The sequence below is a fragment of the Streptosporangium sp. NPDC049046 genome, assembly GCF_040649155.1.
Taxonomy (GTDB): domain Bacteria; phylum Actinomycetota; class Actinomycetes; order Streptosporangiales; family Streptosporangiaceae; genus Streptosporangium.
This window is the reverse complement of the sequence record NZ_JBEZEZ010000003.1, coordinates 1-56671: the sequence shown is the minus strand read 5'-3', so window position 1 is coordinate 56671 and position 56671 is coordinate 1. Positions and strand designations below refer to the sequence as shown.

Here is a 56671-nt window from a genome sequence, read left to right as displayed (position 1 = left end):
CCCATCAGGCATGACGTTTCCTCTCCTTCGTCGGCGCGCGGTGCGGCGGCCGTCACTTGTCCTCGGAGCCGGCGCCACCGGCGGATGTGCGTACCACGGCGGTGCCCGTCATCACGACCGCGCCGTGCTGGTCGGTCACGGCAAGCGTGACCGTGGCCGTTCCCGCCGAGCCGTCCACCGACTCGACCTCGGCCCGCGCGGTCAGTGTCGCGCCGGGGAAGACCGGGGTGCGGAACCGTGCCTCGTACCGGAGCGGCGACTCGGGACCGAACCACTCGGTGATCACCCGGCCGGCCATCCCCATCGTGAGCATGCCGTGCGCGAACACCGACGGGTAACCGGCGGCCTCCACCGCGAACCGCTCGTCGGTGTGCACCGGGTTGAAGTCGCCGGACGCGCCCGCGTACTGGACGATCCTGGTCCGGGTGAGGTCCCTGACCAGCGTCAGCTCCCTGGTCTGGCCCACCGCGACGTCCAGCGTGAGGTCCACCGCGCTGTTCGCGGCGGCGGGGGGGACGGCGCTCATTCGCCCGCTCCGACCGGACGGGCGGTTCGCACCGTCACCAGGGTCGAGGTGACGACCGGTTCGCCGTTCTGGTCGCGGTACTCGGTGATCCGCTCGGCGAAGGTGAGCGCACCGCCGCGCCGGCCCTCCTTGGTCCAGGTACGGCCGGGGCGGTCCACCGCGCTCAGCACGTCGCCCTCGCGCACAGGCCGGTGATACTCGAACCGCTGCTCGGCGTGCAGGCCGAGGTCGGCCGACTCGGGGCCGCCGGTCCCCGACGGCGTGCTCCCCGACCCGACCCACGGCTCGCCCGGCTTCGGGCGGACCGCGCTGTCGGGGTCGTAGTGGTCGGCCGCCCAGACGAAGGTCGGCGGGGCGATCGCGGGAGTACCGGTCATCGCGCCGTGGTAGGCGGGGTCGAGGTCGCCTATGGCCCGCGCGAACATCATGATGTGGCCCCCCTCGACCGGGAACCGTTCGACTGCCATGCTTGTCCCTCCTGCTCGGTGATTGTGATCTTTGTCTGCCGCCGTTCACCCCGAAGTTACGGACGCGGTTCGTAACGTCGGGGGTAACGTGCGCCCGGACACGCTGGCCGCCACCGTTTCGCGACGGCGAGACGCCGTCGCCGAGGAGGCACGAGTGTCCGCCGTTGCACGACCGCGGATCGGGCTCAACCTGCCGCTGCGCTTCGCCGCCGGCACCGCCCCCAAGGAGATCGCGACCTGGCTGCGCGAGGCCGACGCCTCGCCGGTCGACGCGCTGTGGACCCTGGACCAGCTCGCGGGCCGGACGCCGACGCCGGAGCCGGTCGGCATGCTCGGCTTCGCCGCGGCGCACACCTCACGGGTGCGGCTGGGGGTCGCGGTGCTGGTCGCCCCGGGGCGCAACCCGATCACCGCGGCCAAGGAACTGGCGAGCCTCGACCGGCTCGGCGGTGACGGCCGGTTGGTCGTCGGGGTCGGCAGCGGCGACCGCCGACTGTTCCCCTCGCTGCGACTGGACGACTGGGGGCCGGGGGCGGTGCTGGACGAGTTCCTCGTCGCGGTGCGCCGGCTCTGGACCGAGGACGAGGTCGACCACGAAGGCCCGATCTGGCCCTTCACCGGGGTCGGGATCAGCCCGCGCCCGGTCGCGCCGCCCCCGCTCTGGGTCGGCGGCGGGTCGGTCCCCGCGCTGCGCCGGGCGGCGCGGCTCGGATCGGGCTGGGTCGCGGCCGGACGGCAGCCCACCGCGCGGTTCGCCGAGCTGGCCGCCCGGCTGGACGAGGTCCTCGCCGAGGAGGGGCGGGCCAGGGAGACCCTGGCCGTGGCCAAGCGGGTGTACCTGCTCGTCGAACCGCGGCGCTCCCGGGCCGAGCGGACGGTCGACGCCTGGTTCTCCGCCTTCTACGGAAGCCCCGAGCACGGCAGGGAGGCCACCGTCTACGGGGACGTCGAGTCCTGTGCCGAGCAACTGGCCGAACTGGCCGGGCTGGGTGTCACCGACCTGATCCTGCACCCGCTTGACGAGTCGGACCGGCACGGGGCCGCCGTACTCGGCGAGTTGCTGCCCGCCCTCGCGACGGACCCGGCCCCGAGGGGCTGAGTGGCTTCGCGGTCGGGCGACCTCGGCCGCCCGAGCGGCCCTGGGGTGGGAGCGGCCCTGCGGCAGGGCGTCCCCGGTCGGCCGAGCGGTCCAGGCCGGCCGAGTGGCGCACTGGTCGCCGGGTGGCCCGCGACCGAGCGTTCCCGGTTGGCCGACCAGCCCTGAGCAGCACTGAACCGCGCTCAGCCGTCCTGAGCCGCCCTGCCGGACAGGGCCGCGGCGGGTCCTAGCGGCGCTTTGCCGTTCGGGCGAAGTCCCAGCTCGACCAGTGCTCGGGGCGGACCACGATGCCGACCCGCAGGCCCGACAGCGCCATCTTCCGGTAGTCGGGCCTGCCGGGCTCGGGGTAGTTGCGCGAGATGATCGCCTCGCCGATGCGCAGCATGGACTCGTCGTCCTCGACGAGGTCCACCCGGCCCGACACGGTCAGGCCCTTCAGCTCGGAGTAGTCGTCGCCGGACTCCACCAGGCAGGTGATCCGGGGGTCGTTCCGCAGGTTGCGCGCCTTCACCGAGCTCCGCTGGGTCCACATCACGATGTCATGGTCGATCAGGCCGAACCACATCGTGGCCAGGTGCGGCGAGCCGTCGGGGTTCAGCGTGGCCAGGTGCAGGCTCTTGCGCGTCAGCAGGTAGTCGTACAGTTCGTCCGCCTCGATCGGCAGCGGTCCCTTGCCCATGCCGGGCTCCTTTCTCCCGCCCTCACTACACCGGGTCGAGAGCACCCGGTCGCACCCGCGCACGGCGTAACGCGGCGGGTAATGGGGGGTCGCGTTACGTGGCGCCGAGTACCGGAACCAGCCGAGTACCGGAACCATCCGAACGGGGGTCCTGCCACGTGATCGTGTCGGCAGACGACGGCATCCAGCTCAACCTCTCCGGCGGCCCCGAGGTCGACGCCGAGATCGTCCACTTCCGGAGCGACGGCCTGCGGTTGCGCGGCGTCCTGGTGACGCCGAGGGAGCGGGCCGGGGCGGTACCGGCCCTCGTCGCGAGCCACGGCTGGAGCGGCGCGGTGAACTTCCGCGTGCTGCCGCTCGCCGGGCGGCTCGCCCAGCGCGGGTACGCCGTCCTCGCCATCGACCACCGCGGTTTCGGCGACAGCGAGGGTGTCCGGCTGCGTTGCGACCCGGCCGAGCAGGTACGCGACGTCTCCGCCGCCGCGACCTACCTGGCCGGACGGCCGGAGATCGACGGCTCGGCGCTGGGCGTGATGGGCGCCAGCTTCGGCGGGGCGATCGCGGTCGCCGCCGCGGCCGCCGACGAGCGGCTGAAGGCGTGCCTCTCGCTGGTCCCGCTCGCCGACGGGCGGCGCTGGCTGGAGGAACTGCACGGGGCGGACCTGCCCGCGCTGCTGGCGCGGCTGGATCGCGACGACGCGGAGCGGGCGCGCAACGGGTCCGGAGGGGACGGCGCGGAGGGTGCGCGTACCGGGGTGGGGGAGCGGGTGCCGCTGTCGGTGTTGATGCCGCTGCCGCCGAGCCCGGCCCTCGACGCCGAGGCCGCGTTCATCCAGTCGGTCTACCCCGAGGGATACCCGCTGGAGAACGTCCGGCTGGCGCTGGACTTCTCGCCGGAGAGCCTCGCGCCCGCCATCGCGCCGCGCGCGCTGTGCCTGATCACTCCGGTCGACGACACGGTGATCTCCGCCGACCACTCCCGGGCCGTGTACGCACGGGCCGGGGAGCCGAAGGAGCTGCACCTGCCGCCGGAGGGCGGCCACGGCGGGCCGATGGGACCGCTGACGGACACCACAGCCGAGATCGCCGAGGCCTTCCTGGACAAGCACCTGCGCCCGTCGGGCGGTGCGTCGTGACCGACCCCATGGCAGGCTCCGCGACCGGCCCTGTGACCGGCACCGCGACCGGCCCTGTGACCGGCCCTGTGACCGGCGCCGTGAGCGGGCGGCTGGACGGTCGTACGGCCGTGGTCACCGGCGGCGGCTCGGGCATCGGACGCGCCACGGTCGAGCGCTTCTTCGCCGAGGGCGCCTCGGTGGTGCTCGCCGACCTCGCCGAGTCTGCCGCCGCCGTCGCCGCCGAGATCGACCCCTCGGGAGAGCGGGTGGTGTTCCAGCGCACCGACGTCGGCAGCGCCGAGCAGGTGGAGGCCGTCTTCACGGCGGCCGTGGACCGTTTCGGCCGGTGCGACATCGCGGTGAACAACGCCGGCGTCATCGCCGGCGGCCCGATCGACGCCGACGGCGCGGACGAGGACTTCGAGCGCCTGTGGCGGATCTGCGTGGCCGGGGTCTGGTACGGCTGCCGCGCGGCCCTTGCGACCATGCGGCCACGCGGCGGTGGCGTCATCCTGAACACGGCCTCGGCGGCGGCGCTGTGGCCCACCCCCGGCGCCCCGGCGTACGGGCTGGCCAAGGCGGCCGTGGTGCACCTGACCCGTTCGCTCGCCCTCGCGTACGGCCCCGACGGGGTGCGGGTCAACGCGGTCGTGCCGGGTCCGGCGAAGACCGCGATCTTCGCGGCGGCGGGCGCGGCGGACGACGGCCTGGAGGCGAGGTACGCGGCCAGGACGGCGCTCGGCCGGATGATCGATCCGCAGGAGGTCGCGGCGGCCTTCGCCTACCTGGCCTCGGACGACGCCCGCTCGGTCACCGGTGCCGCGCTCCAGGTCGACGCCGGATACCGCCCGAGCACCGCGTGACGCACCCTCTCCCCGCACTTCCTCAATCCCTTGAAAGTCAGGAGTAATCACGATGACCTATCTGGTCACCGGCGCGACCGGGTTCATCGGCTCGTACGTCGTCGACCGGCTGCTGCGCGACGGCCACCGGGTCGTCGCGCTCGACCGGCGGCCCGAGTGGGCGGCCGAGCCGTCCGGCGCCCCGGACGCGCTCACCTTCGTCGAGGGGGACGTCACCGACTTCGCGCTCGTCGCCGACCTGGTCAGCACGCACCGGGCGGACCGGATCATCCACCTCGCCGCCGAGTTGCACGACCGGTCGGCGGCGCAGCGCGGGCAGTGCATCCAGTCGAACATCGTCGGCACCTACAACGTGCTGGAGGCGGCCAGGCTGCTCGGCGTGGAGCGCACGGTGCTGGCGAGCAGCGCCGCCCTGTTCGACCCGGCCGAGTACGGCGCGGGGGAGCCGATCACCGAGGACGCCAGGATCCACGCCGGCGACGTGTACGAGGGCAGCAAGGTCTTCGGCGAGACGATGGGCGAGTACTACCGGAGCTCGCTGGGCGTGATGAACACCTCGATCAGGATCGGCCTGGCCTACGGCGCCGCCTGCCTGATCGGCACCGCCCGCCGACTGATCGACGAGCTGGTCACCAAGCCGCTGGCCGGTGAGACGGGCCGGCCCGCGTTCCACTCCGGGTCGATGATGAACATGGTGTACATCCACGACACGGCCGACGCGTTCGTCCGGGCGAGCCAGGGGCCCGAGCCTCTGCACAACGCCTACCACGTGCGCGGCGACTACCGCAGCGTCGGGGAGATGGCGGAGATCGCGCGCGGGTTGATCCCCGGCGCCAGGATCGAGCCCGCCGACGCCGACCACCGCTGGCCGATGAACTTCGACGACACGTACTTCCGGCGGGACTACGGCTACGAGACGCGCTGGCCGCTGGAGGAGGCCCTCGCCGAGATCGTGGCGGAGAAGCGCGCCCTCCTCGCCCCGGCCGGCTGACCGGCCGTGACCATGGCGCCCCGGCTGACCGGCCGGGGCGCCTTCCGGCATGACGGGCGACCGCGGGTCGCGAACGGTGCACCCGTGACCGGTCGGGGCGTTTCCGCACGCGCGACGTCGACGGCAGCGTCGTCGACGGAGTACTCGTGATCGGCCGGGCGCCTTGGCGCGATGAGCCGGATGAGCCGGATGGATCACCGCAACGCCGACGGCGCCCCCGCGAGTCGCGGGGGCGCCGTCGGCGTGCGTGGGTCAGGTGGTGCTCGCCTGCCGTGGCAGTGAGGCGAGCGGCTCCGGGCTCTCCAGCGCGGTCACGTCGCCCGGGTCGGCCCCGATGTAGACCGCCCGCGCCACCCGCCGCATCACCTTCCCGTTGCGCGTCTTCGGCAGCGCGGGCACCGCGTGCACCGCCTTGGGCCGGGTCGCCTTGCCCTCCCTCGCCACCACCGACGCCTCCAGCCTGGGCAGCACCAGGGCCGGGTCGGCGCCTTCTGCGAGCACGACGAAGCAGACCAGCGCCTCGCCCTTCAGCTCGTCGGGGACGCCGACCGCCGCCGCCTCGACCACCTCGGGGTCGTCGACGAGCAGCGACTCGATCTCGGCGGGGCCGACCCGCTTGCCTGCCAGCATGATGGTGTCGTCGGAGCGGCCCAGCAGGAACCAGTGCCCGTCGGCGTCGACGTAGGCGAAGTCGCCCTGCTGCCAGGTGCCCGGGTAGCGGCTCCAGTACGTCCGCAGATACCGCTCGGGGCCGTCCCACAAGCCCTTGGTGATGCCCGGCCACGGGCCACGCACGACCAGTTCGCCCACCTCGCCCCGGACCGAGCGCCCGTCGGGGTCGAACACGTCGGCCGCCATGCCCAGGGTGGGGCCGGAGAACCCGGCGGGTTTGATCGGCCGGTGCACCGAGCCGCTCACGATGGACGCGCCGCACTCGGTGCCGCCGCTCATGTTGACGATCGGCGTCCGCCCCTTGCCCACGTGGCGGAAGCACCACCACCACGGCTCCAGGTTCCACGGCTCGCCGGTGCTGCAGATCGCCCGCAGGTCGGGCAGGTCGTGCGCGTCCGGCCACCGGTCGCCCAGGCCGGCCAGGATCCTGACCAGGGTGGGGGAGACGCCCAGCACCGTCACCCGGTGCCGCTCGACCAGCGACCAGAGCCGGTCGGGCGTGGGGTGGTCGGCGGTGCCCTCGTACAGCACGGCGGTGGCGCCGTTGGTGAGGGCGGCGGTGATCGTGTAGACGCCCATCACCCAGCCCATGTCGGTGAGCCACAGCAGCCGGTCGCCCCTGTCCATGCCGTACCCGTGTCTCGCCTCCTGCGCGAACTTGAACGGCAGGCCGGAGTGGGTGTGCAGGCAGCCCTTGGGCCGGCCGGTGCTGCCCGAGGAGTACAGCAGGATGCAGGGGGTCTCGGCGTCCAGGACCGGGGTCTCCGCGACGGGCTCGGCCGCGGCGAGCGCCTCGTCCCACCATTCGTCGCGGCCCGCGGTCATCGGGGCGTCCCGGCCCAGCCGGCGCACCACCAGCACGGTACGCAGCTCCGACAGGCCCTCGGCGGCCTCGTCGAAGGTCTCCTTCATCGGGACGAGCCTGCCCCGGCGCTCGAAGCCGTCCGCGGTGACCATCAGCTTCGCGCCGGAGTCCAGCAGCCGTTCGCGCACCGGGGTGGGGCCGAAGCCGCTGAAGAACGGTGCCACGACGGCGCCGATCTTGGCGGCGGCGAGCACGACCACCACGGCCTCGGGCACCATCGGCAGGTACAGCGCGACCACGTCGCCCACGCCGACGCCGCGCGCGGTGAACGCGCCCGCGGCCCGGTCGATGCGCTCCTTCAGTTCGCGGTAGGTGACGGTGCGGACCGAGCCGTCGTCACCCTCCCAGACGATCGCCTCGTCGTCGCCGCGGTTCTCCTCGACCCACCGGTCCACCGCGTAGTCGGCCCAGTTGAGCCCGCCGCCCTTGAAGAAGTGCGGGAACTGCGGGCCGTCCGACAGGTCGAGCACCGTGTCGTACGGTCGCCGCCAGCGCAGCACGTCGTCGGCGGCGGCGCCCCAGAACCACTCGGGGTCGGCGGCGGCGCGGGCCGCCACCTCCTCGAAGGTGGCGATTCCGTGCCTGGCCGCCATCCGTCCCAGCGGGGTGGCGGGGAAGTCGGCGGGGTCGGGCTCCCAGGCGACCGGGAGCCGGTCGAGTTCGTCGATGTTCATTTGATCGCCATCGGGTTGAGCGGCGAGCCGACCGCCTTGGTGAACGGGAGCGGCCCCGCGGCGAACATGAACTCGTACACGCCGTCGCCCGCGCAGTCCTCGGCGAGCTTCTCCAGGTCGAAGATCTCGCCGATCAGCAGTCCCGCGTTGACCAGCAGCACGATGTGCACCGGCTGGAAGATCTCCTCCAGTTCGTTCGGCCGCACCTCCATGCCCCAGGTGTCGGTCGCGACCCCGGCGATCTCGTTCCCGCAGATCCAGTGCGCCGAGTCCAGGGTGAGGCCGGGGGCGTCGCCCGCGGCGTATCCGCCCCAGGCGCCCTGTTCCCGGCACATCGCCATGTGACCGGTCCTGACCAGCACGAAGTCACCGCGACCGACGGCGACCCCCTGGGACTCGGCGCACGAGGCCAGTTCGGCGCTGTCGATCCCCTGCCCCGGCTCCAGCCAGGGCACGCCGCGGTGGCGGGGGATGTCCAGCAGCACGCCGCGCCCGACGACCTTCTCGGTCATCAGGTGGATCGCGTTCTTCTCCGCCCCGGTGCTGGAGACGTGCTCCTGCCCGTAGCCGTTGTACATCTTGCCGTCGTAGAACACGTGCGACAGCGCGTCCCACTGGGTGCCCGACTGCAGGGGCATGTAGATCGCGTCGTCGGCGTACCTCAGCCGGGCCATGTGGTCCTGTGCGCCGATGGCCGCGTCGCCGCCGTCCTGCAGCATGAAGTGCAGCGGGTTGACCCGTCCGCCCCAGCCGTTCTGGGGGCCGTTGCCGTCGTAGGGCAGCGCACAGGAGATGATCTTGCCTTGCCGGACCAGTCCCGCCGCGGCGACGACCATCTCCGGCTCGATGTGGTTGAGTGTGCCGAGCTGGTCGTCCGGGCCCCACCTGCCCCAGTTCCGGTACCGGTCGCACAGCGCGTGCACGTCGTCGAGCGTCACCTTGCGTGCGGACCCGCCGCCGGTGTCAGTGCTCATCCCGATGTCTCCTCATTCTCACGAAACCCTCACGAAACCCTCGTGAACCCGTGGACGGCGGCGGGTCAGTCCTGCGCGGGCAGGGTGCCGAAGCGCTGTCCGAACCAGTCGGCGATCAGCTGGCGGGCCGGGTCGGGCTCGTCGGTCTGGCAGTGCTCGGCGCCGCCCTCGGCGACCGTGAAGATCCGCAGCGTCTTGTCCGTGGAACCGGCCGCCGCGTAGGCCTTGTGCGCGTCCTCGACCGCGACCTGGCGGTCGTTCTCGCCGTGCACGATGAGCAGCGGTTGGGTGATCTTGGGGAGTACGTCCACCAGCGTCCACTGCCTGACGCGTTCCAGGCCGGCCTCCATGGTGTCGGTACCCATCACCCAGGGCAGCTGGAACCACGGCACGGACACGGTCTTGGACCGGGTCGCCCAGCGCTTCTCCCAGGTGGCGCCCCAGTCCCAGATGCCGCCCCAGGCGGCGCACGCCTTGATCCTGGGTTCGAACGCGGTCGACCGCGGCGCGTAGTAGCCGCCGAGGCTGATCCCCATCACGCCGATCCGGCTCGCGTCCACGTCGGAGCGGGTCTCCAGGTAGTCGATCACGGCAGCGGTCGGCACCTCGTAGTCGGGGCGCGAGGGTACGTCGCGCAGCCGCAGCGGCTCGCCCACGCCGGGGCTGTCCATCACCAGGCAGCTGATGCCCCGGGGGACGAACTCCTCCTCGATAAAGCCGTAGAGGAACTCCTTGGTGACGTCGAAGCCGCCGTAGAAGATCACGACCGGGGCGGGTTCGGCGGTCCTGGCCGGGATGAGGTAGCCGGGCAGTACGCCGTCGGGCGAGTCCACCTCGATCCGCTCCACGTTCAGCGGCACCAGCTCGATCGCCTTCTCGAAGGCGTCCAGCGATGCCTGGTAGCTCGCGCTCTTCTCGGGGCCCGGGGGGATCTGCCGCTCGCCGCTGGCGTGGTAGACCGAGGCGCGCAGGTAGCGGAGGCCGGCGCTGCGGCGCAGCCCGGCGGAGAGGTCCTCCGCGGCCTGCGTCTCCTGCTGCTCGGCCATCCCCGCCCACGCCTTGCCCCAGGCCTCGTTGTCGGGCTCGCCCTCGCGCAGCGGCGACAGCCACCGGTTCATCTCGCCGAGTGAGCCGCCCGCCATCAGGGCGAGGTTGAAGGCCGAGGACCACATGTAGTTGTCCGGGAAGTAGTAGAACACCGAAGGGCTCCGTTCGCGTACGGGAAGGGTGGCGCTACGGTCACCTCACCCCACCCGGCGTTACCACCGCCGTTATGGGCCCGGGGCCGGATCGGGGGTCGTCACGGGGGTGGCCCGGGTGATGGCCGAGGTGACGCCCGGCGGCGCAGCATCGACAGGCGGGGACCGCTGGAAGCCGGCGGCGATCCTCACTATCCGTTACTTAGATCGCAGTGATCAATAAAGCCCATAATGTGTCGAAAAGGGTATTAAAAACGGCAACACTCTTGACATAAGTATTGCCATAGCACTTGATTGAAGTGCGGCTTCACTCGACGGGGGTTTCGGTGAAGTTGCCGCGAAGCTACGTTCTGGTGAACTGAGGCTGGCATGATCTTGAGTCACAAGGTCCAACCCCCTGGACTGCCGCGTGGGACGATCACCAGGGACCGGCTGGACGAACAGTTCGCCGCCTTCCTGGTGTCTCACGAGACAATTGTGATCTTCGCTGCGGCCGGCTCGGGCAAGACCGTGCAGACCCGGATGTTCGCCACGCGACTCGGCTGGCCGCTGGCCTGGCTCACCCTCGACGCCGGCGACCGCAGCCCGTCCCGGCTGATGGTCTACCTGGCCGAGGCGCTGTCCGGCCTGAATCCCGAGGCGCCCAGGACGGTGGAGTCCGCCCTGGCGGAGGGCTTCCCGACGACCGAGGTGGCCGCGATGCTCGCCGAGAGCGTCGCCGACACCTCCCTGCTGCTCGTCCTGGACGACTGCGAGTGGCTGGTGGACGCGGACGAGGCGCTCGCCGTGCTCGGTATCTTCCTCGACTACCTGCCGCCGGGTGTCCGTACGGTCATCCTGAGCCGCGAGGACCTGAGCGGCCCGATCGGCCGGATGATGATGCAGGGCAGGATCGCCAGGATGAGCGGCGAGGACCTCGCCCTCGACATGGACGAGGCCCGCACGCTGCTCGCCGCGCACGGTCAGGACGGGCGGGACCCGGCGCCGCTGATGGAGGCCACCAAGGGCTGGATCGCCGCCGTCGCCTTCGACATCGTCCCCGGCCTCAAGTCCGAGAACGGGCCGGACGCGCTGGCCGGCTTCGTCTCCAGGGAGATCCTGGCCCGCCTCCCGCAGGAGGAGCAGGACTTCCTGCTCCGCACCTCGATCCCGGCCATCGTCACCGCGCGGGCCGCGGTCGCCCTCTGCGGCGAGGACGGCTACCGGCTGTGGCAGTCACTCGGCTCGCGGCACCTGCCGGCGACCAAGGCCGACCGCGCGCTCGTCTACCACCCCCGGTTCCGCCAGTACCTGCGCGAGCAGCTGCAGGCGCGGCTGCCCGGCGAGCTGCCCGGCCTGCAGAGCCGCTACGCCCGGCTCCTGGAGGAGACCGGGATGCACGAGGACGCGGTCGAGACCTACCTGGAGGCCGGGGAGGTGGAGAAGGCCGCGGACGTGGCCGAGAGCGCCGTCGCCGCGCTGTCCGCCCGCGCCGACTGGCGGGTCCTGCTGCGCTGGCTGGAGACGTTCGGCATCCAGGTGGTCGAGTCCCGGCCGGTCCTGCTCGGCGCCCTGCTGCGCGCGCTGTACGGGGTGCGGCGCATCCCCGAGGCGCAGGCGCTGATCGGCAGGCTGCACCAGGAGGGCATGCTCGGCGACGTGGCCAAGTCCGACCCCGGCGCGGTCGCGTTCGTCGGATACGCCATGCAGTGGCGCCCGGCCCAGGCGCTTGAGCTGATCCGCAACTACGAGGGCGACTTCAGGGCCGAGGCGGTCCGTTACGAACTGGAGGCGGTGGCGGGCCGCGAGCCGGTCGCCTCCCCGCCCGGCAGGGACTGGGTGGACAGCGAGCGCGTGTACTCCTGGGGGCTGCTGGTGCAGGGGAGGCTGGACCAGCTGCTGCGGATGCTGCCCGAGGAGGGCGACTGGCCGCCGCGCTCGTTCTTCCGCACCCCGCACCCGCTGCTCGCCCTGGTCTGGCGCGGCGAGCTGGCGCTCGCCCGCGAGCTGCTGGACGAGGTTCCCGAGACGATCAAGTTCGGCGCGCACACCGACCTGTGGTTCTTCCACGAGGCGTGGCTGCTGTGGGCCGAGGGGCAGACGGAGAAGGCGCTGTGGGCCGCCGAGTCGGCGGTCGAGCACAGCCGCAGGACCCGGTTCGGCTGGGAGCCCTGCTTCGAGGTCGTGGTCGGCGTCCTGCAGCTCACCCTGGGCAGGGTGGACGACGCCCGGATGACCCTGGCCGACGCGATCAGCCGCTCGGCCGCGAGCGGCAACCGCTGCTACGCCGAGTGGGGCCAGACCTTCCAGGGCCTGGCCTACCTGCGGATCGACCGGCCGGAGGACGCCGCGCGGGTGCTGCGCAGCGCCACCGAGGCGATGCGGGCGGCGGGCCGCACCCTGATGCTGCCCTTCGCCGCCACCTACCTGGCCGAGGCCGAGGCCCGGCTGGGCAACGCCGAGGCGGCGTCGGCCTCGGTCGAGCTCGCCTACGAGACCGCGAACGCGATCGGCTGCCTGTTCGTCCTGAAGAACGCGCTGAACGATGTGCCGGGGGTGCTGCGCCGCCAGATCGAGAACGACGCCGGCGGCACCCGCTGGCGTCAGCTGGTCGGCCACCAGCCGCCGGAGGCGCGCAAGCGCCAGCCGGTCGCGGCCTCCGAGCGGGTGATCGTGGTCGACGTGCACACGCACGGCCCGGTGCTCGACCTGATCGTGGATGGCGTGCCGCGCTGCTCGCGCCGGACCAAGGTGCTGGAGCTGGCCGCCTACCTCACGCTGCATCCCGAGGGCGTGGAGCGGCACCGGTTGCAGGAACGGCTCTTCCCCGACGCCGACCCGCGCCGAGGCGGCAACTACTTCCGCCAGGTGGTGCACAAGCTGCGCCAGGCGACCGGGGTGAACCTCGCCAGGACCTCGCAGAGCCATGTCCGCTGGGCCGACGGCCTGTACGTGGACAGCACCGACCTGCGCTTCGAACGGATGATCAAGGACGCGTACGGGCTGCGCGGCGCGGAGCGGCTGGAGCGGATCGAGTCGACGCTGGAACTGGTCGAGGGGCCCTACCTGCCGGAGAGCGAGCTGGAGTGGGCCGAGGAACGCCGGCACGAGCTGGAGGTGATGATCGTCAACGCGGCGGTCGACGCCGCCGAGGTGGCGCTGTCGCTCGGCTACCTGGAGCGTGCCAGGCGGGCGGCCTCGTTCGCGATCAACCGGGATCCGTTCTGCGAGTCCGCCTACTGCGTACGGATGCAGGTGGAGGGGGCGCTGGGCGCGCCGCACGCGGTGCTGGCCGAGTTCCAGCGGCTCACCAAGGCCCTGGCCGAGCTCGGAGTGGGACCGACACCGACGACCCGGCAGCTCGTCAGCGAGCTGCGCGGGAGCTGACCCCGCGGCCTTCCGAGCCCGTCGCCCGGGCCGTGGACGCGGGCCGGGGAAGCGGTCCGGCGGCGGTCGTCACGACCGCCGCCGGATCCGGACGCGCCCGTCGGACCTCGACGGGCCGGGAGCCCGTCGGACATCGAGAGCCGTCGAGGGCCGGAGACCGTCAGGCATTGACGGAGCGAGGAGCGTCGTCAGGGCCTGACGAGCAGGGCATTGACGGGCGAGGAGCGTCGTCAGGGCCTGACGAACAGGGGCACCGCCAGGCCCTGACGGCCCGGGGCACCACCGTCAGGCCTTGACGAGCCTCGGCAGCGAGAGGCCGAACAGGTCGATCGCGTTGTCGTGGGTGATCGCGGAGACCACCGACTCGTCGATGCCCTGGAAGTCGTGCGCGACCTGCTCCTGCGAGTAGGGGAAGTTGCCCTCGGTGTGCGGATAGTCCCCGGCCCACATCAGCCGCTTCTCGTCCAGCATGGGCAGGGTGAGGATGCCCGGCCGGTCGTCCTCGAAGGTGGCCCAGAAGTTGCGGTTGAAGTAGTCGCTGGGCTTCATCGCCAGCTCGGGGATCGTCCAGCGGTGGTGGTCGTTGAACAGGTGGTCCATGGTGTTGAGCTGGAAGGCGATCCAGCCGATGCCGCCCTCGACCAGGATGAACCGCAGGTTCGGGTGGCGCTCGGGGACCGCGCCGTAGACCAGCTGCATGAACACCCAGCCCAGGCTGATCTTGTTGCCGACGGCGGTGGTCCAGAACACGCCGGGGGTGGTCTTGTCGTTGAACATGGCCACCTGACCGGCGGCCTGGTGGAACCCGACGGGCAGCCCGATCTCCTCCAGGACCGACCACAGCGGCTCCCAGTGGTCGTCGCCCCAGGCCATGCCGGGGACCGCCTGCGGGAGCAGGAAGGTCTTGGCGCCGCGCTCGGCCCAGCGCCTGGCCTCCTCGATCGCGGGCTCGACGGAGCCGGGGCCGACCGGGAGCGCGACCGCGCCGATCAGCCGGTCGGGGTTGTGCGAGCAGAACTCCTCGAACAGCCAGTCGTTGTACGCGCGCACGCAGGCGACCTTGAGCTCGAAGTCGGGGATGCTGTGCACGATCAGCCAGCCCGGGTAGACGATCTCGGCGAGGATGCCCTGGCTGTCCTGGTCCTCCAGCCGGGCGACCGGGTCGTACGCGCCGGGCCGCTGGTCCTCGAAGCGGTAACCGGTGGGCTTGGTGATCACACTGTTGATCTTTGTGTTGATCATTGCGCCCTCGGTGCCGACCGGCTTGGGCGACATCCCGGTGTTGGGCACGATGAAGAAGTCGCCCTTGTCGGTGGACTGGACCTGGGGTGCCTGGTGCTGGAAGCGCTGCGGCAGCCGCTTGAGCCAGAGGTCCTTCGGCTCCACGACGTGGGAGTCGACCGAGATGAGCGGGCGGGGCTTACCAGTGGTCATCGAAATCTCCAGATGGGTCGTGCCGGGCACGGCGGTCGTGGTGAATCGTGGGTGGAGCGACCGCTCTCCGACAGGAGCACGCTAGGCAGCCCGCCGTTAAGCCGGTCGTTATCCGAACCTGCGCCTTCGCAGGGCCGTTATCCGGCGGAGGCGCCGAGCCGGTCGGCGAGCCAGCCGTTGATCTCGGGCACCGCGATCGACAGGTTGTCCATGTGGCAGTGCTGCGCGGCCCCCTCCTCGTTGGTGAAGATCCGCAATGTCTTGTCCGCGGAGCCGCAGGCGTCGTACAGCAGGTGGGCGTCCGACACCGGCACCTGCTGGTCGTCCTCGCCGTGCGCGAGCAGGAACGGGCACGTCATCCGGGGCACCACGTCGGCCAGCCGGAAGTCCTCCAGCAGCCGCAGCGCCTCGGTGTTGGAGGAGGTCCCGGTGGACCAGACCAGGTGTTCGCCGGGGACCGGCAGCTGCTTGGCGTACGCCGCCTCGATCCGCTCGCGCCAGATCCGGTGGTAGTCCCAGATCGCGCCCCAGGCGACGCAGGCCTTGAACCGGGGCTCCATGCTGGCGCAACGCGAGGCGTAGTAGCCGCCCAGGCTGAGCGCCATCACGCCGATCCGGTCGGCGTCCACGTCCGAGCGGCCCTCCAGCCAGTCGATCGCCGCGCCGCCGGCCACCTCGTAGTCGTGCCGCAGCGGAATGCCGCGGAAGCGGACGGCCTCGCCGACGCCGGGACTGTCCAGCGACAGTACCGAGACGCCACGGGCGATCAGGTCCTCGGCGCCGAGGAACCAGTTGTGCTCCTTGTTGCCGTCGAACCCGCTCATGAACAGCACCGCGGGCCGCCGGTCGCCGGGCGAGGAGGCCGCGGAGATGAAGATCGCGGGCAGCGCGGTGTCCTCGTACGGGATCTCCACGTGCTCGATCGTGTACCGGTCGTCCAGCTCGGCGGCGCGCCGGAAGCAGTCCGTCATCGCCCGGTAGGAGGTCAGTGCCTCCTCGTCCTTGGGGAAACGGAACCGTTCCGCGGCGAAGTAGTAGCTGGTGGCCCGGCGGTAGTGCGCGACGGCCGCACGGCGGTCGCCCCGCGCCTCGGCCTTCTCCGCGAGGCCCCGGACGTGGTCGCCCATCGCGCCCCACTCGCGGAACCAGCGCTCGTCGTCGCCCACGTGACCGGCGAGCCGCCGGCAGACCCGGTCGATCTCACCGACCTCGGCACCGCCGGTCGGCACCACGGCGAACACCAGCATCACGTTGTACGACCACCGGTAGTCCTCGGGGAACCAGGCGCACCACTCGGCATTGCGGATCGCGGCAACCACTTGTCACTCCTTCGTCGAGTCCATCGGGATCGTGGTCAGAACAGCCGGTAGGCGCTGCGGTAGAAGAGCAGCGGCGCGGCCTCGTCGTCGGCGGCGAGCTCCAGCACCCGGCCGAGCACCAGGGTGTGGTCGCCGGCCTCGTAGGTTTCGACGATCGTGCACTCCACGTGCGCGTGCACGTCCCTCAGCACGGGGGCGCCGGTCCTGCCCGGGCTGTGCGGCACGCCCGCGAACCGGTCGCCGCGGCGGGCGAACTGCCTGGCCAGCCCTTCCTGGTCGGCCGTGAGCACGTTGGCGCAGAAGTGCCCGGCGGCCTGGATCGCCGGCCAGGTGGTCGAGGTGCGCGCCGCGCAGAACAACACCAGCGGCGGGTCCAGCGACACCGAGACGAACGAGTTCACCGCCATCCCCACCGGGCCGTCCGTCCCCGAGGCGGTCACCACGACCACCCCGGTGGCGAAGCAGGCCATCACGCTGCGCAGGTCGTCGCCCGCGATGACCGGCTGCGCGCTCACAGTCCCACCCCGTCGGCGTACCTGGCCCGGTGATGGTCGGGGTCGCCGAAGAGCAGCGCCGAGGACGCCGCCCGCTTGAAGTACAGGTGTGCCGGGTGCTCCCAGGTGAACCCGATGCCCCCGTGCACGTGGATGTTCTCGCCCGCCACCATGGTGTAGGCCTCCGAGCAGTAGGACTTGGCCAGGGCGGCGACCACCGGGAGCTCCGGCAGGTCCTCCCCGGCCGCGTACATCGCGTAGTGCGCCGCCGACCGGGCCGACTCGACCGCCGTCAGCATGTCCGCGCACCGGTGCTTGATCGCCTGGAAGGAGCCGATCAGCCGGCCGAACTGGGTGCGCACCTTGGCGTACTCGACCGACATCTCCAGGCACCGCTGGGCGCCGCCGACCTGCTCGGCGGCGAGGCCGACCGCGGCCAGGTCCAGCAGGCGCTCCAGCACGGGACCCGCGCCGCCCTCCTCGCCGATCAGCCGGGCCGGGGTCCGGTCGAACTCCAGCACCGCCTGCCGGCGCGTCCTGTCCATCGTCGGCAGCTGCGTCCTGGTCAGCCGGGACGCCTCCCCGAAGACGGCGAACAGCGAGAGCCCGGCGTCGCTTCTGGCGAAGACCAGCAGCAGATCGGCCGTGTGCCCGTCCAGTACGAACGACTTGGTTCCCGACAGCCGCCAGACGTCGTCCTCGTGCGACGCCCGCAGCGCGATGTCGCCGGGCGACCAGGACCCGGACGACTCGGTGATCGCCACCGAGGCGATCGTGTCACCGGCGGCGATCCCCGGCAGGAAGTCCTGCTGCGCCCGCTCGTCGCCGGACAGGAGCAGGGCGTTGGCGGCGAGCACCACGGTGGCGAAGAACGGCCCGCCCAGCAGGGCACGGCCCGTCTCCTCGAGCACCACGCCCAGTTCGAGGAAGGAGGCCCCCGAGCCGCCGAAGCGCTCGGGGATCGCGATTCCCTGCAGGCCGAGCTGCTCGGCCATCTGCCGCCACACCCGCGGGTCGTAACCCGGCTCGGTGTCCATCAGGCGGCGTACCTGTGATTCCGGGGAGACCTGCTCCACGAACGACCGCACGCTGTCCCGGAACTCCTCGTGCTCCTCGGCGAGGCCGGTGAACGCCGCGGTCGCGTCGGCCAGTTGTTGAAGTCCGCTCATGGCCAGGACGTTAGGAGGGGGATGTGCACTCGGCATGAGCGGCGAGAGCCGTAACGCCCACAGTAACTCCCCATGGGCGATCGTTCCTACCGATGCCGAGCCGACACCGGTATGGGGCCACAGCCAGAGGAGGAAGTCACCGTGGATCTTAGCTTCGACGGCCGGGTCGCCGTGGTCACGGGAGCGGGCGGAGGGCTCGGCCGGGCCCACGCTCTCGAACTGGGGCGCCGCGGCGCGAGGGTCGTCGTCAACGACATGGGCACGTCCCTGTCGGGAGACGGCGTCGAGAGCGGCCGGGCGGCGATCGTGGTGAAGGAGATCGAGGCGCTCGGCGGCACCGCGGTGGCCGACGTCAACTCCGTCGCCACCACCGAGGGCGGCGAGGCCCTGATCCAGACCGCGCTCTCCGCGTTCGGGCAGGTGGACGTCGTGGTGAACAACGCCGGCATCCTGCGCGACAAGACATTCCACAACACCGGCCCCGACGACGTGGACCCGGTGCTGGACGTGCACCTGAAGGGCGCCTTCAACGTCACCCGCCCGGCCTGGCGGGTCTTCCGCGAGCAGGGCTTCGGACGCGTCGTGGTGACCTCGTCCTCGGCCGGCTTCTACGGCAATTTCGGCCAGGCGTCGTACGCCTCGGCCAAGATGGGCCTGATCGGGCTGATCAAGGTCCTCGCGATCGAGGGCCGCAAGTACGACATCAAGGCGAACGCGATCGGCCCGGTGGCGCTCACCCGGATGACCGAGGGCTTCGAGAACCCGATCGCCGACAAGATGGACCCCGCACTGGTCTCGTCCGTGGTCGCCTACCTGTGCCACGACTCGTGCGAGCTGTCCGGCGAGGTGCTCAGCGCGGGCGCCGGACGGGTGGCCAGGGTGTTCGTCGGCATGACCCGCGGCTATGTCAACGACTCCCTCAGCGCCGAGGACGTCCGCGACCACCTGACCGAGATCTTCGACGACACCGGCTACCAGGTGCCGGGCAACAGCATGGCCGAGATGGAGCTCCTCGCCGAGATGCTGGGGAAGTGAGATGGCCGAGCAGCGCACCCGCCCGGTCCCGCTGACCGGGCAGCGCCTGTCGGGGATCCGGATCGGGGAGTGGATCGACATGGCCGCGCGGCGCTCCCCGAACCGGGAGTGCTTCGTCACCGCGGAAGGCTCACGCACCTTCGCCGAGGTCCGCGACCGGGTGCACCGGCTCGCCCGCGGCATGCAGGAGACGGGCCTGCGGCAGGGTGAGCGGGTCGCGATCCTGGACACCGACTCGCCGGAGTACGTGGAGATCCTCCTCGCCCTGTTCAAGCTCGGCGCGGTGGCGGTGCCGCTGAACTACCGGCTGTCGCCCGCCGAGATCACCACCCTGCTGCGCACCGCCGAGGCGTCCTGGATCTTCGTCGGCGAACGGTACGCGCCCGACGTGCTGCGGTCCCGGCCGGAGCTGCCGCAGCTGGCGCACGTGATCGGCCGCGGCACGGCGATCGAGGGGACCGTCCCGCTGGAGGAGATCCTGGAGCTCGGCGCGGCCGGAGACCCGACACCGGCCGTGGTCGAGGACGAGGACGTGGTCGCGCTCGCCTTCACCAGCGGCACGACCGGCCTGCCCAAGGGCGTGATGCAGTCGCACCGCATGTGGAAGACGATGGTCTCCAACGCGGTCCTGGAGTACCGCTTCCTGCGGGACGAGTTCCGCTACTCGGCCTCCCCGCTGTACCACGTCGCCGGGCTCGGCCTGGTGCTCAACGCGATCCAGCGAAGCTCGACGTCACTGATCGTTCCGCAGTGGGACCCTGCGGAGCTGCTGAGATGGTGCCGCAAGGGCCTCACCGACGTGTTCCTGGTACCGACCATGATCAGCGCGCTGCTGCGGGAGCCGGACGTCGCCCCGGCCGACTTCGCCGCGCTGCGGTCGGTTTTCTACGGTGCCGCGCCGATGTCGCCCGACCTGCTGGTGCGGGCGATGGCGGTGATGGACTGCGACTTCTACAACGGCTTCGGCGCCGGCACCGAGGCGGGCATGCAGAGCGTGCTCACCCCCGAGGACCACCTGCGCGCGCTGAACGGGCACCCGCACCTGCTGAATTCGGTGGGGCGCCCCGGCTACAACATCGACCTGCGGATCTGGGACGCCGAGGACCGGGAGGTGCCGACCGGCGAGGTCGGCCAGATCGTCACCCGCAGCGACATGGTGATGAGCGGCTACCACGGCCGCCCGGAGAAGACCGCCCAGGTGGTGGTGAACGGCTGGTTCAAGGGCGGCGACCTCGGCTACCTCGACGAGGAGGGCTACCTGTACCTGGCGGGCCGCAAGGACGACATGATCATCCGTGGTGGTGAGAACGTCTACCCGATCGAGATCGAGACGGTCCTGTCCGCCTACCCCGGCGTGGTCGAGTGCGCCGTCGTCGGCGTGCCCGACCCGCACTGGGGCCAGACCGTGCGAGCCCACGTCGTCCTCACCGAGACGGCCGCGGCCGAGGCCACCCCCGAGGGCATCCAGGGCTTCTGCAGGGACCGCCTCGCGAAGTACAAGGTGCCCGACGAGATCCGAATCCACACCGGCACCCTGCCCAAGAACGCGAGCGGCAAGGTGCTCCACCGTCTGCTGCGGGAGCAAGCGTGAGCGACCAGACAGAAAACCCACCCACCGGCGAGGCCGCGTTCCAGGACGCCGTCCGGGCGTTCCTCGACGCGCACGCCAAGCCGCTCCCCGAGGCGCAGGAGGGCTGGGGCGTCGGCTCCGACGAGCTGAGCTCCGGCGCAGAACCGACCCGCGAGGAGGAACTGCGGATGGTGGAGGCCGCCACGGCCTTCCGCCGCGAGCTCTTCGACGCCGGTTTCGGCTGGCTCACCGGCCCTGCCGAGTACGGCGGCGGCGGCCGGGAGGCGCGCTTCCAGGAGCTGTTCGACGAGGTGGCCGCCGACTACGAGCTGCCCTCCGAGGCCTGCTTCGTCGTCGGCCACCACATCGTCGCGCCGACCCTGCTCGCCTGGGGCACCCCGGAGGTGAAGGAGCGATACCTCCGCGCGCTGTACCGGGCCGACCTGCTCGCCTGCCAGCTCTTCTCCGAGCCCGAGGCCGGCTCCGACCTGGCCGGGGTCCGCAGCCGAGGGGTCCGCGACGGCGACGGCTGGCGGGTGAGCGGGCAGAAGGTGTGGACCTCCGGCGCCCACTACAGCGACATCGGCGAGATGCTGGTCCGCACCGACCCCGAGGCTTCCAAGCACGGCGGCCTCACCATGCTGATGATCGACATGCACGACCCCGGCGTGGAGGTCCGCCCGCTGCGCCAGATGACCGGCGGCGAGGCGTTCAACGAGGTGTTCGTGGACGACGTGTTCGTCCCCGACAGCCACGTGCTCGGCAAGCCCGGCGACGGCTGGAAGGTGGCGATGACCACGCTCGGCAACGAGCGGGCGTCCATGGGCTACCGGACCTCCCCGCCCGCCTCCGACCCGGTCGAGCGGCTGCTCGGCCTGATCCGGCACTTCGGCCTCGAAGGCGACACCGGCATCCGGTCGGAGTTCGCGCGGATCGCGATCCGGCGCGACATCATCCGGTGGACCGCCGCGCGCGCCGCCGCCCGCGCCGCGGGGGGCGAACCCGGCGCCGAGGCCTCGATCATCAAGCTGATGGACTCGGAGAACGTACGCGCCATCGGCGCGCTCGCCGGCCGCGTCCTCGGAGCCCGCATGACCGCCGACACCGGCGAGTGGGGCACCTACGTCTGGGCCGAGCTCATGCTGAGCGCGCCGTCCCTGCGCCTCGCCGGAGGCACCGACGAGATCATGCGCAACATCATGGCCGAGCGCATCCTCGGCCTCCCGCGCGAGCCGGCTCCCAACCGCTGACCACCCTCACGAGGAGAGACCACACCCATGGTTGACCGCACGCCAGTCATCGCCGGGATCGGCCTGAGCGACTACCCCAAGGCCCCGCATCTCGACGCGGTCGGACACCACGTGCTCGCCACGCAGCGGGCACTCGCCGACTGCGGCCTCGCCAAGAGCGAGATCGACGGGTTCATGTGCGCCCAGGGGGACTTCGCGCAGCCCGACAACGCCGGCACCATGGCCGAGATCCTGGGCATCAACCCGCGCTACTTCGACGGCACCGCCGTCGGCGGCTCCAGCTTCGAGCTGCACGTCCAGCACGCGGCCGCCGCGATCCGTGCCGGCCTGTGCGACAACGTGCTCATCGTCTACGGCTCCGACCTGTACACCAAGTCGGGCACCAACCCCGGCTTCGGCGCCAAGAAGCCCGGCGAGGCGGTCCCCGGCGTCCTGCAGTTCGAGTCGCCCTGGGGCAACTCGCTGATCGGCGCCTACGCGATGGCCGCGCAGCGGCACATGCACGAGTACGGCACCACCTCCGAGCAGCTGGCCGCGATCGCGGTGGCCTGCCGCACGCACGCCGCGCTCAACCCGAACGCGCAGTACCGCAAGCCGATGACGGTCGAGGACGTGGTCAACTCCCGCATGATCGCCGACCCGCTGCACCTGCTGGACTGCTGCGTGGTCTCCGACGGCGGCGGCGCGGTGATCGTGACCACCGCCGAGCGGGCCCGCGACCTGCGCCAGCCGCCGGTGTACGTGCTGGGCGCCGCGTCCGCGCAGACGCACTGGAACATCAGCCAGATGCCCGACTACACCCGCACCGCCGCGGAGCGCAGCGGGAAGGAGGCCTTCGCCCAGGCGGGCCTCACCCCCGACGACGTCGACACGGTGCAGCTCTACGACAGCTTCACCATCACCGCACTGCTCATGCTGGAGGACCTCGGGTTCTGCAAGAAGGGCGAGGGAGGCCCGTTCGCGGCCTCCGGCGCGCTGCAGCTCGGCGGCGCCCTGCCGCTGAACACCGACGGCGGCGCGCTCAGCTCCTGCCACCCCGGCATGCGCGGCATCTTCCTGCTCATCGAGGCCACCAGGCAGCTGCGCGGGCAGGGGGGCGAGGCGCAGGTCGAGGGCGCCGAGGTCGCCCTGGCGTGCGGCTCGGGCGGCTGGCTGTCGGCGATGGGCACCGTGATCCTCGGAAAGGACAAGGCATGACGAACGCCACCACCCCCGCTGACGCGCCCCCGATGGAGGGCCGCCCGGTACCGCTGCTCGACGCCTCCACCCGACCGTACTGGGAGGCCACGCTGCGCGGCGAGCTGCTGGTGCAGGAGTGCCCCGAATGCTCCCACCGGCAGTTCTACCCCCGGCAGATCTGCGTCGAGTGCGGCGCCGTGCCCGGCTGGCTGACCACCGCGGGCAGGGGCGTCGTGCACACCTTCTCCGTGGTGCGGCAGAACGGGGCGTTCCCCTTCAACCAGTGGACCCCGTACGCGGTCGCCGTGGTCGAACTCGACGAGGGGCCGCGGATCATGGGCAACGTGATCGGCTGCGAGGTGGACGAGGTCCGGATCGGGATGCGGGTCGAGGTCGATTTCGTCCCGCTGAACGATGAGGCGTCCCTGCCGTTCTGGCGCCCCGCGGACTGACGCGGGCTCGCGCGACAGACCCGGCCGACGCAGACCCGGCCGGACAGACGGAGAAGCGCCCCGAGGTGGCGGGGCGCTTCTCCGTCGGTGTTTCCTGTGCCTGGGATCAGAGGCCGGGGCACAGAGCCGGGGGTCAGACCGCCTGCGGCGAGGGCGCCCGCAGGTTCGTCCCCCCGGGCAGGTCGCCCGCCTCCGGCGGCAGGCTCGCCTCCGCCGGTATCCGCAGCGACAGCCACTCGGCGATCAGCCGCAGGGTCGGGTCCGGGTCGTCGGTCTGCATGTGCTCGGCGCCGCTCTCCCCGGAGGCGAACACGCGCAGCGTCTTGTCCTCCGATCCGGCCGCCTCGAAGGCGCGGCGCGCGTCGGCGACCGGGATCTCCCGGTCGTCCTCCCCGTGCACGATGAGCAGGGGCTGGGTCACCCGCGGCCACACGGTCGCGAGCGTCCACTCCTCCAACCGTTCCAGGGCCCGCTCCACGCTCGGTGTGCCGAGCACCCAGGGCAGGAACCACGACGCCGGCTCGTACCCGGAGCGGTCGTCCCAGCGTCGTCTCCACACCGCGCCGCAGTCCCAGTTGCCGGCCCACGAGACGCAGGCCGAGACCCGCGGCTCGAACGCCGCCGCGCGGGCCGCGTAGTACCCGCCGAAGCTGATGCCGAGCACGGCCACGCGCCGGGCGTCCACGTCACGCCGGGTCTCCAGGTAGTCGATGATCGCCGCGGTGGGCACCTCGTAGTCCGGGCGCGAGGGTACGCCGCGCAGCCGGACCATCTCCCCGGTGCCGGGGGTGTCGACGACCAGGCAGGTGACGCCCCGGCGGGCGAACGCGGTGCCCATCACGGCGTACATCAGTTCCTTGGTCAGGTCCAGGCCGCCGTAGACGATCACCACCGGCCGCGGGTCGCCGGCGTCCGGCGCGATCAGGTAGCCGGGCATCATGCCGTCGGGGGAGTCGATGTGGACACGCTCGAGCGGCAGGGCCGCGCACTCCATCGCGTTCCCGAACGCCTGCAGGGCCGCGGCGTAGCTCTCCGACTTCGCGGGCCCCAGCGGGATCTCCCGCTGCCCGCTCGCGTGGTACACCGAGGCGCGCAGGTAGCGCGCCCCCGCCGTCGCCGGGTACCCGGCCTTCAGGTCCCGGGCGGCGAGTTCCTCCTGCCGGTGCGCCATCCCCGCCCAGGCGGCGGCCCAGGCATCCAACCTCGTCAGGGGCGGGTCCGCCGCCGAGGGGTCCGCCGCCGGAAGGTCGCGGAGCGGGCCCAGCCAGCACTCCATGTCGCCGAGTGAACCGCCGGCCATCAGGGCCAGGTTCACCGTTGACGACCAGGCGTGGTCGCCTGGGAAGAACTCGAACACGACGACTCCTCGCGAAACGGCGAGACGGGCGGCGGACGCGCACGCGTGCGGGTGTGCCCTCGTCCGCTGACATCTGAGAATGGTGGTTGAGGTTCATATTGATAGCGCCACCGCATTACGGGTGGCGTTACCCGGTGCGCCCGCCGTCACCGGACGGCGGGCGCACCGTGCCGCCGCCCCGGGTCGAGGGCGGCGGTCGTACGCGGACGCCGGGTCAGGTCGTGGCCCACTGCGCCAGCGGACGCTCCTCCGGACCGGCCATGCCGCCGATCTCCGGGTAGACCTTGGTGGCCATCAGTTCCATCTCGCGGATCACGTCGTCGGCGGGCTGCTGCGCCCAGTGCCAGATCAGCACCGAGTACTCGTAGGGGACCCGCTCCCACTCCGCGGAGAACTGGGCCCGCGCCTGGTCGACGGTGCCGCCCAGGAACAGGCCGGAGTCCTTGACGGCCTGCACCACGTCGTCGCCCATCGCCATCTTCTTCTTGAAGAACTTCGCGTAGAAGTGCTCGAAGATGTCGGCGTCGTAGTCCAGCAGGGCCTTGTCGAACGCCGCGGGGGAGTCGGTGATGTGCGGCCACCGCACCGGGGCCTGGTTGGCGCCCAACGGCAGCGGGTGGCCGACCGCGGCCGCCTCCTCCGCGTACACGCGGGCGAACTCCTCGGTGCGGGAGGAGGGGGAGAAACTGCACACCACGAAGCCGTTGCGCGCGCAGTACCGGATCGACTCCTCCGAGCTGGAGGACGCCACGAACACCGGCGGGTGCGGACGCTGGTACGGCGCCGGGGTGACGGAGATCTTCCGGATCACCCCGTCCCCGTCGATCTCGTCCACCGCGCCCATCAGCGACGCGGTGTCGGCGGCCGGGTAGCCGGCGATACCGGTGTCGTAGGGGAACGGCACCTGGACCCGGGAGCCGTTGAAGTCGAAGGAGTCCTGGGTCCAGGCCTTGAGCATCAGGTCGACCTGCTCCTCGAAGATCCCCCGGTTCGCCTTGTCGGCCGCGCCGCCGTCCGACAGCGTGGCCTGGGTGCCCAGGTGCTGGCCGAGCACGTCGGTCCAGCGCGACTGGTAGCCGCGGCTCACCCCGGTCCAGAAGCGGCCTTCGAGCATGTGGTCGAGCATGGCGCACTCCTCGGCCACCCGGATGGCGTCCTGGGTGCCCAGCACGTAGCCGTTGGTGCCGATGTTGATCCGGCTGGTGTGCGCGCCCAGCCAGGCGTTGACCACTCCGGGGGACGGGGAGATCTCGTACCCCTCGGAGTGGAAATGGTGCTCGATGCCGGCGATGCCCCAGTACCCCAGGTCCTCCGCGGCCTTGGCGATTCTCGCCCAGTCCCGCATGACCTTCTGGAACTCGTCGCGGTCGCGCCCCAGCGGTCGCCGGGCCGCGCGACCGGAGGCCCCGCCCTCGACCGGGATGACCGGATACAGCTGAACGATCGCCTTGACGCCCACAGTCCCACTCCTCAGCAGTCACAGACCGAATCCACTGCCGATATCGAACGGGACGGCCAGTTACCTGGCTGTTCTCCGTGATCCGTAACGACGGATTAACGGCTCCCGCAATAAACCGCACTTCACAACGGAACGGCCATTCGGTCGCGATCGACGGAGGGTTCCCATGAGGATTTGCCGCTTCACACCGCATGGCTGGCCGGACGCCGAGGTACGCGCGGGAGCCGCGGTCGGAGCACTCGACGCCCCGATCGTCGTCGACCTCGCCGCGCTCCTCGCCTCGGAGATCCTCGCCGACGGCGGAGAGGCCGGCCGCGCCTCCGAGCTCGCCCGCGCGACCTTTCCCGGAAGCACCGTCGCCCTGCTGGGGTCGGGCGGGCGCGCCGAGGACGAGGCGCGGCGGCTGCTCGATGCGCTGGGCGACGCCGAGGCCGCGCTGGGACGGTCGGGTCCGCTCGGCGCGCACGCCTACCGGCGCGACGCGGTCCGCCTGCTCGCCCCCGTCGACCGGCCGCCGACCGTGCGCGACTTCTTCGCCTTCGAGGACCACATGGTCAACGCCCTGCGCAACCTCGGCCGCGAGGTCCCGCAGGAGTGGTACGAGGCCCCGTCGCACTACGTGACGCGCAGCGCCTCGGTGTTCGGCCCCGACGAGCCCGGCCAGTGGCCCGCCTACACCGAGAAGCTCGACTACGAGCTGGAGTTCGCGATCGTGATCGGCCGCCGCGGCCGGGACATCCCGCCGGAGCGGGCCTGGGAGCACATCGCCGGGCTCACCATCTTCAACGACCTGTCCTGCCGCGACGTGCAGGGCCGCGAGATGGGCACCCGGGTCGGACCGGCCAAGACCAAGGGCTTCGACCGGGGCTGCGCCACCGGCCCCTACCTCGTCACCGCCGACGAGATCCCCCGCCCTTTCGGCGCGGGGATGCGGGCCTTCGTCAACGGCGAGCTGTGGTCGGAGGGCTCCGCCGCGACGATCCACTGGTCGATCGAGCAGATCGTCGCGCACGCGTCGGCGGGGGAGACCCTGCTGCCGGGCGACCTGCTCGGCTCCGGCACGGTCGGCACCGGCGCGGGAATCGAGATCGACCGCTGGATCAGGCCGGACGACGTGGTCCGGCTGGAGATCGACGGGCTCGGCGCGCTGGAGACCCGCGTGGTGCGGGCCGTCGTGGGCGAGGACTGATGCGGCCCCCGGTCCTGCGCGAGCGGGACGTACGGATCCCGCTGCCCGACGGGGTGATGCTGCGCGCCGACGTCTACCGCGACCCGGCTTTCGGCCCGCGGCCGGTGCTGCTCCAGTACACCGCCTACGACAAGTCGAACTGGGCCTCGGTCTACGGTGTGATCAACCCCGAGCGCGCGGTGGACGAGGGGTTCGCCGTCGTGGTGGTGGACGCGCGCGGCCGGTTCCGCTCCGGCGGCGACGAGCCGTTCCGCCCGTTCGAGGGCTCGGGCGCGGACGCCGCCGCCTGCGTGGAGTGGGCCGCCGCGCAGCCGTGGTCCAACGGCAGGGTCGGCATGTACGGGGCGTCGAACAACGGCGTCCCGCAGTGGCAGGCGCTCCGGCGCCGGCCGCCCGGGCTGCGGACGATCGTGCCGCACTTCACCGCGTCCGAGTTCGACGGCGGCTGGGTCTGGCGCGGCGGCGCGTTCCAGCTCGGTTTCAACCTCTGGTGGAGCCTCGCCAACCTCGCACCCGACCAGCTCCGCCGCGCCGTCGTCCGTGACGGCGCGGACGCCCACCGGACGGCCTCCGGCGCCCTGGCGCGCGCCCTGCGCGACCCGGACGCCGCCTTCCGCGCCCTCCCGCTCTCCGACGTGCCCGCCCTGGACGGCGTCGCCCCGCACTACGGGGAGTGGCTCGCCCACCCGCCGGGCGACCCGTACTGGGACCGGCTCAGCGCCCGCGAGGCGCTGGCGGAGACCGACCTCCCCGTGCTGCACGTGGCCGGCTGGTACAACGTGCACCTGGACGGCAACCTCGCCGCCTACCAGGCGATCAAGGAAGCGGGCGGCCCGGCCGCCGAGGCGCAGCGCCTCGTCATCGGCCCGTGGACCCAGTGGGCGCCCGCGCTGTTCGGCGACTCCTGCGGCCCTGAGCGGCGCTTCCCCGTCGGGATGGACCTGGAGGGGATCCAGCTCGCCTGGTTCGGGCGGCACCTCGCCGACGGCCCGGGCCCCGACCTGCCGCCGGTGCGCGTGTTCGTGATGGGCGCCGACGAGTGGCGCGACGAGCAGGAGTGGCCGCTCGCCCGCGCCCGCCCCACCGAGTGGTACCTGCGCGGCGGCGGGACGGCCAACTCCCGGCACGGGGACGGCTGGCTGAGCACCGAGCCGCCGCGCGGCGACGAGCCGCACGACGCCTTCCTGTACGACCCGCGCCACCCGGTACCCACCCGAGGCGGCGCCGTCTACCTGCCCAACCCGGCCGCCAACTCCGGCCCGATGGACCAGAGCGCGGTCGAGGACCGCGACGACGTCCTGGTCTACAGCGGAGACCCGCTGAGCGAGCCGGTCGAGGTGATCGGCCCGGTGCACGCCGTGCTGTACCTGCGCACCACCGCCCCGGCCACCGACGTGACCGCCAAGCTGGTGGACGTCCACCCCGACGGCCGGGCGTACCTGCTCTGCGACGGCATCCGGCGGATCACCGCGGCGGAGGTCACGGCGGCGGGGGACGGCCCGATCCGGGTCGAGGTGGACCTGATCGCCACGGGGAACGTCTTCCTGCCGGGACACCGGATCCGGCTGGAGGTCTCCAGCAGCTCGTTCCCCAAGTACGACCGGCATCCCAACACCGCCGACGGCACGGCGTCCTCGCACCGGGACCTGCGGGTCGCGATGCAGACGGTCCTGCACGACGCCGAGCACCCTTCGGCGCTCGTCCTGCCCGTCACCCCCACCTGGTAACGGCGGGGATAACGGCACCCGGGGTGAGGTCGGGGCACCGCGGCATCCCGGATTCGGAATTCCGGATTCCGGATTCCGGCGAGGAGATCAGAAAGGGGCGGCCATGCCGACCGACGAACCCCAGGGGCTCATTCCGATGCTCCCCGTGGAGGAGGCCGCGCGGATCGCGGTCGAGGTGGGGATGCGCGAGGAGATGTCGCGGATCCACTTCTACCGCCTGCTGATGAACTCCCCGCAGTCCGCCCGGGTGGAGAACGAGATCAACGACCGGATCCTGTGGGAAGGGCGGCTCACCGTCCGCCCGGAGGCCACCCGGCTGCGCGAACTCGCGATCATGCGGGTGGCCTGGGCCACCGGCTCCGAGTACCTGTGGGCACACCACTACTCCCCGACGGTCGACGTCGACCTGCCGGGCAAGCGCCCATCCGACGTGCTCGGCGTCCGCGAGGGCGCGGACCACCCGGAGTTCGGGTCCGTCGAGCGCGCCGTGATGCGCGCGGTTGACGAGATGGTGCGCGACGACCGGATCTCCCCGGAGACCCTGGGCGACCTGAGGTCGGGGCTGGCGAACGACGGCGAGGTCGTCGAGATCTGCTACGTGATCGCGATCTGGCGCGCCCTCACCACCCTGATGGCCACCTTCCAGGTGCCGCTGGAGCCGGGCTACCGGCCCTGGGCACCCGACGGCCGCCGCCCTGAGGGGCGCGAGGCGGGGGTGCCGGGCCGGTGAGCAGGTTCGAGGAGTACCGCGACCGGTTCGCCGACGTCGCGATGGAACGGCACGACGGCATCCTGCAGGTCTCGCTGCACACCGACGGCGGATCGCTGAAGTGGAGCGAGCGGGCACACCGCGAACTGCCGGAGGCGTTCCGGCAGATCGCCACGGACCCGGAAAACCGGGTGGTCATCCTGACCGGCACCGGCCCCGACTTCCTGACCGAGATGGCCTTCGAGCGGCGCAACACCACCCCGCTGGGCTGGGACAGGATCGCGCACGAGGGGCGGCACATGCTCTTCGACCTGCTCGACATCGAGGTCCCGGTGATCGCCGCGGTGAACGGCCCCGCCACCGAGCACGCCGAGCTCGCGCTGCTCTCCGACATCGTGCTCGCCTCAGAGACGGCCGCCTTCGCCGACCACCAGCACGTGGTCGCCGGGGTGGTGCCGGGCGACGGCGTGCACATCGTCTGGCCCTGGCTGCTCGGGATGAACAGGGCGAGGCACTTTCTGCTCACCGGCCGGACCATCGGTGCCCACGAGGCGCTGGAACTCGGCCTGGTCGCCGAGGTGCTGCCGCGGGAGCGGCTGCTGGAGCGCGCCTGGGAGCTCGCCCGGCAGCTCGCCGGCAACACCACCCTCACCCTGCGCTACACCCGTGCCTGCCTGACGATGCTGATCCGGCGCGAGCTGCAGTTCGGCCTGGCGCACGGGCTCGCCCTGGAGTCGCTCGCCGCGGTCGACGCCCGTTCCTTCCCGCCGCCGCCGGCCTCCGGGCAGCCGTGACCGGCGGGAAGACCTCATGCCCCGGTATCCGCTCGGCCGAGCCCTTCGCCGGCCCCCGTGCCCCGGCGCCCGCTCAGCCGAGCCCTTCGCCGGTCCCCTCGGTGAACAGGGCGCCGATCGGAGCGGGCACGTACCGGGTTTCGTCCCCCGCGAACAGCCCGTCGCGGAACCGCGCGGCCGACTCCGCCGACCAGTCGGCCGGTTGCGGGACCGTGCGCACCGGCGACCAGGTTCGCATCCGCCGCACCGTGTTCCCGGCGACGACGAAGACCTGTCCCGTCACGTCCTCGCTCTCGGGACCGGCGAGCCAGGCCACCACGGTCGCGATTCGTTCGGCGGGCAGCGCGCCGTCGGGCAGGCCGCCGAACGCCGCCTCGCTCATCGGGGTCCGCGCCCGAGGCGCGATCGCGTTGACGCACACCCCGTACCGGCCCAGCTCGGCCGCCATGGTCAGGGTGAGCGAGGCCAGCCCGGCCTTGGCCGCCGCGTAGTTGCCCTGCCCCGCGTTGCCGTACAGGCCCGACTCGCTGCTCGTGTTCACGATCCGGCGCCCGTCCCCCGGGTTCGCCCGCCAGTGTCGGGCGAGCGCCCGGCACAGCCGGAAGGGTGCGGTCAGGTTGACCGCGAGCACCGCCTCCCAGTCGTCGTCGTCCAGATTGAAGACCATCCGGTCCCTGACGATCCCGGCGTTGTTCACCAGCACCGACACCGGCACCCCGAACCCCTCCGCCGCCTCCAGCACGTCCTCGGCCGCGCCCTTCTCCGCGAGGTCCCCCCGCCAGGCCACGGCGGTGCCGCCCGCGTCCCGGATCTCCTCGGCCAGCGGCCCGCTGTCCGCGAGGTCCGCGCACAGCACCGCCGCCCCGCGCCGCGCCAGCAGCCGGGCCTCGGCCGCCCCGATGCCCCGCGCGGCTCCGGTGACGATGCAGGCCCGCCCGCTCAGGTCGAGCCCGCCGCGGGTGCCGGATGAAGCCGTCATGCCACTCTCCATGCCTTGGAAATCGAACTCCGCCGGGGCCTCACGGAAAACTCCGCCAGGACGAACGGAAGGACTTTCCTTATTGTAAATAAAGTCGAGTTCCCACATCAATGCATATCGGACATTATCTGCCGGTCGGCGAAATATGCCCGCCGTGCCATTGTCATATTCTTTTTTGAATTCAGGTGTGTGGGAAGTGGGTGCGATTTGCCGTGAAGGCTTTTCCCCTGTCGCGCTGTCCGGCGACATCGCTCGTCCTCCCACGGGAGGACGAGCGATGTCGGGGACGGGGTCGCGAAGGGCCTGCCGCCGGGTGTGCCGAGGAGCGTTTCCGGCGGGTGCGCCATGAGCCGTTTTCGGCCACAGGCGACGCAGCACCCGCATGGCGTCCTTCTCGATGCCTGTCGGCTTGGGAAGGGTGTCAACCGCATGGTGCCCGTGCACGCGTTTTTAGGAGTACACTTTTAAGTACTGTACTCCTAAAAGGAGGAGGTCAAGATGTCGCTGCCGCGGCCGTCGGACATGTTCGACCGCGAGTGGGAGTGGGAGCAGCTCTCGCGGTTCGTCGCCAACGACTCCCGGGGGGCCACACTCGGGGTGGTCTCCGGACGACGCCGGCAGGGCAAGACGTTCCTGCTGGAAGCCGTCTGTGAGGCGACCGGTGGTTTCTACTACGCCGCCACCGAGGCCGTGCCCAGGGCGGAGGCGCTGCGCCAGCTCGGGGAGGCCGTCTCCGCGTTCACCGGGACACCGGGACGGGTCAGGTTCGAAAACTGGGAGGAGGGGATCGACGGCCTGCTCTCCTTGGGGGATGAACGGACCGTTCCCGTCGTTCTCGACGAGTTCCCCTACCTGGTGCGTGATGCCAAGGACCTGCCGTCGGTCATCCAGAAGGCTCTGTCGCCGCGCCGCAAGCAGCGGGGGGCGTCACGGTCGCGTCTGCTGCTGTGCGGGTCGTCGATCTCCTTCATGGGCGGCCTGCTCTCCGGGCAGGCGCCACTGCGCGGGCGGGCCGGGTTGGAACTGGTGGTGCCCACCTTCAACTTCCGGCTGGCCGCCGAGTTCTGGGGGCTGACGGCCGAGCCTCGACTGGCGGCCCTGGTCTACTTCGTCGTCGGCGGCACCCCCGCCTACCGCACCGAATATCTGGCCGGGATCGCCCCGGCGGGTCTGGCCGACTTCGACCGCTGGGTCGTGGAGTACGTTCTCAACCCGGCCAGCCCTCTTTTCCGCGAGGTGCGTTTCCTGCTGGCCGAGGACCCGGCGCTGCGCGACACCGGCCTTTATCACACGGTTCTGGCCGCGGTCGCCGAGGGCAACGCGACCCGCAGTGGTATCGCGAGCAGAATCGAGCGCAAAGCCGTCGACATTTCTCATCACCTGACCGTTCTGGAGGACGCCGGCCTCCTCGTGGCCGACCCGGACGCCTTCCGCCGGAACCGCTCCGAGTATCGGATCACCGAGCCGCTCGTCCGCTTCTATCACGCGATCATGCGCCCCTACTGGGCGCAGCTGGAAAGGGCGCGGGAGGGGCGTACCGAGCGGATTTGGCGTGCCGCTCAGCCTCGCTTTCGCAGTAACGTCGCGGGGCCGGTGTACGAGCGAATGTGTCGGGTGTGGTGTGAAGACTTCGCGTCCGAGGAGACGCTGGGTGATATGGCGGGAAGTGTCCAGTCGGGGGTTGTTCACGATGTCACCAGCCGTACAGGCCATGAGGTGGACGTCGCTGTCCACAGCCCTGACGGCGCACTACTGGCCATTGGGGAGGCCAAGTGGGGGGACGTTGTAGGGCTTGGGCACCTGGAGAGGCTTGAGCGGGTGGCGACGCTCCTCGCGGCCAAGGGCGAGGCGCCGGGGCGGCTGCTGCTGTTCAGCGGGATGGGGTTCATGCCGGCGTTGCAGGACGCGGCGGCGCGCAGCGGTGGACGGGTGCAGTTGGTGGGGCTGGAGCGGTTGTACACAGGTTCGTGATCGCGATCGGACCGCTCCGAGATTTTTCAGTAGTCCGGACACCGCGGCATGCATCCTACGAGCAGGCCGATGAGCTCCGTAGACCCTCAACGTGCCGGGGCCCTGCCAGGTATGCCGAGGACCGTCTCCCGCGGGTGCGCCATGAGCCGTTTTCGGCTACAGCCGACGCAGGACCCGCATGGCGTCCTTCTCGATGCGTGAAAGATCGTGGAGGATGACGCCGGCCTGCCTGAGGTGTTCCACGTCGCCGCTCTCTCCGGCCTTCGTGATCAAGGTTGCCACGTCCGTCCACAGGACGGCGGCCTCGGCGTACAGCCGGTGACCGGTGCGGAGGTCGTCGTTGTCGATCAGCCGGGTGCATTCGTCGAGGAAGTCCCGATAAAGGGCACGAAACAGGGCGCCGCCGGTGCCGCCCTTCTCCATGAGAAGGGCGGCCTGCGGCAGATCCTGCTTCGGCTCCCCGGCCCGTAGCAGCCATCCGGGCACCTTTTTGCCGGCCTTCTCGATACCGCGATGCCCCACGTTCGAGATGGGGGCGGAGAGAAAGGCGTCGGCGCAGTCCCTGACGGCGGGGATGATCTGCTCCTGCCAGGAGAGCGGATGAGCCGGGGCGGTGACGGTGAAGGATCGATTCCTGGCGGTCATCGGGCCGCGTTCGGCACGCGCCCTGGCGAGGCCGGCCCGGCTGTTGCGCACCGCTCCTCCCTGCTGGTCGGTGTCCACGAGATAGGCGTCGTGCTCGTCGTAGCCGTACATCGCGACGACATGACCGCCGAAGTGCACCCTGGACCGGAAATAGTCCAGGTGGTAGCAGTCGAGCTGGAGGCCGACCGGCCGACCGGCGTCGATGGGGGTGGCCACGTTCTCCCACGCCTTGCGCGCCGAGGTGGTCTCCTCGACCGTCAATGTCAGCCCCAGCCTGGCGGCCAGGTTCCTGGTGAGTTCGAAAGGCTTGACACGGCCTCCGAGGAAGGGGAACGCCATGGCCTTGCTGTCCCAGTAGATGAAGGACAGGCCGGAGCCCAGCCCGAACAACATCGACTCGGAAAGATCGAGTCCCTCGTGCCGCAGCAGCACTCCCAGCGCCGTCGTCTCACAGTGCTGCGTGCCGCGGGCCTCGACGTCCCTCACGACGGTCATGTTCCGCCCTCCTCGTGCCGGTGCGGCGAACGGTGACACCGCCCCCGTTCTCGACATCTTCATGATCGATCGATCGGGGGCGCCGAGAGTAGCACGCGGCCTCCCGGGGTGGGCGGTGGGGAAGGGGCGCCCGTTCGGGGTTGCATCCTGTACCGGGGTACAGGCTTACCGTCGGATCGGTAGGGATCGCTCCCGATACGTGGAGGGCTCATGGAATGGGCACCGGCCGAATGCACGCTTCCGACCGAGGAACGACCGCTGAGGGTGGCGGAGTTCGACGAACTGTTCGCCTCCGCACTGCGAGGACTGGAACGGGTGGGGCCGACTCACCTACGGCTCACGCTCGATGCCGGAGCACGGGTGGAGGAGACCGCGCGTGACCTGACGGCCCGGGAGACGGGTTGCTGCGCCTTCTTCACCTTCACCCTCACTCCCGGCCGTGAGGGACTGGCCGTGGACGTCGAGGTCCCCGAGGTCCACATGAAGGTGCTCGACGGCCTGGCGGTCCGGGCGACCGAGATGTCTCCCCGGACGGTCACGTCGTGAACGGGGAATGGCTCCGCACCGGAGAGGTCGCGGAAGCGGCCGGGGTCAACACCCAGACGCTGCGCTACTACCACCGGCGGGGCCTGCTGCGCGAGCCGCGGCGCAGCAACGGAGGGCACCGGCTCTATCCACCGGAGACCGTGACCGTCCTGCGCGTGATCAAGGTGGCGCAACGGCTGGGCTTCACCCTGGAGGAGGTGGCCGACCTGGTCGAGGCGACCGCCCACCGTCACCGCAGACCGGACGGCGGTCTGCGGGCACGGGCGACGGCCAAGCTCGCCGAGGTGGAACAGAAGATCGCAGACCTCGGGACGATCCGCGAGACGCTTATCCAGGCGATGGACGCCGGATGCGACGACCTGGTGGCGTGCGCGGAAAGTTCGCGCTGCCCGCTGCCGTTCTCCGACCCGGACGGGGGGCGACATGCCGCCTCCCGCCAGGGCGAAGGGGGGCGCCGAGGAGCCGAAGGCGATCCTCTACATTCGCAGTCGTGACTGTCGCACGTTCTCTTCTCCTGTTCGTGGTGGCCGCGCTCGCCGAGATCGGCGGGGCCTGGTTGGTCTGGCAGGGCGTGCGAGAACAACGTGGGTTGTTGTGGATCGGCGCCGGATTCATCGCCCTGGGCCTGTACGGGCTCGTGGCCACCTTCCAGCCGGATGCCAACTTCGGCCGCATCCTCGCCGCCTACGGCGGCGTGTTCGTCGCGGGCTCGCTGGGATGGGGCATGGTGGTGGACAGGTTCCAGCCCGATCGCTGGGACGTCATCGGGGCCGCCATATGCATACTCGGCGTGCTGGTCATCATGTACGCCCCGCGCGGTTAGCCGAAGTCGCCCCTGGGCCCCCGAGCCTGTCGAGGACGAGCCGATACGTACGCCACGAACCCGGCATGAGCCATCGACCGTGTGGGACAGTCGGGGCACTGTTGTCCACCCGGTGGTCTACCCGGTTTCGAAGTGGGAGTTATGGCGGCGGAGTTTCAGGTCGGCGATCACATCCTGGTGCAGGACGGCAGGACCCTCGAAATCTTTCACCGGGGCCTGTCCGAGAGCAGCCGCTACCACGTGGCGTTTCTCGGGGTGGACGTCCAGCCGCACGGCGACGGGTTCAAGGTTCGGCTCGGCGCCAGGCGGGACGACGGCCAGGTGGTGGGCGGGGTGAGGCTGAAGATGGATCAGGCGGAGTTCGCGCGCTTCCGCGATTTCATCGCCCTGGCCATCGCGGCCCGCGACCAGACGAGCCCTCCGAACGAGCCCACCTCGCCCTGAATCACGACCGCTTCCACGAAGGCACGATCAACGGCGCCGCTCTGGAATCGTCTCGTCTCAGCGGATCCGTCGACGGCTGTTCGGCAGGATGAACACATGACCGTGAAGAGCCGCAGGCGATGGAACCACAACATCCATCACCACCCCCGCATCCTGCGCGCGATCCCTGACGGTGCCCGGCGTGCCCTCGACGTCGGTTGCGGCGAGGGCATGCTCGCCCGCGAACTGCGGCGGACCGTGCCGCACGTCACCGCGATCGACCTCCACGCGGCCGGCCTCGACCAGGCCCGCGAGCACCCCGACGACGTCGACTACATCCTCGGTGACTTCCTCACCCACCCCTTCGAGCCCGCCTCTTTCGATGTCATCGCGTCCGTGGCCACCCTGCACCACATGGACGCCGCCGTCGGGTTGGCCCGCATGCGCGAGCTGCTGCGCCCCGGCGGTGTCCTGGCCGTCGTCGGCCTCGCCCGTAGCGTCATGCCCAACGACCTGCCGCGCGACCTGGCCGGTGTCGCCGTCGGTGCCTTCCACCGCGCCGTGAAGGGGCACTGGGAACATCCGTCCCCCATAGTGTGGCCACCGCCGGTGACATACCCGCAGATGCGCGCCTTGGCCGCCGATATCCTGCCCGGTTCCCGGTATCGCCGTCACCTTCTGTTCCGCTACAGCATCGTCTGGCGCAAACCGCGGGACTGAGCAAGCTCGGCCGATGGCCTTGGAAATGAGCGGGAGCAGCTCTCGCGGTTCGTCGCCGACGACTCCCGGGGGCCACACTCGGGGTGGTCTCCGGACGATGGGGCATGCGTCTGCTCGTAAAGCACGCGCGAATACATGAATGCCGCGTCTGATTTCCGCCGGAATTGCTCGTCCGAATTACGCCATCCCTCGTCACATGACCACTCGTAACGTGTTCGGCGACGAGAACCATCCGCTTTGTCGGATGGAAACCAAAACGAGGGAAGACGATATGGATCTCCAGCTTTCCGATCGGGTCGCGGTCGTCACCGGTGCTTCCAAGGGCATCGGCCTGGCCGTCACTCGCACCCTCCTCGCCGAAGGCGTGCGCGTGGTGGCGGCTTCGCGGAAGAGCACCCCCGAGTTGGAGGCGCTCGGCGGTGACCTGATCCATGTTCAGGCGGACCTGATGGACCCTGAGGCTCCCGCGAGGATCGTGGAACAGGCCGTGTCGGAGTTCGGCGGGCTCGACATCCTGGTGAACAACGCCGGCGGACCGCCGCCCGGCGTGGCCCTGCCGCGCTTCTCGTTCCTGACCCCCACCGACGAAGACTGGCGGGTGATGTTCGAGTTCAACCTGTTCTCGGTCGTGCGTACCATTCGGGCGGCCATCCCGCCGATGCTCGCCCGAGGCGGAGGCTCGATCGTCAACGTCTCCTCGGGCAGCGCCCGCCTGCCCGCTCCCATGAACGTCGACTACAGCGCGGCCAAGGCGGGTCTCAACAACCTGACCAAGGCTCTCTCCGAGGAGTTCGCACCCCAGGGCATCCGGGTGAACACCATCTCCCCGGGGCCGGTGCGCACGGCATGGTGGACGGAGAGCGGCGGAGCGGCCGACATCCTCGCCGCCCAGGTCGGAACGGACCGCGACAGCGTCATCGACCAGGTGGCACCGGAAATGATGAAGCTGTCGACCGGCCGTCTGGTCGAACCCCAGGAGATCGCCGACGTGATCGCCCTGCTCGCCTCACCTCGCTCGGCCAGCACGACCGGCGCGGACTTCGCCGTGGACGGCGGGTTCCTGAAGCAGACCTGACCATCGATCTCGATGCCCCCGGCCCCGTCACGGTTCTCACCTCCGACCCGGAGGACGTCACTGCCCTGTGCGGCGGACGCGTCACCGTCGTCAAGCTCTGAGCCGCCCGGGGCGCGGGGGAAGGGCTCTCTCCCGGAAAGGATCACCTCACGAAACCCGAGCGCATGAGGGCGGCGGCGAGTTCCACCGGATCGTGGATCACCACTGCCTGCCCGCCGACGGATGGAACGTCGAGCTGACAGGGGTGGGGAGAACGGCGGCGTGTAACGGTATCGATGGCAGGTGAAATCCGGCTTTTACCACCGCTATCTCACCTCGAAAAGCATCGTGTCCGAGTCCTCGAACTGCTTGACGATGGTGAATCCTTCGTCGGTGTACAGCATGGCCGCATGGTTCGCCCGCTCGACGCTGAGAGATATCCGGCTGATTCCACGCTTGCCTGCCACCCGGATGAGCTCGCGCAGTAGAGCCCGCCCGATCCCGCGACCGCGCCACCCCGCGAGCACACCGACTGTCAGCTCGGGAACGTCGTCCGCCACATAGCCGTAGCCCGGGTCCTCGGCGGTGAATCGTCGCAACCATGCCGCGCCAAGCGGTTGTTTGTCCGCACCGACCGCGATCACACCAAGGTCATCGGGTCGTGGCCAGCCGACCACATAATGTGCGAGTTCGGGATCGGAGAGGATCCGCTCCCGAGAGAGGTTTCTTTCCGGGAGCCAGTTGACCGCCTCCACCAACATGTTTTCGAGAAAGTCCAGGTCATCGGCTTCGGCGGCTCGGAAAGCGCACGGGATGGTCATGGGAGTCACCGTATAGTGGATCAAGGGGAAGGCTTCCCTGCCGAACAGGGCCGGCGCCCTCCCGGCCGAGCCAAGGCACCCTCATCAGGGACGAAGTACCGGCTCGTCGATCGCCTCGATTACTCGATGACGAATGAGACCAACCGAAGTCGGGAGAGCGCGGGGACGATACTTGGGCGGTGCTGCGGTCCCAGCGCGGCGGGGTGGTTGGGTGCGGTGCTCGGCTCCGAATCCGCCGTTCGGGACCGTCCCAGGCTGCATGCCCGGATGGCGGGCGCGCCGCGGTATCGCCTTGGTAACTCAGGAGAACGGTTCGGCAAGCTGTGCTCATGGGATGATCCCTTCCAGATGACAGAGGAGTTGACCTGAATGAGTCTTGCGGTACTTCAGGGATTCGTACTGACACTGGGATTTTTCAACCTCGCGATAGGTGTCTACGCGCTGACGGCCAATCGGCTTCCTCCCTTGCTTCCTGTTTACCGGCGTGATCGTTACGAGCCTCGTCGCTACGGGTGGGGGGTGTTACTGAGGGCGGCCTTCGTATTTCTCCTGGTGTTAGGCCAGAAGGTGATGGGCTGGTCGCCTGATCTAGGCGCGATGTTTGTGATTCCCATGATGGGGTGCCTTATCGCAGCATGGTGGCTACTGATTCCGAAGAACCCTTCTCCGGAGACTGGTAAGACCTCAGGGAGCTGTTAGTCGGGTAGCCCGGAGCGATGTGTCGTAAAGGCTCTGCGGGCTGTGATGCATCGCGTGTGGAATTCCTCGGCCAGGGCTTCGCGGCGATAGTGCCATCGGATGACGCGGTCGAGGTCCAAGGGTCGCTTGACAAGGTCGGTGAGGGAGCGGTGGTCGATGTCGAACGCGGCCATGCCCTCGAACGTCCATCGATGACGGGTGAAATCTCGCTTGCCGGAGTCTTTGAGGAAGGAGACACTGCGGCATGCATTCCTACGAGCAGGCCGATGAACTCCGCCAGGCCGTCGACGAGTTGGGCGTCCGCATCTACACGGCGTTGCGTGACGGTGGTCTCGACGCCGCCCCCCTCATCGAGCTGGCCTGCCTGATGGAGGACTGGGGTGTGTCCACTCCTGTCACGCGGGAGCTCCTCGAACGTCTCGCTACCGAGTTGACGGCCGCCGACCTTGCCCGGCTGGGTGAGGCTCTTCTCAGCGGGATCGGCTTCATGCCGAGCTTCGCTCTGGAGCCGAGTCTGTTGGTGTCGTTGGAGGAGGCACTGAAGGACGTGGAGCGGGACGTCCGCGCTTCGAGGATCACCGGAACTCTTCGGATGATCGTCCCTGACTGGGACAGCATGGGCATGGCATGGGTGGAATTCGAGGGCATCTGCCAGGGCAACGGCATCAGTCCCAGGGCTGAGCCGCTCGGGGCCGTGGCCGACGCCACCCAGGAAGTGGTCATGGAGGTGCTCTGGAGGGCGTGGCCCATCTGTCCGGTGCACGACCGGGGCTTGCGCGCCGAACCGGAAGACGGGATCACCATGTGGCGCTGTACAGGCAGCGGGACGCACACCGTTGCACCGGTGGGTGAACTACCGCCCGAACGGCGTTGGAGGTCTGCTTGATCCGCCGATTTCTCTCAGCTTTGAAAGATTTCGGTATACGGCTCCCTGAACTGCTGCGATGCGGGTGAGAGAACGGTCTTCCCGTGTCCGGTGAGTCCCCGTGATTCTCCCCTGTTCACCGGTTGTATCGGCACACGAGTGGCACGTCACCTACGACTCTTGATCGCTGCCTCGATACGTAGCCCGATTCCGACGGTCGCGAAGATGAGCGTTCCAAGGAGAGCGTTGGTGGTGAGCTCTTCTTCGATGATGAAGCCAAGGATGGGAACCGCTGCACTCAGGGCAAGCACCGCGTTGCCCCACCCGTCCACCGGTTGGGTGCCGTCAGTCGTCTTCCCCTGACGTGCTGCAGGATCTTTTTGTTCACTCATGGGATGAGCATCCCATCGATGCGGAGGACAAAGGGATAGACCATGTGTACGTACGTCCCCTGATGGGAACGAAGTGCCGGATCGTCGCTCGCCCCCAGCCCTTTGCAAGGATTAGCCGCCATCAGCGACCATCCTGTTTTGGACTTCAATCTGCGGCCCTATGGCTAGCCCGTAAACCGCTCACTCAAATTGCATACCATTTCCTATGGATATCCGCCAAAGCTATGACTACCATCAAGAGGCAAACATCGACCCGAAAGAGATGACTAATGAGCCGTATCAAGAAGTTCGGTGTTTCGGTGGCTGCGGTGGCCGCGATCGCCGCCGCGACAACTCTAATGTCACCGACCGCCTCAGCCCAGGCCGCGACCTGCAGCACCAGCGCGCAGATTGGCATTGTCGGCGGCACTGGCTGGGCGCTGTGCAGCGGTACCGGAGTGACTCAGACGCAGGTCGTGCTCTTCTGTCAGAACAGTGGCGGTAGCTACACCACGGTTTACGGCCCTTGGGTCGCCAATTCGGTTAAATCAAATGCCAAATGCAGCAGCACCTCGTGGCCGATATCGGTCGGATATCAAACAATCTGAGCCGACCACAAGCTCATTCGGTCGCGGCAGGGCATGCAGGAACAGCTCGAAGAACCAGCCAGGCGACTGAATGAAAGCAAGGCTAAAAGACTCTTCGTCTCAACGATGTGACGGGTGCGGCCAAGGTTCTGGCCGACTACGCCGGTCGATAGGCGGGCGCGACGGGGCGGTGCCCTCCAGTCGGAGGATGCTGGAGAGCATCACCCGGTCAACCGTGGCCGCGGCACTGCGCGTGCTACGCGAACAGGGCTGGATGACTCCCAGCAGGGCAAGGGGCGCTTCGTACGTAGCCGTCCGGGATGGACCTCGACGGAACAGCCTCGCCCCGGACAGGCGTACCTGGCCGGTCCCGAGAGTGCCTCCGATGACGAGGTGCTGGAAGCGGCGGTGCCGGCCGTGCCTAACCGGGTCGCCGTCCTGCTGGGCATCACCCCGAAGAGCAAGGCGTTCCTGCGACGTCGCCTGGTCAGCCGGGCCGGTGAACCGAAGGATGTCGGCGATCTCCTCGCCGGGGTGGCGGCTGTCGAGAAGGTCACGGATGCCCTCCCGCGTGAACACCTTCTCCTCCTTGCTGCCTGGATCACCACACGCCGAACCTCTACACGCCACGGCCGACCCTGCGGTACGGGGTACGCGGGCTGGTACAAATACGGCATGAGCGAACTCGCCGGCTATCCCCCACAGCCGAACGTGCGGCCGACCCGGCGGGCCTACAGCCGGAGGTACCGTGTGTGGGCCCACGTGCTCCTGTGGACGCCGATCGCGATCACGGTGGTCGGTGTCATCCTCGGCCTGGGGCTGTTCGCAGCCGCTGATGCCGACCCGACACACAGTTCGTCCGCGCTCGGCTATTTCGGCATCGTCGTGTGGGGCGGCCTCGCGGTCCTGTCGCCGGTCCTGCTCGGGTCGTTCATTGCCGGGCTGGTCATGCTGATCCGCGCGCGCAGCTGAGGTCGCGGCGGGACGCGGCCCGCCTCGACATGCTCCAGGCCGGCCGCCTGGACAATGTCGTGGCCACGCCGGGGGTCACCGTCTCGGCGGAAACACCGAACCGATACTTCACCAGCTCGAAGAGCCGATCGGTGAAGGCGGGCAGGTCATCCTGACCTGAGCTCCGGCCGTGGCCGGCCGTTGTGACGCAGCCGGAGCCGACGCCGGGGGTGCGAGCGCAGCACCGGGTGGAGGTTCCAGCCCTGCTCCGAGGCGACGCGCAGGGTGTAACCGGCGCCGGCGCCCCGGAAGTAGTGTGCGCCGAGTTCCAGGTCGCGGTGGTACTCGCGACGGTACTGGGAGGTCTCCACGCGTCGGGTCTGCTTCTCGATGCGCCGGTCCACGCGCGCCTGGTAGTACGCCGTGTCGCCCTCCCGCACCAGCGCCACCGGGGTCACGCACCAGAGCGGGACGAACGGTATCTGGCCCAATGTGGCGTCCAGCATTCGTATCGCGCCGTTCTCGGCACGCGGCACCATGTCGACGATCAGCTGGGCCACCGGCGCTACGCAGTGGAAGCAGATCGCGAGGACGACCCACACCACCCACCACAGCGGCAGGAACACCAGGGTCAGGGGGAGAAGCAACAGCCAGCGCAGTGCCGCCGGGCGGACGGGAAGCGGCCCCCAGGTCGGGCCGTCGTAGTCATGCACGGACGGTGTCTTCCTCTCGGGGTCGCCATCGCTCGACGGTGCGCCCGTGAGCCTACTCCGAGGGCCGACCGCCCCACACGAAGCGGCGGGCCGTGCCGGCCGCGGCCTGGAACAGTGCCTCGAAGGTCGCCGGGTCCTCGCGAGGCCAAGGCTGACAGCGGTCGCACACTATGACGCACCGGGGGGCTTGTGGCAAGACCCGGGTCGTGCTGCAGAATCTCCGACCGAAGCAAGAACCCGCGGAAATGAGGAGAGTCATGATCTCGACTGAGGAACGATATCGGAAGCGTCGTATTGAGATCGATGGGCTTGAAATGGCATACGTCGAGGAGGGGGAAGGTGATCCGATCGTCTTTCTTCATGGCAACCCGACTTCGTCGTACGTGTGGCGGAATGTAATCCCGTATCTGGCGGACAAAGGGCGCTGCATCGCCCCGGACCTGATCGGGATGGGCGATTCCGCGAAACTTCCGGTCAGCGGGCCGGGCTCATACCGCTTCGTCGAGCATCGCCGCTATCTCGATGGGTTCCTTCAGGCTCTCGGCGTACGTGAGCGGGTGGTCATGGTGCTGCAGGACTGGGGTTCGGCCCTGGGTTTCGATTGGGCGTACCGTCAGCCTTCCGCACTCCGGGGTATCGCCTATATGGAGGCGTTCGTGGCTCCGATCCCCTCGTGGAGCGACTGGCCGGAGCCTGCGGTTGCGCTCTTCCAGGCGATCCGCTCCACTGCGGGTGAAGAGATGGTCCTCGATCAAAACTTCTTCGTCGATGATGTCTTGCCTGCAGAGGTGCTGCGAGGGCTGTCGGAGGCGGAGATGGCCGTCTACCGTCGTCCCTACACGGAACCGGGCGAGTCACGCAGACCGACGCTGACCTGGCCGCGCGAGGTTCCCGTTGCGGGCGAACCACGCGATGTTCACGATGTCGTCACGCGTTATGCGGAATGGCTCGCTAATTCTTCGGTTCCCAAGCTGTTCATCGAGGCGGTCCCAGGAACGATGTTTGAAACACACCGGGCTATCGCCCGGTCGTGGCCGAATCAGACACACATCACGATCACGGGTGGCCACATGGTTCAAGAAGACGCTCCCGATCAAATCGGGGCGGCCATCGCCTCCTGGCTGCGAGATCTCTCCTGAAAGGGGCGGCGGCGCCCGGGCTCCGGGGCGACCTGGTGCTGGTGGAGGGCGACCCGCTCACGGACATCGCCGCTCCCCGGTAATCGTGGAGATATGGCGGGGCGGAGTCCGCCGGAGCCGCGCCTACTGAACCTGATGACACGCCGCCGGTGTCCGAGCTAAGGGGGAACCTCAACCGGTGTTCCCCGCCTGTTCTGGCACGGGTCTGGCACGTGATCAACGTTGCGTGGGAAGCCGGACGACTGCCCTTGGGGCGGAGTGTGCTGGGGATCGTCCCGGTGCGGACCTTTCTCGACAGGAAGAACAGGAGTGTTTCCAGGACGTGATACTTGCCGTCGCTATAACGTCCGTGTTATGAATTGGGGAGAGGTGGAGCTGGAGTCAGAGGTCGATGAGTGGTTCGACACGCTTGATCAAGAGGGGCAGGAGACGGCGGCGTTCTATGTCGACCTGCTGGCCGAGCGTGGTGTCCTGCTGGATGAGCCTTACACTCGTCAGCTCCGCGGCAAGTTACGTGAGCTGCGTTTCCACCTCGACCGGGAGGCGGTACGGATCACCTACTGGATCGCACCGGGTCGGCGGATCATCATGCTGACGGTGTTCCGCAAGCAGCGGATGTGCGAGTCCGCTGAGATCGAGCGGGCGTGGCGGGCCATGCAGCGGTGTATCGCCGAGGCTCACACGGCGGATGAGGAGTGAGCGGTATGGGTGAGCGCAAGAGCTGGGGTGCCAAGCGGGCCGAGATCATGAGCCGTCCGGGGGCCGGAGCGGCGTACGAGGCCGCCAGGATCCGGTTCGAGCTGGGTGAAGCGGTACGGCTGCGCCGTGAGCAGCTCGGTCTGACCCAGAGTGAGCTGGCCGAGCGCGCTGGGTTGAAGCAGCCTGCGGTGGCGCGGTTCGAGGCAGGCGGGACGATGCCGACGATTCCGATGCTGGAGCGGCTCGCGGAGGCTCTGGAGATGCGGCTGAGCGTTCAGTTCCAACCCCTGCGTGAGGCGAGCTGATCTTCTGGGGTATTTCCGGAGCCGTAGATCACCGAAGTGGGAGCAGTCGAACCGAACGACGCTGAAAACAGGGCCCAGATCGGGAATCATCTCTGAGCTGGGCCTTTGAGTGTGGAGCGGGTGACGGGAATCGAACCCGCGCTGTCAGCTTGGGAATCGGCTACCGATCTTGCCGCTCTGAGCTGGGAAAGCAGGTGTGCGGGTAGACGAGGTGTGGTTCCCCGTGAGTCCCTGTGGATGACCGGTGTTCCCCGCCTGTTCTGGCACGTGATCCACGCCGCCCAAGAGACCTGGACGAGTAACCAAGATCGAGAAGTGGATGCGAGACGGACCTGGTGCTCATTCCCGCCAGGAGCATAGAAGGTAGGATAGAGAGCATGAGTGAGCCTACCGGCAAGTATTCGATCACCATGCCGCGTGACATCGCGGAGGCCGCACGGTCCCGGAGCGGACCTTCCGGTCTGTCTGCCTACGTCGCCGCCGCCGTCGCCCGCCAGATCGAGCGCGACAACCTCAGTGAACTCATCCAGGTCGCCGAGGCCGAGCATGGCCCCATTGCCGACGATGAAGTCCAGGCACTGCGCGACCAACTCAACCAGGCCCGGCAGGGACAGGTCCGCGGTGGGGCGGACGTTGCATGACCCGTTCTCCCGCCACCCCTGGTGGCACGCTGGTCCTCGACAGCGAGGGACTGGCCAAAGTCGTCCTGCGTGACCGCACGGTCACCACATGGCTCGCCCTCGCCCGCGCCGACGACCTCCGCGTTATCACCTCCGCCGCCACCCTCGTCGAAGTGGTCCACCCCCGCATCAAACGGCCGGCTCTGGAGTGGTCGCTGTCCCGCCTTGTCGTTGAACCGGTCACCGAACCGATCGCTCGCCACGCCGCCACACTTCTGGCTGACGCCGGCCTGCACGGGCACAAGTACGCCATCGATGCGATGCTCAGCGCAACCGCCCTCGCTGCCCCCGGCCCCGTCACGGTTCTCACCTCCGACCCGGAGGACATCGCCGCCCTGTGCGGCGGACGCGTCATCGTCATCAAGGTCTGAGCTGCGTGCGATGACGAGCATGACGGAGCGGTGGGAGCAACGAGAGCCAATGACCCGAGAAGATCGAACAGTCCTGGAAACGACTAAGGCCCGGGTCGGGAATCCATCTCTGACCTGGGCCTTCGCTCTTGGAGCGGGTGACGGGAATCGAACCCGCGCTGTCAGCTTGGGAATCGGCTACTGATCTTGCCGCTCTGAGCTGGGAAACAGGGATGCAGGTCAGTGTGGGGCGGTTGACTGTGAGTCCCCGTGAGTGACAGTGGTTCCCCGCCTGTTCTGGCACGCATCTGACATGAAGTCTCGACGTCGAGAGATCTTCTGGCGATCCGGAGGATGGCGGGTCGGCCCGTACCAGGCCGTCGGGCGTAGCGGTGTCGCTGTCGCAAGCGGAATCGCTTGCGTAGACTCGTGCTCATGAGCGCTGGACATGCGCATGAGGAGCTTCATCACCTGGTGGACCGGCTTTCTCCGGACCAGGCGCGTCGTCTCCTGCGCTTGGTGAAGACAGATCCAGAGCTGGCTGAGACGGCAGAGGAAGAGCCGTCCAAGCCGGTTCGACGTCGTCGTCTGTCGATCGCTGGAATTGGCGCATCCGGTGAAGGCGATCTATCGGAACGGGTCGAAGATCTGCTGGCGGAGCGGTTCAATCGGTCAGTATGACCGCCACGCTCCTGGACACTGGCCCCCTGAATAGCTGTCGTCGATCGAGATGACAAGCACCATGCCTCATGTGTGCGGCTCCTGGAGGAGTTGGAGGGGCCGCTCCTCCTGCCCTCGACGGTCTTGATTGAAGCTGGTTGGACGATCAACAGGCACATGGGGCCTGCCGTACATGCACAGTTTCTTGATCTCGTGACCGAAGAGTTCGAGTTGGTCGATCTGCTTGCTGCCGATGTACGGCGCATGGCTGAACTCGTCCGACTTTACAAGGACGCTCGTCTCGACCCGGCTGATGTGTCCGTGGTTGCCATCGCGGAGCGTCTAGGCGTCACACAGGTTGCCACGATCGACCGCCGTGACTTCACGCTGATCCGGCCTCGGCATGTGTCGGCGTTCAGACTCGTGCCAGATGTGCTTGTCTGAGAAATCTTGGAGCGGGTGACGGGAATCGAACCCGCGCTGTCAGCTTGGGAAGCCTCTGTCGCGATTCGTCGCTGAACTGGCAAAACGCTGATCTGCGGGAGAGCGGATCGAGTGACCGTGATTCCCCGTGGTTCCCCCTTGATCCCCCTCCTGAAGGGCACGCAACGGGCACCGGGTCATGCGCCAGCGTGATCGGTGAGGTCTCCACGTGCCATGGCGATGGCCTACCAGGACGGCAGAGCAACGCGGCGATGGTGAAGAACCAGGTCGCGGTCCTTCGTCGGGTGGCCCATGCGATGAATGCCGCGATCGCGGGTGCGCCGACCATGACGATGCCCGTGGCCGTCAAGAACCACGCAGCGCGCTTGCTGTCGGAAGGGCTGCCAAAGGAGGCTAACAGTCCTTCACTGAAGCCCATCAGGAACAGGTACGGAGTCCCCAGCAGCCATATCAACGTAAGAGCAAGGAGGACGACCTTGCTCCAAGAACTCACGCCCGGTAAACGACGATCAGCCCGAAACCTTCGCCGGCCGAAACCGATCACCCCGTGAGTCATAAAGGTCAGCGCAGGATCGTCGCGACCCGGTGATCGGTGTGGATTGTTCCGGTCACCGGGTCTTCATGCGACATCGATCTATGGGGATGGGGCCGACCGGTACGCGACCGGCCCCGGTTCAGTAGCGGGAATGCGCCGTGGCCGGTCGGGTTAGGCGCAGTTGATGGCGGTGTAGGAGGGGTTGTAGGTCGAGGTGACCTGCCGGCCATCGATCGTCGCGGTCGCCGTCACGGTCGCACTGCCCGTGGCGATCTGCCCGGCCCTGGTGCTGAAGGACTGGTAGGCCTGCTTGCCTGGGGCGACGTCGGCCACGGCCTTCGAACCGTAGGGGGTGGTCAGCGTCACGTTCGCCGGCACGGCGGCGTCGTTGACCGCGGTCACGGCCACGTACGCCGTGGTGCCCACGCAGCGGGCGGTGGCGGTCACGGTCAGCGCGAGCTCCGGAGCGTCCGGCACCGTGAACGACGCCGCAGCTTCCGACGCCTTCAGATAGTCGAAGCCGAGGTACTCGGCCTTGACCGTCCGGGTACCCGCAGGCAGACCCTCCGGCAGCGTGACCGTGGCCGCGCCGTCCTTCAGGTGGGCGAGCTCCGACCACGAGCCGACGCTGAACCGCACCTGACCGCCGGTCTCGAACCCGTCAGCGGCCTCGACGGTGGCGGTGGCCGTGGTCGTCTGGGCCCCGCTCGCGTACGGCTCGACGGCCACCTTGGTGGTGGTCGTGACGTCGCTGTTCGGGATCTCGCGGATGTCGTTCCACTCACGGACGGTGAGCGGGATCACGGTGCCGTGACGCGGACGGACGACGCCCGCGTTGGTCATCGTGAGCGGCTTGGCGTTCCAGGTCGGAGCCTCGATGTTCTCGTGGCACGCGGCCTGGTACCCACCACCGTTGGTGTACCGGTCACCCCAGAGGTAGAACTGGCCGGGGCAGGAGGTGTCACCGGGGTTGGCCTTGAAGATGACCGGCCCCTCGTACCCCTGGTTGGCGACCCACGTCGTGCGCCCCAGAGCCGGAGCGAGCAACGTCCAGTTGTTGATGTTGCTGTCCAGGAAGTCGGTGTGCTTCTCCGAGAAGATGTCCGAACCCTGGTTGCCGGCCTCGTTCTTGGTCACACGGTAGTAGTGGTCACCGACCCGGATCGCGGTCGTGTCGATCCGCGACAGCGGGGCCGGGTCCTGCCAGACCTTGGGAGCGGAAAACGTCTGGAAGTCGCGCGTCGTGGCGTACCACATCTGCGCGTTCCCCTGACCGGTGCGGTTCACGGGGTCGTTCCACAGCGACTGCGCCCAGAACACGGCGTAGGCGCCGATCTCCTCGACCCACAGCGACTCGGGTGCGAAGGCGTTGCCCGCGTTGTCGGGCGCGACCTTCACGTGCCGCTGAGGAGTCCAGTTCACCAGGTCGTGCGACTCGAACACCTCGATGTACTGGGTGTCGTTGATCGCGTATCCGCCCTGGTCGTACCAGTTCAGGTCGGTGGCGATCATGTAGAACGTGTCGCCGTCGGGCGAGCGGACGATGTGCGGGTCACGAAGCCCCTGGTCGCCCAGCTGGGAGACGAGCGACGGCCAGCCCCCGGTCAGACCGGTCCAGTCCAGAGCGGTGTTTCCGTTGGATGTCGCGAACATGATCTGCTCGCCGTCGGCGATCCCCTCGCCCTTGAAGTACCCCATGAAGTACCGCTCGTGCTTCTCGGAACGGGGCTTCGCGGTGATGGTCACCGGGAACGACTTCGTCTTCGAGGCCGAACCCTTGGTGATGGTCGCCGTCAGGGTGGCGGTGACATCCGCACGGCCGAAGGCCGGGCGGGTCACCTTACCCGTCGGGGTGACGAGGTCGGTGGTCGACTTCCAGGTGATCGTGGATCCGAACTCGCCGCCGGCCGGAAGGTTGATGTTTCCGCGCACGTCGTCGGTGGCGTACAGGGCCAGGTCGAACGCGTCACGGTCGACCGCCTGCGCGTCGTCGAACTTGGCCTTCACCACAATGGGGATCTCCCGTGTGGTGACCTCTTGGGCGCCCTTGCGGACGGTCGCCGTGAGCGTGGCCGTCGCGTCGGGCTGCCCCTGCGCGGGTCGGGTGATCTTGCCGGTCACCGCGACCTTGCGTGCGCTGGGGACGGCCGGCGGGGTGTAGACCTCGACGACCGACGGGTCCGAACTCGTCCACGTGATGGCCGAGCCCGCCACGGAGCCCACCTTGGGCAGAACGATGTCGCGTACGATCGCACTGGTCAGGCCGAGGTCGATGGCGGCGGCGTCGGCGCTAACGCCATTGGAGACGGTCTTTTTCGCCAGGGCGAGTGTCTCTTCGGGGCTCACTGCCCTGTCGTAGACCCGGAAGTCCCGGAGCGTTCCGCGGAATGAGTAGTGGCCCGACGTCTGCGAGCGAGCGAGGAAGTTACAGTTGGTCCCCGCGGCGTTCACCGACGGCGGCGTGGTCAGGCTCGTTGACGTCGCGTGCTGCACGCCGTCGAGGTAAAGCGTGCCGGTCCAGCTCGTGCCGTTCGCGTTCAGGGACTGGGTGTAGGTGACGTGCGTCCAGGCTCCCTCGGTCATGCGGACCCGGTTCTGCTGGAGGTTCGCCGAGCCCACCGCGACGCGGAACCGCTGGGTGTTCGACGCGAAGATGGAGCCCTGGGCGCCGGTGTCGACGTCGCACGAGCCGGACTTCCTGCCGAAGCCCCACATCTGGTGCTCGCCGACGTTCGCCGGGTCGACCCACACGTCATAGTCGACCGTGAGGTTCGACATGCCGGCGGTGATGTCCTTCGGCAGCGCCACGTACGCACCGTCGAGGGCGCTCGCGTAGGAGTCGGGGTTGAACCTGACTCCGTTGCCGGTCAAGGTCGCCTTCTCCGGATTGACGAGCGTGGCGTTCGCCGCCGAGCCCGCGCTACCCGAGTTGACCAGCGTCGTCCCACTGGTCTCGTCGAGGGCGAAGTGGTGCACCAGCCCCTCGTTGAGCTGCTCGTCGGCAGCATGCGAGGGTGTCGCTGCCAACGAGACGGAGAGAAGCGCGCCCAGGGCCAGGCCCGCGACACCTCTCCCCTTCCGGATCAGCCGGTGGCGCGACCTTTGCTGTCGCAATCTCACTTGATCCTCCTTACTCCGGTCGCTGTGGACGCGTGGGGCACGGCCCCGTTCGGGGCGGGGGCGACCGCACTCGCGGGAGAGGCGAAGCCCGAATGGATGGTCAGCGCGCCGGCGAGGCCCAGCGTGATCAGGCCTGGTTGAGCGCTTCGACGAGACGAGGGCAGCACAGACAAAGGTTCACCTCGCTGTGAGATGTGGGGGGATGGTGTGAACTGGGAGGGACGGGGCTATATATCACAAATGTCCGGCTCTCGAATGCAGACACTAACCGCCACTCCTGGCGAAAGATAGCCTCAACTGCACCCCAACTTTTGCGTGATTTGCGTGAACCGACGAAAGTTATGCGAGCCCTGGATGAAAGTCTCGTCCCTGTCGGCACTCCGCAAGCATCAAAGCGACCATAGGGACGGGAATTACCAGGTCACGTGGGGTTCTTACCGCCGGTGCCGGCCGCCTGCTGCCCGCCGCATCACCCGCCCAGGCCGACCCAGACGGGCGGAGCGGCGTCGGACGACCACGGCAAGCAGGGACCGCCGGCACATCGAGGAATGTGACCTCCACCGCGACGACGTGCCATTTCACGTCCAGTACGCCCGCACGTGGTTCGATAGCGGCTCTGTTACTTGACTGCCGGCGCCCGGTCGGGGTGCTGAGCGTGGTAGATGGCTTCGTCCTCGCTGAAGGAAATGTTTCGATCGCGCTATGAAGCCGCTGGTTGTTGAACCAGTCGACCCATTGCGCTGTGGAAGTTGGGCATGGACGGCCGGGCCGATTGCACGCAGGATCGACGGTTCCGCGCCCTGGTGCTCCTCGCCACCTTCGCCAGCCTGCGATGGGGAGAGGTGAGCGCACTTCGTCGTACGGATGTCGAGCTCGACGCCGGGACGGTTCGCATCCGGGCGACCTTCATCGAGCGTTCGACGGGCGGGCTCGTTCTGGGTCCTCCCAAGTCCAAGGCCGACCGTCGCACTGTGGGCATCCCTAAGGCGATCGTTCCGGCGCTGCGCGATCATCTGAAGATCTACGTCAAGGACGGACCCGACGCGTTGATGTTCCCGGGAGCGAAAGGCGGCCCGCTGCGCCGTAGCGGTTTCAACACCCGTACCCGTCGGGTTGATGTGGTCAAGGAGATGTTGATGTGGTCAAGGAGATGGGGCTGCCTGGCCTGCACTTCCACGACCTTCGCCACACGGGCGACATGCTCGCCGCGGAGTCTGACGCGGGGCTCAAGGATCTGATGGCCCGGATGGGGCACGACAACGTCCGAGCGGCCATGATCTACCAGCACGCCGTACGCGGGGCCGACAAGGCGATCACGGACGCGATCGACAGGCGGCTCGGAGAGCGAGAGTCGGAGAGTGAGAGGACGAGGAGGGGGACGGTATGGCCGGGGCAATGGTCCCCGCGGGCTGATCACGAGCTGATGGCCCGTGGATGGCCCGAGAAGATCGGAACGACCTACAAAACAATCAAGGCCCGGGTCGAGAACTATCCTCTGACCTGGGCCTTCAGTCTTGGAGCGGGTGACGGGAATCGAACCCGCGCTGTCAGCTTGGGAAGTCCCTAACGCATCTGGTCGCTGAGCTGGGAAGACGTTGACCTGCGGGGGCGTGGGTCGAGTGACCGTGATTCCCCGTGGTTCCCCCTCCTGACGGGCACGCAACGGGCACGGGGTCATGCGCCGGCGTGATCGGTGAAGTCTCCACGTGCCATGGCGATGGCCTACCAGGACGGCAAACCACCACGCAGGCGAATCCCCCCGACCTCAACCCCGTACAAGCCTGGCGGACGGTCGGCGGGGCCAACGATCGCCTCAGCCAGGCCAAGGGCTCAGCTGAGGGCATAGCGGCTGATCTGGGATGGCAACCAAGATCGAGGAGTGGAAACGAGGTCAGGCCTGGTGCTCATCTCCGCCGCGAGTTACCATCGAGTGCATATAATATTGATGGTATGTCTCGGTGGGAGATCGACCTGGAGCCGGAGGTGGAGTCCTGGCTGGACGGACTTTCCTTCCCGCTCTATCAGCGGGTCATGCGGAACGTAGACGACTACCTCGTCACCGGCGGCATCCCTGATGGGGATCACGTGAAGAAGCTGAAGGATGCCGAAGGAGTGCACGAGCTGCGTGTCGCTCTCGACCGCACGACCTGGCGGTTGACCTTTTGGAAGCCATCCAACAAGGTGATCGTGATCCTGACGGTTTTCCGCAAGACACAGGATGGGACGCAGGCCGCGGACATTGACCGAGCGATCGCTGCTAAGAAGCGATGTGAGGCAGAGCATGACCTAACCACCACGCACGTGTTCGAGAGGAGCGCATGATGGGGCACAGTCGTTGGGAGACCTACAAGGCGAAGCGTCTGCGCGAGATGGAGGCGGATGCGCAGCCCCACTCCGAGTACGAGCAGGCGGGCCGTGACCTGGAGCTTGGAGACCAGTTGCGTGAAATCCGTAAGCGCCGAGGCTTGTCGCAGAAGGTCGTAGCGGAGCGCTCCGGGATGTCCCAGCCCGCCCTGTCTCGCATCGAGGGCGGCGGTGGCATTCCGGATATAGCGACACTGCTGCGCCTTGGTGCGGCAATGGGGGTTCGGTTCCGCGTCGAGCTCGTCGTCGACGACGACACCACTGAAATCGAGCCCTTAACGGTGCATCACCGACGGCTCACGAGCGCATAAGTCGCAGGCGCAACTTCGAGGCTCAGACCGTAGGCTTCCGCTGTTCCTTCCGTGGTGGCGGTCTTCATCCGTTTGAGGCTTGCTCGGGAGTCTCCAGCGCCAGGGGAACGAGGCAAGGCCCAGCTTTAGATCACATTCTTGAGCCGAGCCTTTGAGCGTGGAGCGGGTGACGGGAATCGAACCCGCGCTGTCAGCTTGGGAAACACCCGCTGGCTTTGTTCCTCTGACCTGCGAAAACGAACACCCAGTATACGGTCGCGAGATTGGACGTCCTTGACTCTTGATGACCGCGACTGACCGACCGTTCTGGCACGCATCTGGCACGATCAGCTGGCGGCTTCTGAGCTCGGCCACGTGAGGCGTGCCGGACACACGGAATCCGATTGAGCGACCCCTCAGATGCTCCTCTGCAAGCGGGTCCGTCGATGCCGTCAGAAGATGATCACGGTCGGCTGTATGGAACCATACTCGCCGTTCAAACTCTCAACGAATGCTGGGAGATCGCGTATTGGGGACGGATTCGGGCGAGCGTACTGATTCCGGCCGCAGCAGTGGCCGCATGCAGACCCGGGCGGCTATATGGGGCATGCTGGTGACGTGACGGAGCTTGATATCGCGTCTGCACTAGGTAGAGCGCGCCTGCAACGGGTCGCGGAGGGAATGTCGCTGTTACGCGCGACAGCGGAGAAACTGCCACGGGAAGCGAGTTGGGTGCTTCATCTGCCTGTTCCTCTCCAATCGAAAGAGCCGCGCGCGGCGGATCAGGAACTGACCAGACGGCTGCCCTCCACTGGGACTTGGTTCTATGGCGTCCGCTACAACAAAGAGGGAAACCGCAGTGGCTTGGCGACGCCTTTTTTGCAGCTCCCCGAACCGTATTCCCTGGAAGGGATCGCCACCCAGCTCACTATGCTGGATGTGCACGGCCGCATGGGGGCCTGGTGGCTGACTCACGTGTGGCGGGGCCTGCAACTCGCCGACGCAGCGGAGAATGCATTACGCGTCTGGCAGATCCTGCCCGCGGCCGCGTGCGCCCGGTCACTTCTCGAAGGGGCAGCCGCATTCTCCTGTGAGTCCAGAGACATGATCGGTGACTGGGACGGGTTCAAGCGCGGCGGGACGCCCACCCTCGATACGATCCGGAACTTCGCTGAACCCTTCGGGCAGCGGCTCGCAAGAGTCCAGTTTGGAAGCCGACTAGATGAGTCAGTGGAAACCAAGCCGCCGATTCAGAGCACCAATGCGATCACCTACGTACGGCGCCTGACGAAGAAACGCCCGAGCGACAAGATCTACGACGCGTACGAGTGGCTCTGCGACGCCGTCCATCCAAGCTTTGGCGGCATGACGGTATTCGTCGCCAACCAAGCGCAGCACTTCACAGATACGCATCGTCTAACTCAGATCGCCCGAAATCCGCTGACGCACCCGTCCTACGAGCCGGTGATCGAGCCCACAGTTGCTATCGCAACCGCAGACGCGATTGCAGTCGCCGCCGACGAGATCGCCGCGCGGAGCGCCGAGATGAAGTGGTTGATCGACGACATCGGCCTCACCACCAAGGTGGCCTCCACCTCTCGGTTACCTGACCATGTCGGCGCCCAGCCGGAGCCGCGGCGCAATGACCGCTGTCCGTGCGGGTCGGGCCGGAAATACAAGTCATGCGGTCTTCACCGTTGGGGAGAGCCAGGTAAGCCCCCGCCGCAGTGACCGCAGAGGCGACTTGGGCACTGGCCTCAAAGTCCTCAAGTGAGACGAGGCATAAAAGAACCGTATGGCGCTATAAGATGGAGGAGCGGACGAAGGGGCACTCATTGCGCTGGCAATCCCAAAGACGGGCTGGCCGGTCTACGCTTTTCAGCCCTGTCAGCGACTACGTAACCGCTGCTCACCGAGCCGCCGCAAGGTATGACGAGATCCGGCAGAAGTCTCCACGGATTTGACCTTGTTGGCCGCAGTGCTCGGGTTGCAGGCTAGGCGAAGCCGTAACAGAAAAGAGCTTCCACGAGCGAAGCGAGCAGCAGTCCGAGCGAAGCGGGCCTTGCCTGGGAGCGCGAGGGGCGGAGCGCCTTCGCAAGGAGCGTAGCGACCCGGAGCGATAGCGACGACGGGACGCGACAGCGGCCACGGGGAGCGCGAGAGGAGAAATCCCTTCGCAGCGGGGGTCTGGGGGTCGTCCCTCAGAGTGACTCGTAAGAGCGGGTGACGGGAATCGAACCCGCGCTGTCAGCTTGGGAAGTCTCTAACGCGCTTGGCCCCTGAGCTGGCGAAGTGCTGACCTGCGGGGGAGAGGGCCGAGTACCCGTGGTTCCCCGTGAGTCCCCCTTGTTCACCCTCCTGACGGGCACGCAACGGGCACGACGTGACCTTCTAATCCGTAGGTCCCCGAACGATGTTCAGGACCATTCAGAGGCGTTCGTCCTGCTGCTCGTCGGGTCTCCCGCCGTTCAGGTCCGTCCGGCTTGGTTCGTGATCGTCTGTTCGGGTGGTTCCCAAGGTGGCTCTTCACCTCACCGTCCGCACATGCAGAATCGGTTCCCAATCATCGGCACCCTCCCATTCGTGATCAAGATGCTTCATGCTGCTGACTTCGTTGGTCCGGTGGTGAGCGGTTGGGAGTGATGGCGCATGAAGAGGAAGAGCACGGCCTTGTTGCTGATCATGGCATTGGTGGCTGTGCCGACGCTCAGCACCGCCGCCCCGCTGGATTGTCGAGTGCGGCCACTCACAGATGCCGAGTACCTCGCGCTGGATGAGTCGTTCCTTGAATG

The 56671-nt window shown here is 68.9% G+C and carries 54 protein-coding genes (1 of these 54 cut by a window edge); 35 read left to right on the top strand and 19 right to left on the bottom strand.

The window, feature by feature from the left end:
- The 3 genes in view from AB0B96_RS04670 to AB0B96_RS04660 are tightly spaced (at most 40 nt apart) and all read right to left on the bottom strand, a layout consistent with a single transcriptional unit that may run on beyond the window.
- A protein-coding gene (locus AB0B96_RS04670; RefSeq protein ID WP_350942938.1) for an aldo/keto reductase crosses the window boundary here: on the bottom strand, nt 1-12 show its beginning. 978 nt of this gene lie to the left of the window's left edge; only the first 12 of its 990 coding nucleotides appear in the window; its start codon is at nt 10-12; its stop codon lies beyond the left edge, outside the window.
- A 40-nt stretch (nt 13-52) separates the two neighbouring features.
- Nucleotides 53-526, bottom strand: a complete 474-nt coding sequence (locus AB0B96_RS04665; protein ID WP_362896527.1) for a MaoC/PaaZ C-terminal domain-containing protein — start codon at nt 524-526, stop codon at nt 53-55.
- Nucleotides 523-993, bottom strand: a complete 471-nt coding sequence (locus AB0B96_RS04660) for a MaoC family dehydratase N-terminal domain-containing protein (RefSeq protein WP_362896525.1) — start codon at nt 991-993, stop codon at nt 523-525. The genes AB0B96_RS04665 and AB0B96_RS04660 overlap by 4 nt, the downstream gene beginning before the upstream one ends.
- A gap of 154 nt (nt 994-1147) precedes the next feature.
- Here AB0B96_RS04660 and AB0B96_RS04655 point away from each other — a divergent pair, with 154 nt between their 5' ends.
- Nucleotides 1148-2092: an LLM class flavin-dependent oxidoreductase gene (locus tag AB0B96_RS04655; RefSeq protein ID WP_362896523.1), complete on the top strand. Its 945-nt coding sequence runs from the start codon at nt 1148-1150 to the stop codon at nt 2090-2092.
- Between the two features lie 226 nt (nt 2093-2318).
- On the opposite strand, the gene AB0B96_RS04650 is transcribed toward AB0B96_RS04655, so the two are convergent.
- Complete coding sequence (locus AB0B96_RS04650) at nt 2319-2771, bottom strand: TIGR03618 family F420-dependent PPOX class oxidoreductase (RefSeq protein WP_362896521.1); 453 nt, start codon at nt 2769-2771, stop codon at nt 2319-2321.
- A 158-nt stretch (nt 2772-2929) separates the two neighbouring features.
- Here AB0B96_RS04650 and AB0B96_RS04645 point away from each other — a divergent pair, with 158 nt between their 5' ends.
- The 3 genes from AB0B96_RS04645 to AB0B96_RS04635 are packed head-to-tail and all read left to right on the top strand — an operon-like array spanning nt 2930 to nt 5743.
- On the top strand, nt 2930-3907 hold the full coding sequence (locus tag AB0B96_RS04645; RefSeq protein WP_362896519.1) for an alpha/beta fold hydrolase: 978 nt from the start codon (nt 2930-2932) through the stop codon (nt 3905-3907).
- Nucleotides 3904-4752, top strand: a complete 849-nt coding sequence (locus AB0B96_RS04640) for an SDR family oxidoreductase (RefSeq protein ID WP_362896517.1) — start codon at nt 3904-3906, stop codon at nt 4750-4752. The genes AB0B96_RS04645 and AB0B96_RS04640 overlap by 4 nt, the downstream gene beginning before the upstream one ends.
- 52 nt (nt 4753-4804) lie before the next feature.
- Nucleotides 4805-5743 (top strand): NAD(P)-dependent oxidoreductase, encoded by a 939-nt coding sequence (locus AB0B96_RS04635; protein WP_350942950.1) that lies wholly within the window; start codon nt 4805-4807, stop codon nt 5741-5743.
- Nucleotides 5744-5995: 252 nt separating this feature from the next.
- Here the strand turns inward: AB0B96_RS04635 and AB0B96_RS04630 are convergent, their stop codons facing one another.
- From AB0B96_RS04630 to AB0B96_RS04620, 3 genes are all read right to left on the bottom strand, one after another.
- Complete coding sequence (locus AB0B96_RS04630) at nt 5996-7954, bottom strand: AMP-binding protein (RefSeq protein ID WP_362896514.1); 1959 nt, start codon at nt 7952-7954, stop codon at nt 5996-5998.
- Entirely contained in the window at nt 7951-8928 is a 978-nt protein-coding gene (locus AB0B96_RS04625; RefSeq protein ID WP_362896512.1) for a cyclase family protein, read from the bottom strand. The genes AB0B96_RS04630 and AB0B96_RS04625 overlap by 4 nt, the downstream gene beginning before the upstream one ends.
- 65 nt (nt 8929-8993) lie before the next feature.
- Nucleotides 8994-10127, bottom strand: a complete 1134-nt coding sequence (locus tag AB0B96_RS04620; protein ID WP_362896510.1) for an alpha/beta fold hydrolase — start codon at nt 10125-10127, stop codon at nt 8994-8996.
- 369 nt (nt 10128-10496) lie between these two features.
- Here AB0B96_RS04620 and AB0B96_RS04615 point away from each other — a divergent pair, with 369 nt between their 5' ends.
- On the top strand, nt 10497-13493 hold the full coding sequence (locus AB0B96_RS04615; RefSeq protein ID WP_362896508.1) for a BTAD domain-containing putative transcriptional regulator: 2997 nt from the start codon (nt 10497-10499) through the stop codon (nt 13491-13493).
- A 285-nt stretch (nt 13494-13778) separates the two neighbouring features.
- Here AB0B96_RS04615 and AB0B96_RS04610 read toward each other — a convergent pair whose 3' ends face one another.
- The 4 genes from AB0B96_RS04610 to AB0B96_RS04595 form a co-directional block, all read right to left on the bottom strand.
- Nucleotides 13779-14927, bottom strand: coding sequence for an amidohydrolase family protein (locus tag AB0B96_RS04610; protein WP_362896506.1), 1149 nt, complete (start codon nt 14925-14927; stop codon nt 13779-13781).
- A gap of 137 nt (nt 14928-15064) precedes the next feature.
- The gene (locus tag AB0B96_RS04605; RefSeq protein ID WP_362896504.1) at nt 15065-16246 is read right to left on the bottom strand and encodes an alpha/beta hydrolase; all 1182 of its coding nucleotides are present in this window, start codon (nt 16244-16246) and stop codon (nt 15065-15067) included.
- A 35-nt stretch (nt 16247-16281) separates the two neighbouring features.
- The gene (locus tag AB0B96_RS04600; protein WP_362896502.1) at nt 16282-16761 is read right to left on the bottom strand and encodes a flavin reductase family protein; all 480 of its coding nucleotides are present in this window, start codon (nt 16759-16761) and stop codon (nt 16282-16284) included.
- The gene (locus AB0B96_RS04595) at nt 16758-17909 is read right to left on the bottom strand and encodes an acyl-CoA dehydrogenase family protein (protein ID WP_362896500.1); all 1152 of its coding nucleotides are present in this window, start codon (nt 17907-17909) and stop codon (nt 16758-16760) included. Before AB0B96_RS04595 ends, AB0B96_RS04600 begins: the two co-directional genes overlap by 4 nt.
- 141 nt (nt 17910-18050) lie before the next feature.
- Here AB0B96_RS04595 and AB0B96_RS04590 point away from each other — a divergent pair, with 141 nt between their 5' ends.
- From AB0B96_RS04590 to AB0B96_RS04570, 5 genes are read left to right on the top strand one after another with little or no spacing between them, the layout of a single operon-like run.
- A complete protein-coding gene (locus AB0B96_RS04590) occupies nt 18051-18944 on the top strand; it encodes an SDR family NAD(P)-dependent oxidoreductase (protein WP_362896498.1) in 894 nt (297 codons plus the stop codon).
- Between the two features lies 1 nt (nt 18945).
- Nucleotides 18946-20535: an AMP-binding protein gene (locus AB0B96_RS04585; protein ID WP_362896496.1), complete on the top strand. Its 1590-nt coding sequence runs from the start codon at nt 18946-18948 to the stop codon at nt 20533-20535.
- Nucleotides 20532-21764, top strand: a complete 1233-nt coding sequence (locus AB0B96_RS04580; protein WP_362896494.1) for an acyl-CoA dehydrogenase family protein — start codon at nt 20532-20534, stop codon at nt 21762-21764. Before AB0B96_RS04585 ends, AB0B96_RS04580 begins: the two co-directional genes overlap by 4 nt.
- A gap of 27 nt (nt 21765-21791) precedes the next feature.
- The gene (locus tag AB0B96_RS04575) at nt 21792-22961 is read left to right on the top strand and encodes an acetyl-CoA acetyltransferase (protein ID WP_362896492.1); all 1170 of its coding nucleotides are present in this window, start codon (nt 21792-21794) and stop codon (nt 22959-22961) included.
- Nucleotides 22958-23395 (top strand): Zn-ribbon domain-containing OB-fold protein, encoded by a 438-nt coding sequence (locus AB0B96_RS04570; RefSeq protein ID WP_350942968.1) that lies wholly within the window; start codon nt 22958-22960, stop codon nt 23393-23395. The genes AB0B96_RS04575 and AB0B96_RS04570 overlap by 4 nt, the downstream gene beginning before the upstream one ends.
- Nucleotides 23396-23528: 133 nt before the next feature.
- Here the strand turns inward: AB0B96_RS04570 and AB0B96_RS04565 are convergent, their stop codons facing one another.
- Both AB0B96_RS04565 and AB0B96_RS04560 read right to left on the bottom strand, forming a co-directional pair.
- Nucleotides 23529-24752 (bottom strand): alpha/beta fold hydrolase, encoded by a 1224-nt coding sequence (locus AB0B96_RS04565; RefSeq protein ID WP_362896490.1) that lies wholly within the window; start codon nt 24750-24752, stop codon nt 23529-23531.
- Nucleotides 24753-24966: 214 nt separating this feature from the next.
- Nucleotides 24967-26211 carry an LLM class flavin-dependent oxidoreductase gene (locus tag AB0B96_RS04560; protein ID WP_362896488.1) on the bottom strand — a complete coding sequence of 415 codons (1245 nt, stop codon included), beginning with the start codon at nt 26209-26211 and terminating at the stop codon, nt 24967-24969.
- 166 nt (nt 26212-26377) lie between these two features.
- Between AB0B96_RS04560 and AB0B96_RS04555 the strand changes: the two genes are divergently transcribed.
- The 4 genes from AB0B96_RS04555 to AB0B96_RS04540 all read left to right on the top strand — a co-directional run bounded on the left by AB0B96_RS04555 (nt 26378) and on the right by AB0B96_RS04540 (nt 30630).
- Nucleotides 26378-27400: a fumarylacetoacetate hydrolase family protein gene (locus tag AB0B96_RS04555; RefSeq protein ID WP_350942972.1), complete on the top strand. Its 1023-nt coding sequence runs from the start codon at nt 26378-26380 to the stop codon at nt 27398-27400.
- The gene (locus tag AB0B96_RS04550) at nt 27400-29127 is read left to right on the top strand and encodes a CocE/NonD family hydrolase (protein ID WP_362896486.1); all 1728 of its coding nucleotides are present in this window, start codon (nt 27400-27402) and stop codon (nt 29125-29127) included. Before AB0B96_RS04555 ends, AB0B96_RS04550 begins: the two co-directional genes overlap by 1 nt.
- Nucleotides 29128-29230: 103 nt before the next feature.
- Nucleotides 29231-29857: a hypothetical protein gene (locus AB0B96_RS04545; RefSeq protein WP_362896484.1), complete on the top strand. Its 627-nt coding sequence runs from the start codon at nt 29231-29233 to the stop codon at nt 29855-29857.
- Nucleotides 29854-30630, top strand: a complete 777-nt coding sequence (locus AB0B96_RS04540) for an enoyl-CoA hydratase/isomerase family protein (RefSeq protein ID WP_362896482.1) — start codon at nt 29854-29856, stop codon at nt 30628-30630. Before AB0B96_RS04545 ends, AB0B96_RS04540 begins: the two co-directional genes overlap by 4 nt.
- Nucleotides 30631-30703: 73 nt before the next feature.
- On the opposite strand, the gene AB0B96_RS04535 is transcribed toward AB0B96_RS04540, so the two are convergent.
- A complete protein-coding gene (locus AB0B96_RS04535) occupies nt 30704-31609 on the bottom strand; it encodes an SDR family NAD(P)-dependent oxidoreductase (protein WP_362896480.1) in 906 nt (301 codons plus the stop codon).
- Between the two features lie 498 nt (nt 31610-32107).
- Between AB0B96_RS04535 and AB0B96_RS04530 the strand changes: the two genes are divergently transcribed.
- Complete coding sequence (locus AB0B96_RS04530) at nt 32108-33580, top strand: ATP-binding protein (RefSeq protein WP_362896478.1); 1473 nt, start codon at nt 32108-32110, stop codon at nt 33578-33580.
- A gap of 156 nt (nt 33581-33736) precedes the next feature.
- Here AB0B96_RS04530 and AB0B96_RS04525 read toward each other — a convergent pair whose 3' ends face one another.
- A complete protein-coding gene (locus AB0B96_RS04525; protein ID WP_362896476.1) occupies nt 33737-34720 on the bottom strand; it encodes a BtrH N-terminal domain-containing protein in 984 nt (327 codons plus the stop codon).
- 210 nt (nt 34721-34930) lie between these two features.
- Here AB0B96_RS04525 and AB0B96_RS04520 point away from each other — a divergent pair, with 210 nt between their 5' ends.
- From AB0B96_RS04520 to AB0B96_RS04495, 6 genes are all read left to right on the top strand, one after another.
- Nucleotides 34931-35266, top strand: coding sequence for a hypothetical protein (locus tag AB0B96_RS04520; RefSeq protein ID WP_362896474.1), 336 nt, complete (start codon nt 34931-34933; stop codon nt 35264-35266).
- Entirely contained in the window at nt 35263-35760 is a 498-nt protein-coding gene (locus AB0B96_RS04515) for a MerR family transcriptional regulator (protein ID WP_350942988.1), read from the top strand. The genes AB0B96_RS04520 and AB0B96_RS04515 overlap by 4 nt, the downstream gene beginning before the upstream one ends.
- Nucleotides 35757-36089, top strand: a complete 333-nt coding sequence (locus AB0B96_RS04510; protein WP_350942990.1) for a YnfA family protein — start codon at nt 35757-35759, stop codon at nt 36087-36089. The genes AB0B96_RS04515 and AB0B96_RS04510 overlap by 4 nt, the downstream gene beginning before the upstream one ends.
- 141 nt (nt 36090-36230) lie before the next feature.
- Nucleotides 36231-36533: a hypothetical protein gene (locus tag AB0B96_RS04505; RefSeq protein WP_362896472.1), complete on the top strand. Its 303-nt coding sequence runs from the start codon at nt 36231-36233 to the stop codon at nt 36531-36533.
- A gap of 96 nt (nt 36534-36629) precedes the next feature.
- Nucleotides 36630-37232 carry a class I SAM-dependent methyltransferase gene (locus AB0B96_RS04500; RefSeq protein WP_362896470.1) on the top strand — a complete coding sequence of 201 codons (603 nt, stop codon included), beginning with the start codon at nt 36630-36632 and terminating at the stop codon, nt 37230-37232.
- Nucleotides 37233-37503: 271 nt separating this feature from the next.
- The gene (locus tag AB0B96_RS04495; RefSeq protein WP_362896468.1) at nt 37504-38307 is read left to right on the top strand and encodes an SDR family oxidoreductase; all 804 of its coding nucleotides are present in this window, start codon (nt 37504-37506) and stop codon (nt 38305-38307) included.
- A gap of 305 nt (nt 38308-38612) precedes the next feature.
- Here the strand turns inward: AB0B96_RS04495 and AB0B96_RS04490 are convergent, their stop codons facing one another.
- Nucleotides 38613-39107: a GNAT family N-acetyltransferase gene (locus AB0B96_RS04490; RefSeq protein ID WP_362896466.1), complete on the bottom strand. Its 495-nt coding sequence runs from the start codon at nt 39105-39107 to the stop codon at nt 38613-38615.
- Between the two features lie 943 nt (nt 39108-40050).
- Here AB0B96_RS04490 and AB0B96_RS04485 point away from each other — a divergent pair.
- Complete coding sequence (locus tag AB0B96_RS04485) at nt 40051-40692, top strand: hypothetical protein (protein ID WP_362896464.1); 642 nt, start codon at nt 40051-40053, stop codon at nt 40690-40692.
- A gap of 146 nt (nt 40693-40838) precedes the next feature.
- Here the strand turns inward: AB0B96_RS04485 and AB0B96_RS04480 are convergent, their stop codons facing one another.
- Nucleotides 40839-41063 (bottom strand): hypothetical protein, encoded by a 225-nt coding sequence (locus AB0B96_RS04480; RefSeq protein WP_362896462.1) that lies wholly within the window; start codon nt 41061-41063, stop codon nt 40839-40841.
- 269 nt (nt 41064-41332) lie between these two features.
- Here AB0B96_RS04480 and AB0B96_RS04475 point away from each other — a divergent pair, with 269 nt between their 5' ends.
- Nucleotides 41333-41650: a hypothetical protein gene (locus AB0B96_RS04475; RefSeq protein WP_350943007.1), complete on the top strand. Its 318-nt coding sequence runs from the start codon at nt 41333-41335 to the stop codon at nt 41648-41650.
- 372 nt (nt 41651-42022) lie between these two features.
- Nucleotides 42023-42601, top strand: coding sequence for a hypothetical protein (locus AB0B96_RS04470; protein ID WP_362896460.1), 579 nt, complete (start codon nt 42023-42025; stop codon nt 42599-42601).
- Between the two features lie 146 nt (nt 42602-42747).
- On the opposite strand, the gene AB0B96_RS04465 is transcribed toward AB0B96_RS04470, so the two are convergent.
- On the bottom strand, nt 42748-43293 hold the full coding sequence (locus tag AB0B96_RS04465) for a hypothetical protein (protein WP_362896458.1): 546 nt from the start codon (nt 43291-43293) through the stop codon (nt 42748-42750).
- A 257-nt stretch (nt 43294-43550) separates the two neighbouring features.
- Between AB0B96_RS04465 and AB0B96_RS04460 the strand changes: the two genes are divergently transcribed.
- The 7 genes from AB0B96_RS04460 (at nt 43551) to AB0B96_RS04430 (ending at nt 47570) form a co-directional block, all read left to right on the top strand.
- The gene (locus tag AB0B96_RS04460) at nt 43551-44432 is read left to right on the top strand and encodes a haloalkane dehalogenase (protein WP_362896456.1); all 882 of its coding nucleotides are present in this window, start codon (nt 43551-43553) and stop codon (nt 44430-44432) included.
- Nucleotides 44433-44801: 369 nt separating this feature from the next.
- Nucleotides 44802-45131 (top strand): type II toxin-antitoxin system RelE/ParE family toxin, encoded by a 330-nt coding sequence (locus tag AB0B96_RS04455; RefSeq protein WP_362896454.1) that lies wholly within the window; start codon nt 44802-44804, stop codon nt 45129-45131.
- A 5-nt stretch (nt 45132-45136) separates the two neighbouring features.
- Nucleotides 45137-45436 carry a helix-turn-helix transcriptional regulator gene (locus tag AB0B96_RS04450; protein ID WP_343976147.1) on the top strand — a complete coding sequence of 100 codons (300 nt, stop codon included), beginning with the start codon at nt 45137-45139 and terminating at the stop codon, nt 45434-45436.
- Nucleotides 45437-45813: 377 nt separating this feature from the next.
- A complete protein-coding gene (locus AB0B96_RS04445; protein WP_362896452.1) occupies nt 45814-46077 on the top strand; it encodes a CopG family transcriptional regulator in 264 nt (87 codons plus the stop codon).
- Nucleotides 46074-46487: a PIN domain-containing protein gene (locus AB0B96_RS04440; protein ID WP_362896450.1), complete on the top strand. Its 414-nt coding sequence runs from the start codon at nt 46074-46076 to the stop codon at nt 46485-46487. Before AB0B96_RS04445 ends, AB0B96_RS04440 begins: the two co-directional genes overlap by 4 nt.
- A 414-nt stretch (nt 46488-46901) precedes the next feature.
- Nucleotides 46902-47147 carry a hypothetical protein gene (locus AB0B96_RS04435; protein ID WP_362896448.1) on the top strand — a complete coding sequence of 82 codons (246 nt, stop codon included), beginning with the start codon at nt 46902-46904 and terminating at the stop codon, nt 47145-47147.
- Nucleotides 47148-47177: 30 nt separating this feature from the next.
- The gene (locus tag AB0B96_RS04430; protein ID WP_362896885.1) at nt 47178-47570 is read left to right on the top strand and encodes a PIN domain-containing protein; all 393 of its coding nucleotides are present in this window, start codon (nt 47178-47180) and stop codon (nt 47568-47570) included.
- A gap of 706 nt (nt 47571-48276) precedes the next feature.
- On the opposite strand, the gene AB0B96_RS04425 is transcribed toward AB0B96_RS04430, so the two are convergent.
- The gene (locus AB0B96_RS04425) at nt 48277-51225 is read right to left on the bottom strand and encodes an immunoglobulin-like domain-containing protein (protein ID WP_362896446.1); all 2949 of its coding nucleotides are present in this window, start codon (nt 51223-51225) and stop codon (nt 48277-48279) included.
- A gap of 755 nt (nt 51226-51980) precedes the next feature.
- Between AB0B96_RS04425 and AB0B96_RS04420 the strand changes: the two genes are divergently transcribed.
- From AB0B96_RS04420 to AB0B96_RS04405, 4 genes are all read left to right on the top strand, one after another.
- Entirely contained in the window at nt 51981-52463 is a 483-nt protein-coding gene (locus AB0B96_RS04420; protein WP_362896444.1) for a tyrosine-type recombinase/integrase, read from the top strand.
- A 712-nt stretch (nt 52464-53175) separates the two neighbouring features.
- Nucleotides 53176-53547 (top strand): type II toxin-antitoxin system RelE/ParE family toxin, encoded by a 372-nt coding sequence (locus AB0B96_RS04415; protein WP_362896442.1) that lies wholly within the window; start codon nt 53176-53178, stop codon nt 53545-53547.
- A complete protein-coding gene (locus AB0B96_RS04410; protein ID WP_362896440.1) occupies nt 53547-53900 on the top strand; it encodes a helix-turn-helix transcriptional regulator in 354 nt (117 codons plus the stop codon). Before AB0B96_RS04415 ends, AB0B96_RS04410 begins: the two co-directional genes overlap by 1 nt.
- A gap of 597 nt (nt 53901-54497) precedes the next feature.
- Nucleotides 54498-55610: an SEC-C domain-containing protein gene (locus AB0B96_RS04405; protein WP_362896438.1), complete on the top strand. Its 1113-nt coding sequence runs from the start codon at nt 54498-54500 to the stop codon at nt 55608-55610.
- Nucleotides 55611-56671 lie beyond the last annotated feature (1061 nt).

Bases quoted from the DNA above. Each gene is read 5' to 3' on its own strand.
- AB0B96_RS04415 (WP_362896442.1), top strand. From the start codon at position 53,176: ATGTCTCGGTGGGAGATCGACCTGGAGCCGGAGGTGGAGTCCTGGCTG.
- AB0B96_RS04520 (WP_362896474.1), top strand. From the start codon at position 34,931: ATGGAATGGGCACCGGCCGAATGCACGCTTCCGACCGAGGAACGACCG.
- AB0B96_RS04500 (WP_362896470.1), top strand. From the start codon at position 36,630: ATGACCGTGAAGAGCCGCAGGCGATGGAACCACAACATCCATCACCAC.
- AB0B96_RS04635 (WP_350942950.1), top strand. From the start codon at position 4,805: ATGACCTATCTGGTCACCGGCGCGACCGGGTTCATCGGCTCGTACGTC.
- AB0B96_RS04650 (WP_362896521.1), bottom strand. From the start codon at position 2,771: ATGGGCAAGGGACCGCTGCCGATCGAGGCGGACGAACTGTACGACTAC.
- AB0B96_RS04630 (WP_362896514.1), bottom strand. From the start codon at position 7,954: ATGAACATCGACGAACTCGACCGGCTCCCGGTCGCCTGGGAGCCCGAC.
- AB0B96_RS04495 (WP_362896468.1), top strand. From the start codon at position 37,504: ATGGATCTCCAGCTTTCCGATCGGGTCGCGGTCGTCACCGGTGCTTCC.
- AB0B96_RS04555 (WP_350942972.1), top strand. From the start codon at position 26,378: ATGAGGATTTGCCGCTTCACACCGCATGGCTGGCCGGACGCCGAGGTA.
- AB0B96_RS04615 (WP_362896508.1), top strand. From the start codon at position 10,497: ATGATCTTGAGTCACAAGGTCCAACCCCCTGGACTGCCGCGTGGGACG.
- AB0B96_RS04530 (WP_362896478.1), top strand. From the start codon at position 32,108: ATGTCGCTGCCGCGGCCGTCGGACATGTTCGACCGCGAGTGGGAGTGG.
- AB0B96_RS04480 (WP_362896462.1), bottom strand. From the start codon at position 41,063: ATGAGTGAACAAAAAGATCCTGCAGCACGTCAGGGGAAGACGACTGAC.
- AB0B96_RS04595 (WP_362896500.1), bottom strand. From the start codon at position 17,909: ATGAGCGGACTTCAACAACTGGCCGACGCGACCGCGGCGTTCACCGGC.
- AB0B96_RS04525 (WP_362896476.1), bottom strand. From the start codon at position 34,720: ATGACCGTCGTGAGGGACGTCGAGGCCCGCGGCACGCAGCACTGTGAG.
- AB0B96_RS04665 (WP_362896527.1), bottom strand. From the start codon at position 526: ATGAGCGCCGTCCCCCCCGCCGCCGCGAACAGCGCGGTGGACCTCACG.
- AB0B96_RS04435 (WP_362896448.1), top strand. From the start codon at position 46,902: ATGAGCGCTGGACATGCGCATGAGGAGCTTCATCACCTGGTGGACCGG.
- AB0B96_RS04485 (WP_362896464.1), top strand. From the start codon at position 40,051: ATGCATTCCTACGAGCAGGCCGATGAACTCCGCCAGGCCGTCGACGAG.
- AB0B96_RS04445 (WP_362896452.1), top strand. From the start codon at position 45,814: ATGAGTGAGCCTACCGGCAAGTATTCGATCACCATGCCGCGTGACATC.
- AB0B96_RS04460 (WP_362896456.1), top strand. From the start codon at position 43,551: ATGATCTCGACTGAGGAACGATATCGGAAGCGTCGTATTGAGATCGAT.
- AB0B96_RS04570 (WP_350942968.1), top strand. From the start codon at position 22,958: ATGACGAACGCCACCACCCCCGCTGACGCGCCCCCGATGGAGGGCCGC.
- AB0B96_RS04585 (WP_362896496.1), top strand. From the start codon at position 18,946: ATGGCCGAGCAGCGCACCCGCCCGGTCCCGCTGACCGGGCAGCGCCTG.
- AB0B96_RS04440 (WP_362896450.1), top strand. From the start codon at position 46,074: ATGACCCGTTCTCCCGCCACCCCTGGTGGCACGCTGGTCCTCGACAGC.
- AB0B96_RS04625 (WP_362896512.1), bottom strand. From the start codon at position 8,928: ATGAGCACTGACACCGGCGGCGGGTCCGCACGCAAGGTGACGCTCGAC.
- AB0B96_RS04490 (WP_362896466.1), bottom strand. From the start codon at position 39,107: ATGACCATCCCGTGCGCTTTCCGAGCCGCCGAAGCCGATGACCTGGAC.
- AB0B96_RS04575 (WP_362896492.1), top strand. From the start codon at position 21,792: ATGGTTGACCGCACGCCAGTCATCGCCGGGATCGGCCTGAGCGACTAC.
- AB0B96_RS04450 (WP_343976147.1), top strand. From the start codon at position 45,137: ATGGGTGAGCGCAAGAGCTGGGGTGCCAAGCGGGCCGAGATCATGAGC.
- AB0B96_RS04505 (WP_362896472.1), top strand. From the start codon at position 36,231: ATGGCGGCGGAGTTTCAGGTCGGCGATCACATCCTGGTGCAGGACGGC.
- AB0B96_RS04475 (WP_350943007.1), top strand. From the start codon at position 41,333: ATGAGCCGTATCAAGAAGTTCGGTGTTTCGGTGGCTGCGGTGGCCGCG.
- AB0B96_RS04545 (WP_362896484.1), top strand. From the start codon at position 29,231: ATGCCGACCGACGAACCCCAGGGGCTCATTCCGATGCTCCCCGTGGAG.
- AB0B96_RS04660 (WP_362896525.1), bottom strand. From the start codon at position 993: ATGGCAGTCGAACGGTTCCCGGTCGAGGGGGGCCACATCATGATGTTC.
- AB0B96_RS04420 (WP_362896444.1), top strand. From the start codon at position 51,981: ATGGACGGCCGGGCCGATTGCACGCAGGATCGACGGTTCCGCGCCCTG.
- AB0B96_RS04610 (WP_362896506.1), bottom strand. From the start codon at position 14,927: ATGACCACTGGTAAGCCCCGCCCGCTCATCTCGGTCGACTCCCACGTC.
- AB0B96_RS04535 (WP_362896480.1), bottom strand. From the start codon at position 31,609: ATGACGGCTTCATCCGGCACCCGCGGCGGGCTCGACCTGAGCGGGCGG.
- AB0B96_RS04550 (WP_362896486.1), top strand. From the start codon at position 27,400: ATGCGGCCCCCGGTCCTGCGCGAGCGGGACGTACGGATCCCGCTGCCC.
- AB0B96_RS04410 (WP_362896440.1), top strand. From the start codon at position 53,547: ATGGGGCACAGTCGTTGGGAGACCTACAAGGCGAAGCGTCTGCGCGAG.